This is a genomic window from Verrucosispora sp. ts21 (assembly GCF_002879555.1).
In the GTDB taxonomy this organism is placed as follows: domain Bacteria; phylum Actinomycetota; class Actinomycetes; order Mycobacteriales; family Micromonosporaceae; genus Micromonospora; species Micromonospora gifhornensis.
On sequence record NZ_PNOZ01000048.1, the window covers coordinates 1 to 50,052 of the forward strand.

General features: G+C 69.6%; 41 protein-coding genes. 9 read left to right on the forward strand and 32 right to left on the reverse strand.

The features are described 5' to 3' along the window. The 4 genes from C1A38_RS20380 to chvE all read right to left on the reverse strand — a co-directional run. Nucleotides 1-1,176, reverse strand: a 1,176-nt coding sequence (locus tag C1A38_RS20380) for an ROK family transcriptional regulator (protein ID WP_102659358.1), incomplete at its 3' end; no start/stop codon positions are given. Nucleotides 1,177-1,286: 110 nt separating this feature from the next. After that, nucleotides 1,287-2,537, reverse strand: coding sequence for a multiple monosaccharide ABC transporter permease (gene mmsB, locus C1A38_RS20385; RefSeq protein ID WP_102659359.1), 1,251 nt, complete (start codon nucleotides 2,535-2,537; stop codon nucleotides 1,287-1,289). After that, nucleotides 2,534-4,072: a multiple monosaccharide ABC transporter ATP-binding protein gene (gene mmsA / locus C1A38_RS20390; RefSeq protein ID WP_102659393.1), complete on the reverse strand. Its 1,539-nt coding sequence runs from the start codon at nucleotides 4,070-4,072 to the stop codon at nucleotides 2,534-2,536. The genes mmsB and mmsA overlap by 4 nt, the downstream gene beginning before the upstream one ends. 94 nt (nucleotides 4,073-4,166) lie before the next feature. Further along, on the reverse strand, nucleotides 4,167-5,297 hold the full coding sequence (gene chvE, locus C1A38_RS20395) for a multiple monosaccharide ABC transporter substrate-binding protein (RefSeq protein WP_043720736.1): 1,131 nt from the start codon (nucleotides 5,295-5,297) through the stop codon (nucleotides 4,167-4,169). 519 nt (nucleotides 5,298-5,816) lie between these two features. Between chvE and C1A38_RS20400 the strand changes: the two genes are divergently transcribed. Then, nucleotides 5,817-7,118, forward strand: coding sequence for a hypothetical protein (locus C1A38_RS20400; protein ID WP_102659360.1), 1,302 nt, complete (start codon nucleotides 5,817-5,819; stop codon nucleotides 7,116-7,118). Nucleotides 7,119-7,280: 162 nt separating this feature from the next. On the opposite strand, the gene C1A38_RS20405 is transcribed toward C1A38_RS20400, so the two are convergent. The 4 genes from C1A38_RS20405 to C1A38_RS20420 form a co-directional block, all read right to left on the reverse strand. Then, nucleotides 7,281-10,277, reverse strand: coding sequence for a glycoside hydrolase family 95 protein (locus C1A38_RS20405; protein WP_102659361.1), 2,997 nt, complete (start codon nucleotides 10,275-10,277; stop codon nucleotides 7,281-7,283). Nucleotides 10,278-10,637: 360 nt separating this feature from the next. Beyond that, complete coding sequence (locus C1A38_RS20410; protein ID WP_102659362.1) at nucleotides 10,638-11,096, reverse strand: hypothetical protein; 459 nt, start codon at nucleotides 11,094-11,096, stop codon at nucleotides 10,638-10,640. Between the two features lie 139 nt (nucleotides 11,097-11,235). Next, nucleotides 11,236-11,991, reverse strand: a complete 756-nt coding sequence (locus C1A38_RS20415) for an SDR family oxidoreductase (protein ID WP_199180270.1) — start codon at nucleotides 11,989-11,991, stop codon at nucleotides 11,236-11,238. A 2-nt stretch (nucleotides 11,992-11,993) separates the two neighbouring features. After that, nucleotides 11,994-13,019 (reverse strand): zinc-dependent alcohol dehydrogenase, encoded by a 1,026-nt coding sequence (locus tag C1A38_RS20420; protein ID WP_102659364.1) that lies wholly within the window; start codon nucleotides 13,017-13,019, stop codon nucleotides 11,994-11,996. A gap of 185 nt (nucleotides 13,020-13,204) precedes the next feature. On the opposite strand from C1A38_RS20420, the gene C1A38_RS20425 reads away from it, so the two are divergent. Next, on the forward strand, nucleotides 13,205-13,957 hold the full coding sequence (locus tag C1A38_RS20425; protein WP_102659365.1) for a FadR/GntR family transcriptional regulator: 753 nt from the start codon (nucleotides 13,205-13,207) through the stop codon (nucleotides 13,955-13,957). Here C1A38_RS20425 and C1A38_RS20430 read toward each other — a convergent pair. Genes C1A38_RS20430 through C1A38_RS20450 form a run of 5 tightly spaced genes read right to left on the reverse strand, consistent with a single transcriptional unit; the run spans nucleotide 13,909 to nucleotide 19,812 of the window. Beyond that, nucleotides 13,909-14,787 (reverse strand): amidohydrolase family protein, encoded by an 879-nt coding sequence (locus C1A38_RS20430; protein WP_199180268.1) that lies wholly within the window; start codon nucleotides 14,785-14,787, stop codon nucleotides 13,909-13,911. The genes C1A38_RS20425 and C1A38_RS20430 overlap by 49 nt on opposite strands. Further along, nucleotides 14,784-16,127: an enolase C-terminal domain-like protein gene (locus C1A38_RS20435; RefSeq protein WP_102659394.1), complete on the reverse strand. Its 1,344-nt coding sequence runs from the start codon at nucleotides 16,125-16,127 to the stop codon at nucleotides 14,784-14,786. The genes C1A38_RS20430 and C1A38_RS20435 overlap by 4 nt, the downstream gene beginning before the upstream one ends. Nucleotides 16,128-16,179: 52 nt before the next feature. Beyond that, complete coding sequence (locus C1A38_RS20440) at nucleotides 16,180-17,220, reverse strand: ABC transporter permease (RefSeq protein ID WP_102659367.1); 1,041 nt, start codon at nucleotides 17,218-17,220, stop codon at nucleotides 16,180-16,182. After that, nucleotides 17,213-18,754 carry a sugar ABC transporter ATP-binding protein gene (locus C1A38_RS20445; protein WP_102659368.1) on the reverse strand — a complete coding sequence of 514 codons (1,542 nt, stop codon included), beginning with the start codon at nucleotides 18,752-18,754 and terminating at the stop codon, nucleotides 17,213-17,215. The genes C1A38_RS20440 and C1A38_RS20445 overlap by 8 nt, the downstream gene beginning before the upstream one ends. Then, nucleotides 18,751-19,812: a sugar ABC transporter substrate-binding protein gene (locus C1A38_RS20450; protein WP_233196925.1), complete on the reverse strand. Its 1,062-nt coding sequence runs from the start codon at nucleotides 19,810-19,812 to the stop codon at nucleotides 18,751-18,753. Before C1A38_RS20450 ends, C1A38_RS20445 begins: the two co-directional genes overlap by 4 nt. Nucleotides 19,813-20,228: 416 nt before the next feature. Between C1A38_RS20450 and C1A38_RS20455 the strand changes: the two genes are divergently transcribed. Continuing rightward, complete coding sequence (locus C1A38_RS20455; protein WP_102659370.1) at nucleotides 20,229-20,690, forward strand: VOC family protein; 462 nt, start codon at nucleotides 20,229-20,231, stop codon at nucleotides 20,688-20,690. Between the two features lie 62 nt (nucleotides 20,691-20,752). Here C1A38_RS20455 and C1A38_RS20460 read toward each other — a convergent pair whose 3' ends face one another. The 4 genes from C1A38_RS20460 to C1A38_RS20475 are packed head-to-tail and all read right to left on the reverse strand — an operon-like array spanning nucleotide 20,753 to nucleotide 25,102. Beyond that, nucleotides 20,753-21,901 carry a serine hydrolase domain-containing protein gene (locus C1A38_RS20460; RefSeq protein ID WP_102659371.1) on the reverse strand — a complete coding sequence of 383 codons (1,149 nt, stop codon included), beginning with the start codon at nucleotides 21,899-21,901 and terminating at the stop codon, nucleotides 20,753-20,755. A 4-nt stretch (nucleotides 21,902-21,905) separates the two neighbouring features. Beyond that, nucleotides 21,906-22,733: a carbohydrate ABC transporter permease gene (locus C1A38_RS20465; protein ID WP_013733644.1), complete on the reverse strand. Its 828-nt coding sequence runs from the start codon at nucleotides 22,731-22,733 to the stop codon at nucleotides 21,906-21,908. Continuing rightward, nucleotides 22,730-23,695, reverse strand: a complete 966-nt coding sequence (locus C1A38_RS20470) for a carbohydrate ABC transporter permease (protein WP_102659372.1) — start codon at nucleotides 23,693-23,695, stop codon at nucleotides 22,730-22,732. Before C1A38_RS20470 ends, C1A38_RS20465 begins: the two co-directional genes overlap by 4 nt. 45 nt (nucleotides 23,696-23,740) lie before the next feature. Next, entirely contained in the window at nucleotides 23,741-25,102 is a 1,362-nt protein-coding gene (locus C1A38_RS20475) for an ABC transporter substrate-binding protein (RefSeq protein WP_013733642.1), read from the reverse strand. 351 nt (nucleotides 25,103-25,453) lie between these two features. Here C1A38_RS20475 and C1A38_RS20480 point away from each other — a divergent pair, with 351 nt between their 5' ends. From C1A38_RS20480 to C1A38_RS20490, 3 genes are read left to right on the forward strand one after another with little or no spacing between them, the layout of a single operon-like run. Further along, nucleotides 25,454-26,500 (forward strand): LacI family DNA-binding transcriptional regulator, encoded by a 1,047-nt coding sequence (locus C1A38_RS20480; protein WP_102659373.1) that lies wholly within the window; start codon nucleotides 25,454-25,456, stop codon nucleotides 26,498-26,500. A gap of 50 nt (nucleotides 26,501-26,550) precedes the next feature. After that, a complete protein-coding gene (locus C1A38_RS20485; protein ID WP_102659374.1) occupies nucleotides 26,551-27,498 on the forward strand; it encodes a glycoside hydrolase family 68 protein in 948 nt (315 codons plus the stop codon). Nucleotide 27,499: 1 nt separating this feature from the next. Continuing rightward, nucleotides 27,500-28,447: a carbohydrate kinase family protein gene (locus tag C1A38_RS20490; protein WP_102659375.1), complete on the forward strand. Its 948-nt coding sequence runs from the start codon at nucleotides 27,500-27,502 to the stop codon at nucleotides 28,445-28,447. Between the two features lie 40 nt (nucleotides 28,448-28,487). On the opposite strand, the gene C1A38_RS20495 is transcribed toward C1A38_RS20490, so the two are convergent. From C1A38_RS20495 to C1A38_RS20560, 14 genes are all read right to left on the reverse strand, one after another. Beyond that, the gene (locus tag C1A38_RS20495; protein WP_158244923.1) at nucleotides 28,488-29,666 is read right to left on the reverse strand and encodes a low temperature requirement protein A; all 1,179 of its coding nucleotides are present in this window, start codon (nucleotides 29,664-29,666) and stop codon (nucleotides 28,488-28,490) included. Nucleotides 29,667-29,917: 251 nt separating this feature from the next. Beyond that, nucleotides 29,918-30,439 (reverse strand): flavin reductase family protein, encoded by a 522-nt coding sequence (locus C1A38_RS20500; protein WP_102659377.1) that lies wholly within the window; start codon nucleotides 30,437-30,439, stop codon nucleotides 29,918-29,920. A gap of 237 nt (nucleotides 30,440-30,676) precedes the next feature. Next, entirely contained in the window at nucleotides 30,677-31,684 is a 1,008-nt protein-coding gene (locus C1A38_RS20505) for a sulfate/molybdate ABC transporter ATP-binding protein (RefSeq protein ID WP_102659378.1), read from the reverse strand. Beyond that, on the reverse strand, nucleotides 31,681-32,514 hold the full coding sequence (locus C1A38_RS20510) for a sulfate ABC transporter permease (protein WP_102659379.1): 834 nt from the start codon (nucleotides 32,512-32,514) through the stop codon (nucleotides 31,681-31,683). Before C1A38_RS20510 ends, C1A38_RS20505 begins: the two co-directional genes overlap by 4 nt. Continuing rightward, the gene (gene cysT, locus C1A38_RS20515) at nucleotides 32,507-33,355 is read right to left on the reverse strand and encodes a sulfate ABC transporter permease subunit CysT (protein WP_102659380.1); all 849 of its coding nucleotides are present in this window, start codon (nucleotides 33,353-33,355) and stop codon (nucleotides 32,507-32,509) included. The genes C1A38_RS20510 and cysT overlap by 8 nt, the downstream gene beginning before the upstream one ends. Continuing rightward, a complete protein-coding gene (locus tag C1A38_RS20520; protein WP_102659381.1) occupies nucleotides 33,352-34,371 on the reverse strand; it encodes a sulfate ABC transporter substrate-binding protein in 1,020 nt (339 codons plus the stop codon). Before C1A38_RS20520 ends, cysT begins: the two co-directional genes overlap by 4 nt. Before the next feature lie 249 nt (nucleotides 34,372-34,620). Beyond that, nucleotides 34,621-35,076 (reverse strand): RrF2 family transcriptional regulator, encoded by a 456-nt coding sequence (locus C1A38_RS20525; RefSeq protein ID WP_102659382.1) that lies wholly within the window; start codon nucleotides 35,074-35,076, stop codon nucleotides 34,621-34,623. A gap of 96 nt (nucleotides 35,077-35,172) precedes the next feature. Continuing rightward, nucleotides 35,173-36,195, reverse strand: coding sequence for an ABC transporter ATP-binding protein (locus C1A38_RS20530; RefSeq protein ID WP_102659383.1), 1,023 nt, complete (start codon nucleotides 36,193-36,195; stop codon nucleotides 35,173-35,175). Then, nucleotides 36,192-37,178 carry an ABC transporter ATP-binding protein gene (locus C1A38_RS20535; protein ID WP_102659384.1) on the reverse strand — a complete coding sequence of 329 codons (987 nt, stop codon included), beginning with the start codon at nucleotides 37,176-37,178 and terminating at the stop codon, nucleotides 36,192-36,194. Before C1A38_RS20535 ends, C1A38_RS20530 begins: the two co-directional genes overlap by 4 nt. Continuing rightward, nucleotides 37,175-38,068 (reverse strand): ABC transporter permease, encoded by an 894-nt coding sequence (locus tag C1A38_RS20540; protein WP_102659385.1) that lies wholly within the window; start codon nucleotides 38,066-38,068, stop codon nucleotides 37,175-37,177. The genes C1A38_RS20535 and C1A38_RS20540 overlap by 4 nt, the downstream gene beginning before the upstream one ends. Next, nucleotides 38,065-39,009 (reverse strand): ABC transporter permease, encoded by a 945-nt coding sequence (locus tag C1A38_RS20545; protein WP_102659386.1) that lies wholly within the window; start codon nucleotides 39,007-39,009, stop codon nucleotides 38,065-38,067. The genes C1A38_RS20540 and C1A38_RS20545 overlap by 4 nt, the downstream gene beginning before the upstream one ends. Nucleotides 39,010-39,027: 18 nt before the next feature. Continuing rightward, complete coding sequence (locus C1A38_RS20550; protein WP_102659387.1) at nucleotides 39,028-40,563, reverse strand: ABC transporter substrate-binding protein; 1,536 nt, start codon at nucleotides 40,561-40,563, stop codon at nucleotides 39,028-39,030. A 131-nt stretch (nucleotides 40,564-40,694) separates the two neighbouring features. Continuing rightward, nucleotides 40,695-41,339: a M23 family metallopeptidase gene (locus tag C1A38_RS20555; protein WP_102659388.1), complete on the reverse strand. Its 645-nt coding sequence runs from the start codon at nucleotides 41,337-41,339 to the stop codon at nucleotides 40,695-40,697. Nucleotides 41,340-41,501: 162 nt separating this feature from the next. Further along, nucleotides 41,502-44,186 carry a DEAD/DEAH box helicase gene (locus C1A38_RS20560; RefSeq protein WP_102659389.1) on the reverse strand — a complete coding sequence of 895 codons (2,685 nt, stop codon included), beginning with the start codon at nucleotides 44,184-44,186 and terminating at the stop codon, nucleotides 41,502-41,504. Between the two features lie 187 nt (nucleotides 44,187-44,373). Between C1A38_RS20560 and C1A38_RS20565 the strand changes: the two genes are divergently transcribed. After that, nucleotides 44,374-47,790: a DUF8742 domain-containing protein gene (locus C1A38_RS20565; protein ID WP_102659390.1), complete on the forward strand. Its 3,417-nt coding sequence runs from the start codon at nucleotides 44,374-44,376 to the stop codon at nucleotides 47,788-47,790. A gap of 213 nt (nucleotides 47,791-48,003) precedes the next feature. Here the strand turns inward: C1A38_RS20565 and C1A38_RS20570 are convergent, their stop codons facing one another. Beyond that, nucleotides 48,004-48,240 carry a winged helix-turn-helix domain-containing protein gene (locus C1A38_RS20570; RefSeq protein ID WP_102659391.1) on the reverse strand — a complete coding sequence of 79 codons (237 nt, stop codon included), beginning with the start codon at nucleotides 48,238-48,240 and terminating at the stop codon, nucleotides 48,004-48,006. Between the two features lie 415 nt (nucleotides 48,241-48,655). Between C1A38_RS20570 and C1A38_RS20575 the strand changes: the two genes are divergently transcribed. Together C1A38_RS20575 and C1A38_RS20580 are read left to right on the forward strand one after the other, a co-directional pair. Then, nucleotides 48,656-49,849, forward strand: a complete 1,194-nt coding sequence (locus C1A38_RS20575; protein WP_233196926.1) for a helix-turn-helix domain-containing protein — start codon at nucleotides 48,656-48,658, stop codon at nucleotides 49,847-49,849. Continuing rightward, on the forward strand, nucleotides 49,846-50,052 hold a 207-nt coding region (locus C1A38_RS20580; RefSeq protein WP_102659392.1), incomplete at its 3' end, for a hypothetical protein. The genes C1A38_RS20575 and C1A38_RS20580, both read left to right, overlap by 4 nt.

Genomic DNA, 50,052 nt, shown 5'->3' on the forward strand with positions numbered 1-50,052 from the left:
GAGGGGGGTCAGGGGGTTGGTGAGGAGGGGGGTGAAGGCCAGTTCGGCGGCGCCGGTGAGGGTGGCGTCGTCGCCGAGGGCGGCGATGCGCAGCTTGACGTGTTCGCGGGCGACCGGCAGGACGTTGCGGGCGATGCGGGCACGGACCTGGTCGGCCGCGCCCGGGTACAGGTCGCACAGCATCCCGCCGAACACCACCATCCCGGGATTGAACAGATTGATCAGGTTCGCCACCCCGATGCCGAGCCAGTCACCGACGCGCCGCAGCGCCTCGCGGGCCGCCGGATCTCCCCGGTCGGCGTCGTCGGTCACCGCGCGGATCGCGTCGCGGCCGAACAGTTCGGCGGGCCGACCGGCGGCGTCGAGCAGGGCGCGCTCGCCGACCTCGGCCTCCAGGCAGCCGTACGAGCCGCACCCACAGGCCCGCCCGTCGTACGGGTTGACCACCATGTGCCCGACTTCGCAGCCGTAGCCGCCGTCGCCGCCCAGCAACCGACCACCGACGATGATCCCGCCGCCGACCCCGACGTCCCCGTGCAGGTAGATGAGGTTGTGCAGGCCGACGCCCGCGCCACGCTGGTGTTCGGCCTGCGCGCCCAGGTGCGCCTCGTTGCCCACCAGCACCGGCAGGCCGAGCCCGAGCCGGCGACCCAGTTCGGCGCCGAATGCCTGGTCGACCCAGCCCAGGTCGGGACCGAAGCGCACCATCCCGTCGCCGGGGCGGATCATCCCGCAGTACGACGCGCCCACGCCCACGCAGGTGGCCGACGGCGGCGCGGCGCGATGCAACTGGCGACCGAAGCGGGCCAGCACCTCCACCACCTGCGGCAGGTCGGGCCCGGCGCGGGGGCGTACCGCCTCACGACGGTCCAGGATGACGCCGCCCAGCCCGACCCGGGCGGCGACCAGCCGGTCCACCGCCACGTCGAAGGCGAGTACGTAGATCCGGTCGGAGGCGGGACGTACCAGCAGGGACGGTCGGCCGGCACGACCGGTGTCCGACGGGGACTCCTCCTCGACCAGGCCGACCCGGGCCAGCTCGGTGGTCAGCGCGCGGATGGTGCTGCGGTTGAGCCCCATCCGCGCGGCCAGGTCGGCACGGCAGAGCGGACCGTCCAGATGCACATGGCGCAGCAGTGTGCTGGCGTTGCGCCGACGGATCTCCTCCTGGACCACACCGATCCTCCGGCATCAGCGTCGATGCGGACACCCTGACGCGAGGCAGTGTGGTCAACAGCTGCCGTGGCGTCAAGGCGAGGGCCGGGCGACCCACCCACACCGAACCGTCAACGGCTCGTCCCGGCGCGACGCTTGTTGTAGACGTCGAACGCGACGGCTACGAGCAGCACCAGTCCCTTCACCACCGACTGCATCGACTGCTCGACGCCCATCAACTGCATGCCGTTGCTCATCACCGCCATGATGAGGCCACCCACCATGGCACCGACCACGGTGCCCACGCCACCGGTGACGGCCGCGCCGCCGATGAACGCCGCGGCGATCGCGTCCAGCTCGAACATGTTGCCGGCCGCCGGCTGCGCGCCGTTGGAGCGGGAGGAGAAGATGACGCCGGCCACCGCGGACAGGAAGCCCATGTTGACGAAGATCCAGAAGTTGACCGTACGGACCTTCACGCCCGACAGCATCGCCGCCGGCAGGTTGCCGCCGATCGCGTACACCTGCCGACCGAACACCGTACGCCGGGTGAGCAGCCCGTAGACCAGCACCAGCACGGCCAGGATGATCAGCACGATGGGCAGGCCCCGGGCGTTGGCCAGCTGCCAGGCGAACCACATGACCACGGCGCCGACCAGGACCATTCGCGCGACGAACAACGCGAACGACTCCACCGGCTGCTGGTAGCGGATCCGCGCGAGCCGGGTGCGGAAGCAGCTCACCACGTACCCGGCCACCGCGATGCCACCGATGAGCAGGGTGAAGGCGTCGTAGCCGTCGCCGCCGATCAGCCCGTTGAGGAAGCCGGCCGCGATCTGGTTGTACTCCGCCGGGAACGGCGACAGCGAGACGTTCTCGAGCACCCGCAGTGTCAGACCACGGAACAGCAGCATTCCGGCGAGCGTCACGATGAAGGCCGGGATGCCCACGTACGCGACCCAGAAGCCGTGCCACGCACCGACCGCGAGCCCGACGGCCACCGCCGCGAGCACCCCGAGCCACCAGGGTTGCCCCTGCCGGATGACGACCACGGCGGAGACCGCGCCGGTCAGCGCCACCACCGAGCCGACCGACAGGTCGATGTGCCCGCCGATGATCACGATGACCATGCCGATGGCGAGCACCAGGATGTACGAGTACTGAAGGACGATGTTGGTGATGTTGCCGGGGCTCAGCGAGAGACCGTCGGTGAGGAAGGCGAAGAGCGCGACGATGACGACGAGCGCCACGAAGATGCCGCTCTGCCGCAGATTGTTCATGATCAGCGTACGCGGGTCGCTGCTACCGACGTGCAGTGCGTCGGCGGGCGTACTCTCGGCCGACCCGCTCTTGTGCACCGAGGAGGGCTTGGTGCTGGTCATCTGACGGATTCCTTGTCCTTCGCCATGAGTTCCATGAGCTTCTCCTGGGTCGCCTCGGCCGCCGGCAGCACGCCGGTGATCCGGCCCGCCGACAGGGTGTAGATGCGGTCGCACATGCCCAGCAGTTCCGGCAGTTCGGACGAGATCATGATGACCGCCTTACCGTCGGCCACCAGTTGGTTGATGATCGTGTAGATCTCGAACTTCGCCCCGACGTCGATGCCCCGGGTCGGCTCGTCCAGGATCAACACGTCCGGATCCGTGAACAGCCACTTCGACAGGACGACCTTCTGCTGGTTGCCGCCGGAGAGCTTGCCCACCACGGACAGCACGCTCGGCGCCTTGATGTTCATGTCGCGCCGGCTGGTCTCGGCGACCCGGGTCTCCTCGTTGTCGTGCACCCATCCGGCGCGGGCCAGCCTGTGCAGCCCGGCCGATGACACGTTGTGCCGGATGTCGTCGATGAGGTTGAGGCCGAAGCGCTTGCGGTCCTCGGTCGCGTACGCGATGCCGTTGCCGATCGCCTCGGACACCGACCGTGCCCTGATCTCCTTGCCGTGCATGTACAGCCGACCGGAGATGTCCCGCCCGTACGAGCGCCCGAAGACGCTCATCGCCAACTCGGTACGGCCCGCCCCCATCAACCCGGCGATGCCGACCACCTCGCCGGCCCGTACGTCGAGGCTCGCGCCGTCGACGACCAGCCGGTCCTGGGTGGGATGCCGCACGGTCCAGTCCTCGATGCGCAGCACCTCCGCCCCCGGGGAGGAGACCCGGTCGGGGTAGAAGCTGTCCAGGTCACGGCCGACCATGCCGCGGATGATCCGCTCCTGGGTCACCTCGCCCGAGCCCATCTCCAGCCGCTCCACCGTGCGGCCGTCGCGCAGCACGGTGGTCGAGTCGGCGATGGAGGTGATCTCGTTGAGCTTGTGCGAGATCATGATGCAGGTGATGCCCTGGTCGCGCAGCCGGCGCATCAGGTTCAGCAGGTGCGCGGAGTCGACGTCGTTGAGCGCGGCCGTCGGCTCGTCCAGGATCAGCAGCTTGACCTCTTTGGACAGCGCCTTGGCGATTTCGACAAGTTGCTGTTTGCCGACGCCGAGCTGCACCACGGGGGTGACCGGGTTCTCGTGCAGGCCGACCGAGGCGAGCAGCCGCGCCGCCTCGGCGTTTGTGCGGTTCCAGTCGATCAGGCCGCTGCGGCCACGGCGTTCGTTGCCGAGGAAGATGTTCTCGGCGATGGAGAGGTACGGCACCAGGGCGAGTTCCTGGTGGATGATGACGATGCCGTGGGCCTCGCTGTCGCGGATGCCGCGGAAGTCCACCGGCTTGCCGTCGAGCAGGATCTCACCGGAATAGCTGCCCGTCGGGTAGACGCCCGACAGCACCTTCATCAGGGTGGACTTGCCGGCGCCGTTCTCACCGCAGATGGCGTGGATCTCGCCACGTCGTACGGCGAGGGTGACGTCCTGGAGCGCCGCCACCCCCGGGAAGGTCTTGGTGATGCGACGCATCTCGAGGATGTGGTCGTCCATGATCACCGTCCTGCGGTCTCGATCGTGGTGCGGGGCGAAATGGGGTGGTCCGGGCTCGGCGGCGGGCACCCGCCGCCGAGCCCGGGGAGTGCCGTCAGCCCTTGGCCTGGCCGGCGGCGACCTCCTCGGCGGTGAAGTATCCGGAGTCGATCAGGACCGGCTTGATGTCGTCCTTGAACACGGTCTGCACCGGCAGCAGGTACGACGGGACGACCTTGACCCCGTTGTTGTAGGTCTCGGTGTCGTTGGCCTGCGGCGTCTTGTCCTGGAGGAACGACTCACCGGCGACCACGGCCTGCTCGGCCAGCAGCCGGGTGTCCTTGAAGATCGTGGAACTCTGCACGCCGTCGTTGATCAGCTTGACCGAGGCGATCTCGGCGTCCTGTCCGGTCACCACCGGCATGTCGCCGCTGTAGCCGGCGTTCTGCAGGGCGGTGATGATGCCGCGCGACAGGCCGTCGTACGGCGAGAGCACCCCGGCGACCTTGCTGCCGTCGTTGTAGCTCGACGTCAGCAGGTCCTCCATCCGCTTCTGCGCGCCCTCCTGCTGCCAGCGCAGGATCGCCACCTGATCGATCTTGGTCTGACCGGACTTCACCTTCAGCGTGCCGGCGTCGATGAACGGCTTGAGGGTTTCCATGGCGCCGTTGAAGAAGAAGTGGGCGTTGTTGTCGTCGAGTGACCCGGCGAACAGTTCGATGTTGAACGGCCCGGTCGCCTCGCCCTTCCCGCCGTCCTTGGTCTGCAGGCCCAGACCGACGAGAAGCGCGGTGGCCTGTGCCACGCCGACCTTGAAGTTGTCGAAGCTGACGTAGAAGTCGACGTTCGGGCTGTCCCGGATGAGGCGGTCGTAGGCGATGACCGGGATCTTGGCGTCGGCCGCCGCCTGCAACTGTCCGCTGAGCGCCGTGCCGTCGATCGCCGCGATGATCAGCACATCGGCACCACGGGTGATCATCTGGTCGACCTGCTGCGACTGGGTGGGGATGTCGTCGCCGGCGTACTGAAGGTCCACCTTGTAGCCCTTGGCCTCCAGCTTCTCCTTGACGGAGTTGCCGTCGGCGATCCACCGCTCGGAGGTCTGGGTGGGCATCGAGACGCCGATGGTCAGATCGCCGGGCTTGTCGCTGTCGTTGCCGCCACCACCGGCGCCGTCACCACTGCAGGCCGCCATGCTCAGCGCCAGGACGACGCTACCGAGAGCGGCCAGGATTTTTCTGCTCACTGGCTTCCCCAATCTGAACCCGCGCCGTCAGCCGGCTGCGTGGGTCGCACTTGGAGGCCAAGTGTTAGCGCTCACATGTAGCAGGTCAACACCTGCCCGGAAATCCAGCGGTCACGGTCTCGTAACGTTCCCACGACTCCTCCGATCAGCCAGGTAGCCGCAGGTCAGGGCGGGTGAAGGCGACGGGCGAAGCAGCATCTCATCGACACCTGAGGATGCCTCTGCGGCGTCGAACGCGACTCGCCGACGACCGCCGCGCAGCGCCCGAACGTCGCCCTGCGCCCCGTCGCGCACCGGGTGCGACATCGATGACCACAAAGGGTGACATCGGCGACCACAAGGGACGGCCGGACACGGTGAACCCGCGCAGGCAGCCTCGGGCCTCGACAGCCGCCTGTCCTTGACAGCACACCGACTCCCGGAAGATGCTCTGCTAAATCAGTTTAGCGACTGCATCCCCGGCTCCCCTGAGCAGTTGTCAGCACGCGCGGGCCAGTCGCACCCCACCAGGGAGGATCGATGAGACTGCGCAGGGCGCTGATCGCCGTCGCCGCGGCGCTGGCGATCGGCATGTCCGGTACGGCCTACGCCGCAGCCGGCGACCGGGGCGGTGCCGGCGGCATCGCCGGCATCACCCCCATCACCACCGTCTACACCTACGGTCAGAAGGTCTCGGCCGTCGCCGTCGAGTACCCCGCCACTGTCAACCCGCGCACCCTGGACACCTCGACCTTCGCGGTGTCCGACACCACGTACAACTTCCGCTTCAACCCGATCGAAGACCTGCCGAAGCTGGCGGAGCGGACGGTCACCCACACCTACACCAACGACGCCCCGACCGTCCGCGCCGACCGCCGGTCGGTGCCGGGGCGGTACGTCATCGTGGAGTTGGACCCGGACGAGAACCTCGGCTGGACCGTCGTGCTCTCCAAGTGCCCGACCTTCCTGTGCCACGTCAAGGTCAACGATGACCTGCCCACCCGGGTGGTCCAGCGCAAGGACGTCCACGCCCAGCCGGGCAACGGCAAGGGCAAGGGCCCGGTGCTGGCCAAGGCGGCGCCGAGCACCGCGCACCGGGTCACCGAGAAGGCCGTCAACCTGCTCGTCGACGACTTCCGGTACGGCTCGTACCTCAACGGCGGCATGGTGCTGCCGTACCACTACCACCTGCCGAAGAACTACCAGCCCGGCAGGACGTACCCGCTGATGGTGGTGCTGCCCGGCCACGGCATGGGCTGGGACGGCGACAACCTGGGCGTGCAGATCGCCGCCGACATCCCGGCGACGGCCTGGTTGCAGTCGAGCTGGACCGGCAGCACCGAGGACGTCATCGTGCTGGCCCCGCAGAACCAGCGGGTCGGTCTGCCCGCCGAGGGGGACCTGCTGATCCGGTTGGTCGAGCAGTTCGTCAAGGACCACCCGGTGGACACCGGCCGGGTCTACGCCACCACCGTGTCGTACGGCTCGCGTCTGCTGTGGGAGGCGTTCGCCAAGCGGCCCGACCTGTTCACCGCCGGCCTGGTCACCGGTGGCTTCCAGATCAGCGCCGCCCAGGCGACCGCGATCGCCGCCGGTGAGGTGCCGCTCTGGATCACCCACGGGGTCAACGACCACCTGCTCAACATCTCGCTGGCCCGCAACACGCACGCCGCGCTGCGGGCGGCGTACGAGGCGCAGGGCACCTCGCCCGAGCGGACCGCCGAGCTGCTGCGCTACACCGAGTACGGCGACGAGGCGTTCTCGCTGCCGGACCACCACGCCGCCTACGGCCCGACGTACGAGGACAGCAGCATCCTGCGGTGGCTGCTGGCCCAGCGGTGACGCGTCGGTGAGGATCGGCTCCTGACGCAGCGCGCCGGCCGCGGCACCCCCGTGGTGCGCGGCCGGCGCGCCGCTTTCGATGGTCCGTGCCCGCCCGGCGGAGCGGGCACGGACGTTCCTGGGGCCGACCCGAACGTTCCTGGGGGCCGACCCGGACGTTGCTCAGCCGCCGATCGCGACGGCGAAGATGTGCATGGTCGGCACGTTGGCTGCCGGTCGCGCGCTGATGTTCGGCAGTTCGACCCGGCTCACCGGCTTGTTCTGCAACCCCACCCCGACGTAGTAGACGCAGGCGGCGACGTTGTGCCGCTGGTTGCCGGGCCGGTTCTGGTACGCCGTCACGATGGCGGCGGTGGCGCCGGAGTGCGGTCCGCCGTACCAGTCGGGGGTGCTCAACGTGAAGCTCTGCCGGCTGCCGTCGGCGTAGACCACCGTGGCCGTGCCCGACACCGCACCGTAGGTGCCGGTGGCGAGGAACCCGAGCGTACGACCCGTGCCGGTCACGCTTATCGACTGCCCTGAGGCGATGGCGTTGTCCGCGCCGCCGGGGGCCACATTCGGCCAACGGAAGTTCACGCCGTTGCGGCTCACGGTGCTGCCCGGGGTGACGCCGGCCTGGGCCAGTGCCTGCGCGGAGAGGCTGGCGCCGTTGCCGTCGAAGTTGGCCGCCCCGGTGTTGGAGTCGTTCGTGGTGCTGGCGTTGCTGAAGCTCTGCTCCAGCGTCGGTGCGGTCGCCGCCGAGCCGGTGGCCCGGTAGGTGCGTCCACCCTGCACGGTGACCTCGATCAGGTCGGTCTCGACGCGGGTGGTGCGGGCCGGCGTGCCGTCGGTGGTGTCGACGACGGTGAAGGTGCCGGTGAACATCCGACCGCGCAGGCGTACGGTGCCGGGCCGGTCCGGCCGCACGAGGATCTCGGTGGCCTGGCCGTTGCTCCAGGTGATGCCGACGGTGTGCCCGCCGCGCCCGCGCAGGCCACTGACCGAGCCGTTGGGCCAGGCGGCCGGCAGGGCGGGCAGCAGGTGCAGTTCACCGGCGTGGCTGTGCAGCAGCATCTCGGCGATGCCGGCGGTGGCGCCGAAGTTCCCGTCGATCTGGAACGGTGGGTGCAGGTCGAACATGTTGGGGGCGAGCCGGGCGGTGGTGGCCAGGTAGCGGATGAGGTCGTGGGCGCGGTTGCCTTCCTCGAGGCGGGCCCAGAAGTTGATTTTCCAGGCCAGCGACCAGCCGGTGCCGTCGTCGCCGCGGATCTCCAGGGTCCGGCGGGCGGCCTCGAACAGTTGCGGGGTGCCGCGCCGGGTGATCTGGTTGCTGGGGGCGAGGCCGTAGAGGTGCGAGACGTGCCGGTGGTTGCGTTCGGTCTCCACCCAGTCGTAGAGCCACTCCATGATGTTGCCACGCGAGCCGATCCGGGTCGGGGCGAGCCGGTCGCGGGTGGCCCGGACCTGAGCCCGGAAGGTGGCATCGGTGTTGAGGATCTCGCTGGCTCGGGCACAGCCGTCGAAGAGATCCCGCAGGATCTGGTTGTCCATGGTAGGGCCGGCGCAGACGCTCGCGTCGGCATGGTGGCCGATCTCGGGTGAGTTCGACGGGTTGGTGACCAGGTAGCCGAGGCTCGGCTCGGTGACCAGGGTGTCGAGGAAGAACTGCGCGGCGCCCTTCATGGCGGGGTAGTTGGCGCGCAGGAAGTCCAGGTCGCCGGTGAACAGGTAGTGGTCCCAGATCATGGTGGCCAGCCACGCGCCGCCGGTCTGCCACATCCCCCAGAACGCGCCGTCGACCACCGACGATCCACGCCAGGCGTCGGTGTTGTGGTGGGTGACCCATCCCCCGGCCCCGTACTGCACCTGGGCGGTACGCGCGCCGCTGACGGTCAGGTCCTGGATCATCGAAAAGACCGGTTGGTAGCACTCGGACAGGTTCGTGGTGTCCGCCGGCCAGTAGTTCATCGGCAGGTTCGCGTTGATCGTGTACTTCGAATCCCAGGCCGGGGTCAGCGAGTCGTTCCAGATGCCCTGGAGGTTCGCCGGTTGGGTGCCCGGCCGCGACGAGGAGATCAGCAGGTACCGGCCGTACTGGAAGAGCAGGGCCGAGAACTGCGGGTCGTTCACCGAGTTGTGCTGGGCGATCCGTACGTCCGTCGGCTGGTCCGCCGCCGAGGTACGCCCCAGGTCGAGACTGACCCGACCGAACAGCGCCTGGTAGTCGGCGACGTGTCTGGCGCGCAGCTGGTCGTAGCTGCTGGCCCGGGCCGCGGTGAGGTGCCGCCGCGCGATGCCCTGGTAGTCGCCGCCGACGTTGCGGAAGTTGACATAGCTGGAGCCGATCGAGATGAGCAGGGTCACGCTTGTGGCGCCGCTGACCCGCAGCGTCCCACCGGAACTGCTCACGGTGCCGCCGCTGACGGTGGCGTGCGCCAGCGCGAGGAACCGGACCGCCCCGGTCACGCCTTCCTGGTTACCGGAGACGCCGTCGAGAGCGATCGTGGCCCCGTCCGGACTGGACACGGTGGTCCGCTGCGGGCTGTCGAACGTCGCGGTGAAGGTGATCGAGGCGGACCGGTCGGCGGTCAACCGCATCGCGATGACCTGGTCCGGCGCGCTGGCGAAGACCTCCCGCTGGAAGCGCACCCCGTTCATCACGTAGCTGACGGAGGTGGTCGCGGTGGTGAGATCCAGCTGCCGGTTGTACTGCGAGGTGCCGCTGGCGTTGGCGAAGGCCAGCCGGAGGTTGCCGACCGTCTGGTAGGCCAGTTGTCCGACCGGGTTGCCGAGCATGGTCTGGTTGATCAGGTTCTGGGCCTGGGTCCACTGGTTGGCGAAGACCAGCCGCCGGATCTCCGCGAGCGAGCCCTGACCTCTGGGGTTGCTGGAGTCGTGCGGCCCACCGGCCCAGACGGTGTCCTCGTTGAGCTGGAGCCGTTCCGTGTCGCTGTTGCCGAACACCATGGCGCCCAGTCGGCCGTTGCCGATCGGCAACGCCCGCAGCCAGTCGGTGCCGGCAGAGCGGTCGTACCAGAGCGCGAGGTCGCCGGCCGCCAGCACCTGTGGGGGTGCCACCGAGTCGGCGCGGGCGACTGCGGTCCAGGGCAGCGGCAGCAGGGCACCCCCGGCGCCCGCCGCGCCGATCTTGAGGGCCTGCCGTCGGGTCAGGTCTGACATCGATCCTCCAAGGCGGTGACCGATCCCGGCCACCCGAAGCGCGCGGAAACACTGAATGAGGAATCAGCCCGTTGAAGCCAGCCGCGGCCGCGATGCGTCAGGTCGCCGGTAGCCTGCGAAACAGGCAGACATATGATGTGTTTCGGGAATGTTACTACCGCCTCAGGCAATAGGCAATGGTCGATATTTGTCTCGGACCTGCCGGATGGACCCGCGAAAACCGCTGCCAGTGGTGATTCTGGGGGAAGGAAGGCCCGACACCCGGACATGCCGAAGAGTGCGACCGGCGCAGCGTTCGCCGGTCGCTTACATCAGATGTTCATGGGTACGCTTTGCTGCGTCGGGGCTGTGTGGTGGCGGCTATGCGGTCGGGCCGCGACGGGCGTGCGGAATCCGGTCCACGTTGGCCAGCCGGACGAGTGCGGCGGTGCGCAGCACGACGGGCTCGTCGAGGGCCAGCCGGCGCGCATGCTCGACGAACAGGTCCGGTATCCGGTAGCGGGCCCCGCACTCGACGACCAGCCGGCGCTCCACCAGGTCGGCCAGGGTGCGCCGGGCGTGCACGAGGGTCAGGTTGCCAAGCGCCGCCGCCGCGCACACGTCGAAATCCGGGCCCGGATGCAGACCCAGACAGCGGAACAGCCGCCGCCGGCTGGCGGGCAGGGCGCGGTAGGCCAGGTCGAAGGCGGCCGTCGCGGCCCGCTGCTCCGCAGCCGCGTCGACCGGCTGACGGCGTACGCGGTCAAGCGCGACGAACGTGGCGGTGGTGGTACCGCCCGGCAGCCGCCCCGCGTACCTCACCCGGCCTGCCAGCCGCATGAAACCCCCTCCTACCAGCCGAATCCGGGGAGTGACCTCCGACTTCGACGGTGGCCGCACCGGCAACCACGGTGTCCTTCTCCTGTGTCGAGAGATAAAATGTTATCGATAACACTGCAGGAGTCAATGGCACGGCAGTTCAGCGGGCCAGCCAGCCGCCATCGACCGGGATGATCGTCCCGTGCAGATAGGCCGCGGCGTCGGAGGCCAGGAACACGGTGATCCCCGCGAGGTCCTCGGGCCGCCCCCAGCGTCCGGCCGGGATCCGTTCCAGGATCGCCTGGTTGCGTTCCGGCTGCTCGCGCAACGCCTGGGTGTTGTCCGTGCTGATGTAGCCCGGTGCGATGGCGTTGACGTTGACGCCGTGCCGCGCCCACTCGTTTGCCAACGCACGGGTCAGCCCGGCGATCCCCGACTTCGCCGCAGCGTAGCCGGGCACGGTGATGCCCCCCTGGAAGCTCAACATCGACGCGGTGAAGATGATCTTCCCGCTGCCCCGGGCCACCATGTCCCGACCGACCTCGCGGGCGAGCAGGAACGGCGCGGACAGGTCGACCTCCAGCACGTGGTCCCAGTCGGTGTCGGAGTGCTCGACAGCCGGCGCGCGGCGGATGGTGCCGGCGTTGTTGACCAGGATGTCCACCGGCCGGTCCCGCTGGCCGAGCCACCGCGCGAGCGCCCGGACGGCCTCGCGGTCGGACAGGTCCGCGCGGTACGGCACGAACGAACGCCCCTGCGCGCCGACCCGGGCCGCGACCTCGCTACCGGTCTCCTCCAGGGCGGCGCTCACGCCGATCACGTCGGCGCCGGCCGCGGCGAGCGCTTCGGCCATCGCCAGGCCGATGCCGCGGCGGCAGCCGGTCACCACGGCCAGCCGGCCACTGAGGTCGAACATCGTCACGCGTCTCCTCCACAGTCCACGAGCACCTTGACGTCGCCACCGGTGGCCAGTGCCTCGAACGCCTGCGCCACCTCGGTCAACGGCACGATGCGGGAGATCAGCCGGTCGGCCGGCACCTGACCACCGTGCACCAGACGGACCGCCTCGACGTAGTCCGCGCGCTCGTAGACGCGTACGCCGATCACCTCCAGCTCGCGCCAGAAGATCCGGTGCAGGTCCACCTCGCGGGGGGCGGGGTGGATCGCCACCACGACCAACCGCCCGCGTACGGCGAGCAGGTCCGTCGCCGTACGGACACCGGCGGCTGATCCGGACACCTCGTACACCACCTCGGCACCGGCGCCCCCGGTCACCTCGCGGACGTAGCCGGCGACGTCGACAGTCGCGGGATCCACCGCGGACAGGCCGAGGTCGGCGGCGAGTTGACGCCGCCGCGGGTCGAGTTCGAGCACGGTCACCTGGGCACCGGTCGTCCGCGCGACGGTGCCGATGAGCAGCCCGACCGGGCCGGCGCCGATGACCACCGCGTGTTCACCGGCGACCAGGCGGGACCGCCGTACGTCGTGCACGGCCACCGCGGTCGGCTCCACCAGCGCGGCGTGGGCCAGGGACAGCCCTTCGGGCAGCGGCACCAGGATCCGCGCCGGCACCGTCCAGGACCGCTGCATCGCACCGGGCGAGTCGATGCCGACGAAGTTGAGCCGGTGACAGATGTGGGTGTGCCCGGCACGGCAGGCGGGACAGTCGCCGCACCAGTCCAGCGGCATCACCGTCACCGGGTCCCCCACCCGGTGGCCCTCGACACCGGCGCCCAACTCCGCGATACGGCCCGACATCTCGTGTCCGATCACCGCCGGCCGCTGGACCCGCTGGTCCATCGCGCCGTGGGCAATGTGCAGGTCGGTGCCGCAGATCCCGGTGTAGGCGACCTCGATGCGGACCTGCCCGGGGCCGGGCGGCACCGGGTCGGCCTCCTTGACGACGAAGGTCTGGTCGCCGACGTAGTACGCGCTGCGGTTCACGCCGCCTCCTCGGTCAGGTGCTTGTCGACGGACGTGACCGGACGCCGGTCCCGCTGCCCGGGCGGCACGGCGGACCGCGACGACGACAAACGTCCGATGTCTCTATAGTGGTGGATGCTGGTACCGGTCACCGCCGGTGGATCCGAGCCGAGGGCGCGAGGCGGGCCGGTCCGAAGGGGGCGTGGATGGCACTTACCGACGACGCGATCGCGAAGATCCGGAGCATGATCCAGAGCGGTGAGTTGCCGCCGGGGGCCCGGCTGCCACCGGAACCACAACTGGCCGCCCAGATGGGGCTCTCCCGCAGCGGCGTCCGGGAGGCGGTGAAGGTGCTGGAGTCGGCCCGGGTGCTCGACGTACGGCGCGGTGACGGCACCTATGTCACAAGTCTCGCTCCGCGACTGCTGCTGGAAGGGCTGGGCCTGGCGGTCGAACTGCTGCGCGACGACACCCTGCTGGAGGTCATGGAGGTGCGCCGGATGCTGGAGCCGGTGGCCACCGGCCTGGCGGCGCTGCGGATGACCGACGCCCAACTCGACGAACTGGCCCAGATCCTGGAGGACATGCGGGCCGCGGCCGACGACGCCGAGAAGCTGATCCAGTTCGACACCGCCTTCCACCACACCGTCATCGCGACCACCGGCAACGAGACCCTCACCTCGCTGCTGGACGGGCTCTCCAGCCGTACGCTGCGGGCCCGGGTGTGGCGTGGCCTGATCGAGGGCAACGCGGCACACAAGACGATCGACGAACACCACGCCATCTATCTCGCCCTGCGTTCGCGGGACCAGCTGCTCGCCCAGGCCAGCGCGCTGATCCACGTGAACACCTCCGAGGCGTGGTTGCGTACGGTGCTCGCGGCCAACGCGGCGAAGGCCCAGCGACGCGCTCATCCGGGCGCTCCGGCGGGGCGGATCGACGGTACGGACAGTCCGTAGGTGCGTACCGCGGTGCCGGCGAAGATCTCGTTGCGCTGCCGGTCGGTGAGCGTCGGCAGGGCCGCCTCCAGGGCCCGCCGCACGCCCGGATAATCCGACCTGAGCAGGCACACCGGCCAGTCCGAGCCAAACATCAGACGATCCGCGCCGAGCTGTTTCACCGCCTCCTCGACGAACGGCCGCAGGTCGTCCGGCGTCCAGTGCGGCGCCGCCTCGGTCACCAGGCCGGAGAGCTTGGCGGTCACGTTCGGGTGGGCCGCCAGGTCGCCGAAGGGCGCACGCCACCGGCGCAGTCCCGCCGCACCCTCGTCGACGCGGGGCTTGCCGAGGTGGTCCAGGACGAACCGGAGTTCGGGCAGCGCCTGGGCCGCCCGGGCCGCGGCGGGCAGCTGATCGGCCCGGATCACCAGGTCGAACACCAGGCCGGCGGCGGCGATCTCGGCCAGTCCCCGGCGTACCTCGGGCCGATCGAGGTAGTCGGGGTCGGTCTCCCCCTGCACCTGCGAGCGGAGCCCGACCAGCAACTCGCCACCGCGCAGCCGCCGGTATCCGGCGATGGTCTCGGCGACGTCACCGCCGGCCACGTCGAGCCAGGCCACCACTCCCAGGATCGGCGCGGTGTCGGCGGCGTAGCCGAGGAACTCGGCCGCCTCGTCGCGATGGCAGCGACCACCCTCGACGAGCACCGTGCCGTACACCCCGGTCGCGCTCAGCTCGGCGGTCAGGTCCTCCGGTGTGAACGGCCGGCGGATGACCGCCAGCTCGGGCTCGTCGAGCCAGGTGTAGCCGCGTTCCGGCCGCCACAGGTGGTGATGCGCGTCGATGATCATGCCGGCGCTCCCGCCATGGTCGGGGCGGCCCACTCCGGGCCGTCGGGGTAGCGGTAGTCGGCAAGCGCGGCGGGCACGAGTTGGGCGCTCATGCCCGGCGCGGTGGGGGCCAGGTAACGGCCGTCGCTGATGCGTACCGGATCGACGAAGTGTTCGTGCAGGTGGTCGACGTACTCGATGGCCCGCTCGTCGGTGCTGCCGCTGAGCGCGACGAAGTCGAACATGGCCAGGTGCTGCACCAACTCGCACAGGCCCACGCCACCGGCGTGCGGGCAGACCGGCACCCCGAACTTGGCGGCAAGCAGCAGGATCGCCAGGTTCTCGTTGACGCCGGCGACCCGGCACGCGTCGATCTGCACCACGTCGACCGCGTCGGCCTGGAGCAACTGCTTGAACATCACCGCGTTGTGCACGTGCTCGCCGGTGGCCACCTTCACCGGTGCCAGGGCGGCGCGTACGGCGGCGTGGCCCAGCACGTCGTCGGGCGAGGTCGGCTCCTCGATCCAGTACGGGTCGAACACGGCCAGCTCACGCATCCACTCGATCGCCTCGGGTACGCCCCAGACCTGGTTGGCGTCCACCGCGATGCGCACGTGCGGCCCGACCGCCTGCCGGGCGATGCCCATCCGGCGGATGTCGTCGGCCAGGTTGCCGCCGACCTTGAGCTTGATCAGGCGGTACCCCGCGTCGACTGCCTCCCGGCACAGCCGGGCCAGCTTCTCGTCGTCGTAGCCGAGCCAGCCGGGTGTGGTGGTGTATGCCGGGTAGCCCTCGGTCCGCAGGATCCGCTCGCGCTCGGCGCGGCCGTCGGCGGCGGCCCGCAGCAGCGCCACCGCCTCCTGCTCGGTGAGGGCGTCGCGCAGGTAGCGGAAGTCCACCTGGGCCACGAGTTGTTCCGGGGTGAGGTCGGCCAGCAGCTTCCACAACGGCTGACCGGCCCGCCGGGCGGCCAGGTCCCATACCGCGTTGACCAGGCCGCCGGCGGCCATGTGCACCACGCCTTTCTCCGGGCCCAGCCAGCGGATCTGGCTGTCGCCGACGAGTCGCCGGGCCAACGCGCCGGGGTCGGCGACGAGCTCGTCGACCGACTGGCCGATCACCATGGCGGCCAACGACTGCACCGCCGCCACCTGGATCTCGGTGCCGCGCCCCACCGTGAAGACCAGACCGTGCCCCTCGGCCCCGGCGGTGGTACGCAGCAGCACGTACGCGGCGGAATAGTCCGGGAACGGGTTCATCGCGTCCGACCCGTCCCGGTGCCGGGAGGTGGGGAATCGTACGTCGATGGTCTCTACGGACGAGATGAGTTCAGTCACCGGGGCTCCTGTGGGATCGGACATCTGACCTGCCTGTGCCGGGTGCTCGCCGGTCGGGGCGCCGCAGCGGTGCACCTCATGTCTGGGCCTTGCCTCCGGTGATGCGGGAGACCACCAGGGCCACCAGGATGACCGTGCCGTTGAGGAAGTTGGTCCACTGTGCGGGCACACCGGCCAGCGTCAACACGTTGATGATCATGAACAGGAGCAGGACACCGGTGAAGGCGCCGAACACTGTGCCCTTGCCGCCGTTGAGGCTGACCCCACCGATGACGGCGGCGGCGAACACCTGGAAGATGGCGCCGCTGCCCTGCGCCGCGGGCACCGAGGCGAGCCGACCGCTGATCAGCAGCCCGGCCAGGGCGGCGAGCATGCTGGCGACGATCAGCGCGATCCACAGCACCCGGTCGGTACGGATGCCGGCGGCGCGGGCCGCGTCGACGTTGCCGCCGATGGCGTAGAGCGCCCGACCGGCCCGGGTGTAGCCCAGCACCACGATGCCGACGGCGAACAGCAGCAACGACACCCAGATCGACACCGGTACGCCGACCCAGCTCGCCGAGCCCAGGTAGGTCATCGACTCGGGCAGGGCGAAGAAGGTCTTGCCACCGGAGATGCCGGTCAGCAGTCCGCGCAGCACGATGAGCATGCCCAGCGTGACGATGAACCCGTTGAGGCCGAACCGGACGATGAGCAGGCCGTTGAAGGCGCCGACGAGGGCGCCGACGGCAAGCACGACCGGGACCGCCCAGGCCGACGGCAGCACGTCGAGCCCGAGGCCGCGGGTCAGGGCCGGGTCGATGACCAGCCAGGCGGCGATGCCGGGGGCGAGTCCGAAGGTGGATTCCAGGGACAGGTCCATCTTCCCGGTGATCAGCACGATCGTCTGGGCGAGCACCACTATCGCGATCTCCGACATGCTCTGCAGCACGTTGATGATGTTGTCGGAGCTGAGGAAGACCGGGTTGACGACGAAGCCGACGATCGCGACCGCGATGATCGCCGGCACCAGGGCCAGGTCCCGCAGTCGGGCGATGGCCAGCGTCCGCGACGGCGGCCCGGCCGACGGTGGTGGCGCGGCAGCCGGTGACGCGGCGGTGGACAGCGTCTCAGACATGGTGGAGATCCACCCCTTCCATGGCGGCTACCAGATCGTTGTCGCTCCAGCCGTGGGCCATCTCGCGGACGACCCGTCCCTGGAACATCACCAGCACGCGGTCGCAGATCCGCAGGTCGTCGACCTCGTCGGAGACGACGAGCACGGTGGTGCCGCGGCGTCGTACCTGCTCGACGACGCCGAGCAGGGTCTGCTTGGACCGCACGTCGACACCGGCGGTCGGCGTGATGAGCACCAGCAGCTTCGGGTCACTGGCCAGCGCCCGGCCCATCACCACCTTCTGCTGGTTGCCGCCGGACAGCTCCGCGACGGGCACCTGCGGGCCGGCCGCCTTGATCGCGAGGTCGGCGATGCTCTGCCGGGCGAGGGCGTCGCGGCGCGCCGGGGAGATGAGACCCCGCCTGCCGACCCGGTGCGGCACGGTCATCGTGACGTTCTCCGCGATGGACAGCAGCGGCACCAGTCCCTCCCGGTGCCGGTCCTGCGGGACAAGACCCACGCCGGCGGCCAGCGCGTCGGGCACGCTGCCGGGACGCAACCGCCGGCCGTCGACGGTGATCGTCCCGCCCGCCGGGCGGGCCAGTCCGACGATCGCCTCGGCCACCTCGACCTTGCCGCTGCCGCCGCCACCGGCGATCCCGACGACCTCGCCGACCCTCGCCTCCAGCGACAGTTGCGCGCCGGAGGCGGTGACCAGGTCGCGTACCGACACCAGCACCGGCACCTCGCGCGACGGCGGCCGAGGTGCCGCCTCGGGCATGCTCACGTCCTCGCCCGTCATGGCCGCCACCAGCGCCGGCCGGCTCAGCTGCGCCACCGGGGCGGTCACGATGTGCCGGGCGTCGCGGAACACCGTCACCTGGTCGCAGATCTCGTAGATCTCCTGCAGGTGGTGGCTGATGAACAGAAACGTCACGCCCTGGGCGCGCAGGTCGCGGATGCGGGCGAACAACCGCCCGATGCCCGCGCCGTCCAGTTGGGCGGTCGGCTCGTCGAGGATGATGAACCGGGCCCCGAAGGACAGTGCCCGGGCGATCTCCACGAACTGCCGCTGCTCGACGGTGAGCGTCGCGGCGGGCTGGCGTACGTCGACGTCGACCGACCATTCGGCGAGCAGCTCCTGGGCCTGCCGGCGCAGGGTGTTCCAGCGGATCAGCCGGCCCGGCCCGCGGGCGTGCCGGTTGAGGAACAGGTTCTCCGCCACCGTCAGGGCCGGGATGATCGTCGACTTCTGGTAGACGCAGGCGACCTGCCGTCGCCATGCGTCGCGGTCGCCGAGCGGCGGTGCCGCAGCGCCGCCGAAGAGCACCCGGCCCTCGTCGGCCGCCTGCAGGCCGGTGAGGATGCCGACAAGCGTGGACTTGCCGGCACCGTTGCGCCCGACCAGGGCGTGGGTCTCCCCGCGCCGGACCACGATGCCGGCCTCGGACAGGGCCAGTGTCGATCCGAAGCGTTTGGTGACGTTCACCGCCTCGACGACGGGCTGGTCGTCGCCGACCGGCCCGTCGCTCGGGGCTTGCCGGGTGGCGCTCATCCGTTGTTGCCCCACAGCGAGGCGTCGTCGAACTTCGTGGTGGGCTCGCCGCCGATCGGCGCGCCGTCCAGGGTCACCAGCGGCGCTGGCAACTGGTCCTCCAGCAGCCCGTCACGCACCTGAATGATGGTGCTGCCGTGCTCGGTCGGGCCGGGCTGGAACGTCTTGCCCTCGATCGCCGCCTTGACGTACTCCAGCCCGTACTTGGCGTAGAGGTCGGCGGGCTGGCTGACAGTGGCGTCGATGAGACCCTCGCCGATGTTCTTCAGCTCCTCGGGGATGCCGTCGTTGGAGACCACGAAGACGTGCCTGGGGTCGGTCGGGGGCACCTGGAGACCGCGTTGCTTGAGGATCTGCAGCGTGCCGGAGAGGGCGAACGACGACTGCATGTAGATGCCCTTGATGTCCGGGTCGGAGGCGAACCGTGTCTGCAGCTTCGACGCCGCCACGTCCGCCTTCCAGTCGGTGGCCTCGCCGAAGACGGTGATGCCGGGGAAGTCCCGTTGCATGCACTCGTTGAACGCCTCGGTGCGGTCCCGGCCGTTGATCGAGTCGAGGCCGCCCTGGAGCATCACCACCTTGCCCTTGCCGCCGAGCTTGGTGCCGAGGAACTGGCAGGCCTTCGTCCCGTACGCGCGGTTGTCGGCGCGGACCACCATGAACACGTTGCCGGTGTCCGGTCGGGTGTCGATGGTGACCACCGGGATCTTCTTGTCGTCGAGCTGGGCCAGCGTGGGCGCGATGGCCGCGGTGTCCTGCGGCGCCATCACCACGCCCTTGACCCCCTGACTCATGAAGGTCTGGGTGTTCGAGATCAGGTTCGCGATGTCGTTCTGCGAGTTGGTGGTCTTCAGGTCGACCCCCAGCTCGGAGGCGAACTGCGGCACGTAGGTGATGTACGAGTTCCAGAAGTCGGTGTCGGAGCGCGGGTAGTCCACCCCGACGAGCAGTTCGGAGCCGGACCCGCCGGTCGCGTCGTTGCCGCAGCCGGCGGCGAAGGTGGCCGACGCGGCGAGCATCGTGGCCACCCCCATACCGAGCAGAGCCCTACGGTTCATTGCCGTTCCTCCATATCGGGAAGTCATCGACACGGTCGCGCCCGGGGACGGCGGCGACGCGGGTCGGACGGGGATGGCGAAGGATCAGACATCAAGGCGGCCTAGACATCGGACGTTATACGTTTCCGTGGCGTAACGTCAACGCCTCGATCCCGAGGCGGATGCGGCACTAGACACGCGGATCCGCGACGAAGACACGCCGATAGGTCTGATGATTGTGCGCGGTGACGACTCAGCGGGGCGAACGGTTCACCCGCCGATGTTGGCGGTCACAACCGGTCGCCGATCGACCACTGTTTCCCGTCGAAGAGGCGCTCCGGGAACGCTAACATCGACGCCCGGTGATTGTCAGCCCTCGTCCCGAATCGTCCCCGGGACGGCCCACCGAAGACCGACGTCACTGGCAGGCTGGGGGCATGAGTCGCCACATCCAAGTCACCTTCGACGCCCATGACCCGACGGCACTGTCGTCGTTCTGGCGGGACGTGCTGGGCTACGTACATCCGGGTCCGCCCGGGGTAGACCTGCCCGACGGCGCTGACCCGCTGGCCGCGTGGGACGACTTCCTCGCCCGACTCGGGGTGCCGCCGGAGCAGCGCAACACACGATCGGCCATCGAGGACCCGGACGGGCGCGGTCCCCGGCTGTTCTTCCAGCAGGTACCGGAGGACAAGGTCACCAAGAACCGGGTCCACCTCGACGTGCGGGTCGCGCCCGAATTGCAGGGCGACGAGCGGATGACCGCGCTGGAGGCCGAGTGTGATCGGCTGGTGGCGCTTGGCGCGAGCCGGCTACGCCGGGTCGAACCCGCGCCGCCGTTCGAGAGCGGCTTCATCGTGATGGCCGATCCGGAGGGCAACGAGTTCTGCCTGGACTGAACCGGCCACGAGGGGTGACGCCGACGCCACGGCCGGGGGGTGCGGCCGTGGCGTCGGGTGTCCTACTCCCCCAGGCAGTCGCGCACCGCGGCGCTGAGCAGGTTGGCTCGTTCGTCGTCGAAGCCGCCCATCTGGTTGACCACGTAAGCGAAGCCGACCTGGTGGGCGTCGTCACCGAAGGCCAGGTGCCCGCCGGCACCGTCGTGGCCGAAGCTGCGTGGCCCGAGCATCGGCCGGGGCAGCGAGTGCACGAGGAACCCGGTGCCCCACTGGTGTCCGGCGTCGGGGTGGCCGTACACCTGCTGGCCGGCGGCGCGGACGGCGATCGCGTCGTCGACGGACGCGGTGGTGAGCAGCGGGGGTCCGTCGATCTCCGACACGCAGGCGGCGTAGAGCCGGGCGAGGCTCTCGGCCGTGCTGACCGCGCCCGCGCCGGGGACCTGCGCCGCCTGGATGGCCGGGTCGTTGAAGCTGACCTCGTTGTTCTCGTCGGCCGGGAAGGGGAAAGCCCCGCCCATGGTGATGGCGCGTTCGGAGATCGGGTCGATCTCCGGGCCGGGGTCCCCGATCGGCCCCAGCATCCAGGCGACCGCGTCGCGTTCGGCGGCCGGCAGCCCGATCCAGGTACGCAGGCCGAGCGGCTCGGCGAGGGCCCGGGCGAACCAGACGCCGGGCAGCTCACCGGTGATCCGGCGGATCACCTCACCGATCAGCCAGCCGAAGGTGATCGGGTGATAGCTGTGCGCGGTGCCCGGCTTCCACAGTGGCGCCTGCACCTCGATCGCCTGGATCACCGGATCCCAGGCGAGCACTTCCTCCCGGGTGAAGGGCTTGTCCAGCGCCGACAGGCCGGACTGGTGGGTGAGCAGCCAGCGGACCGGGATCTCCGCCTTGCCGTTCTGGCCGAACTCGGGCCAGTAGCGGGTGACCGGGGCGTCCAGGTCCAGCCGGCCCTGCTGGACCAGCAGGTACGCGCAGATCGTCATGATCCCCTTGGTGCAGGAGAAGACGACGGCCGGTGTCCCGGCGGTCCACGGTCGCCCCGAGCGGGGGTCGGCCGACCCGCCGTGCAGGTCGACGACCTTGCGTCCGCGCCGGTAGACGGCGACCGCGGCGCCCACCTCCTGCCGGTGGGTGAAGTTGTCACGGAACACGTCGGCGACCCGGCCGAAGCCGTCGGCGACGTCACCGTGGATCTGGGTGTCGGTCAACCCGCTATCCCTTCACTGAGCCCTGAAGCAGGGCCTTGATGAACTGCCGCTGGAAGATCAGGAACACGATGAGTGTGGGGGTGAGGATCAACAACGACCCGGCGCACAGCAGCACCAGGTCCGTCCCCCACTGTCCCTGGAAAGCGCCGAGCGCACCAGCCATGGTCCGCTTGGTGGCATCGTCGACCATCACGATGGCGAGCAGGAACTGGTTCCAGGTCCAGAGGAACAGCAGGATCGTCAGCGAGGCGATCGCCGGGCGGGCCAGCGGCACGTGGATCCGCCAGAACAACTGCCAGGTGTTGCTGCCGTCGACCCGCGCCGCCTCGGACAGTTCGGCCGGCACGTTTGTGAAGTGCGCCCGCATCCAGAACACCGCGAACGGCATGTAGAGGCCGATCAGCGGCAGGATGATCGCCCAGCGGGTGTTGAGCAGGCCCAGGTCACGCATCTGGTAGTACAGCGGCGTGACCACCGCCTCGAAGGGCAGGGTCAGCCCGAGCAGCAGCAGTCCGAAGGCGATGTGACCGCCGGGTACCCGCAGGTGACCGAGGCCGAAGCCGGCCATTGTCGCGATGAGCACGCCGATCGGCACCACCCCGGCCACGATCAGCATGCTGGACTTGAGCAGGGCGCCCATGTTCGCGGCGGTGAAGGCGTCGGCGAAGTTGCTCCACTGTGGGTCCGACGGCCAGGCCAGACCGGTGGGTACGGTGCCGCGCGGTTGCAGCGCCGCCGACAGCATGCTCAGGAACGGCAGCAGGGTGACCACGACGAGTGCGATCAGGAAGATCCGCCCGCTCACCCGCTCGCTGCGACTTGTCAGGTTCATGGCTTCTCCCCTCGGGTCAGCCGCTGGATCGGCAGCACGCAGACCAGCACCAGCAGCATCAGCACCACGCCCAGGGCGGAGGCGAGCCCGACCTGCCGCTGGGAGAAGGCGAGCCGGTAGATCTCCAGGCCCGGCACGGTGGTCTGGATGCCCGGACCGCCGCTTGTGGAGATGTAGACGATGTCGAAGCTGGCCAGTGCCGCGATGACGGTCACCGTGAGGCAGACGCCGATCTCCTGGCGCAGGCTGGGCAGGGTCACCGCGAAGAACTCGCGGATCGGGCCGGCACCGTCCATCCGGGCCGCCTCATAGAGCGACGGGTCGATCTTGCTCATGCCGGTGACCAGCAGGATGGTGCAGAGGCCGAGCATGATCCAGGTCCCGATCACCCCGACCGCCGGCAGCGCGGTGCTGAACTCACCGAGCCAGGGACGGGTGACGCGGTCCAGGCCGACGGCCCGCAGCAGCTGGTTGACCAGGCCGTTGCTGGACAGCACCCAGCTCCAGGCGATGCCGGCCGCGACAAGCGGGATCACCTGCGGCAGGAACAGCACGGTACGGACCAGGGTGCCGCCCGGTCCGGTGGTGATCCGCCGTACCAGGCTGGCCACCAGCAGACCGAGCACGACCGGGATGAAGCTGAAGAAGATGATCAGGACGAACGCGTTCGTGATGATCTTCAGCAGGTCCCGGTCGGTGAAGACGGTCAGGTAGTTGTCGAACCCGACCCACTGGGCCGGCCCGATGCCGTTCCAGCGGTACAGCGAGTACTGCACGGTCAGCGCGAGCGGGCGCAGCACGAAGAAGCCGTACATGAGCAGAGCGGGCAGGACCCAGAGCCACCCGATCCACCTGGTCGGGCGACCCCTACGGTTTCGGCGCGCGGGTCGCGCCGGGTCCGCCCCGCCGGGCCGGGTCGCGGTGCCCGGCCCGGCGGGGACGCTGCCGAGGGCAGACGTCATCGGATTCCTTCCGTGGCTTCCCCGGCCCATGGGCCGGGGAAGAGGTCAGCGGGACAGTTCCTTCTCGTACTCGGCCTGCACCGCCTTGACGTAGCCCTGCGGGTTCTGCTGGCCGGCGATCAGCTTCTGCATCTCCGGGGTGATCGCCGAGGCGAAGATGCCGCCGGTGGCGTTGGCGGTGAAGTCGACGGCACCGTTGTCGGCGCCGAGCTGCTGCGAGGCCTTGAGGGTCTCGGCCAGCACGGTGCCCTCGCCCACGGCCGGCAGCGCCGACGTGCTCGGGCCGCCCGGGTGCGAGCCGCCGACGTTCACCGAGATCTCCCGGGCCTTGTCGTTGGTGTGCGCCCAGTTCAGGAAGTACGCGGCGGCGTCGGCGTTCTTGGCCTTGGCCCCGACGCCGAAGGTGTTCGGCGCGGACATCGCGACCCGCTTGGCGTCGGGGGTCTCACCCGGGAAGAGGAAGAAGCCGACGTTGCCGGCCATGTTCTTGTCCAGGTTCGCCGACTCCCAGTCGCCGTTGAACATGAACACGCCGTTGCCCTTCATGAACTCGCCCATCATCGCGGTGTAGTCGATGGCGTTGGCGTCCTTCGGGAAGTAGCCGGCCTGGGCCCACTTCTGGATGCTCTCGGTGGCCTTGAGCGCGGCCGGGGTGTCGAAGGTGGCACCCGGCTTCTGGAAGATCCAGTCGGCGATCTGCTGCGGGTCGCCGAACTGGTTCTGCAGCGCCTGGTGCGGGAAGTTGATGCCTGCGGTGTTCTTGTTGAACTGCATGATCGGCTGGAGGTTCGCCGCCTTGGCCTTGGCCAGCAGGTCCTCGAACTCGGCGATGGTGGCCGGCGGCTGGGTCATGCCGATCTGCTCGGCCTGCTTCTTGTTGTAGAACACGCCGGTGACGCTGTAGCCCAGCCCCATGCCGTAGAGGGAGCCGCTGCCACGCTGGGCGCCACCATCGGTGAGCCGCAGCTGCACCAGCTGGGAGGCGGGGAACTTGTCCCACCCATGGGCGTCGAAGTACGGGTCCAGGTTCTTCAGCAGGCCGTCCTTGACCAGGTCGACCATGGTGGGCAGCCGGATGATGTCGGGCGCGTTGTCCGAGGCCAGGACGCGCGGGGCGTTCTCCACGATGACGGTGAACTGGTCTTCGCGGACGTTGAACGTGACGTTCGGGTGCTGCTTGGTGAACTCGTCGGCGAGCGCCTTGGCCAGCGGGAAGCCGGTCTCGGCGTACATCTCCAAGGTGATCGGGTCGGTGCCGAGCTCGGTGCTGACCGCGGCGTCGGCATCGCCCGACGGGGTCTGCTCCGTGCCCGGAGCGCTACAGGCGGTGATGGTCAGGCCGGCGGTTAGCAGCGGCACGAGTAGTGCCAGCCGGCGTCGAGTGAACCTGGTCGAGAACTCCGGCACCTCAATGCTCCTTGACTCGTCCGCGTGCCTCGCCGTCTGACGGTCCGCGCGCCCCACGGATCGACCTTCGGCCGGGTGGGACGACGCGCCGGGACTCCGGCTCGCGGTATCCAATGACAAAATGGCGGATTACGTCCTCCGCCAGCGGCTCAACTACGTCGCTAAACTGATTTAGCAGAGCATGCGCGTGATGCCGGGCACTGTCAAGGAGCAGTTGGCAACGGTCCGGAAACAACCGGTTCACCTGGCGGGTCCGACGCCGGCCAGGCCGCCCGCCGGTGATCGGTCCTTTGCCGCAACGCATCATGATGGGACGGCGGCGCGCGACGGACCGCCGCGATCGGAGGACTGATGGGCCGCGACCGAGCAACCCTGGCCGATGTCGCCAAGCGGGCAGGGCTGTCCAAGACCGCCGCCTCGATGGTGCTCAACGGGCGGGAGGGCACCCGACTGTCCGCCGAGGCGCACCAGCGGGTCTTCGCCGCGGCCGAGGAACTCGGTTACCGGCCCAACGTGGCCGCGCGCAGTCTGCGTACCCGCAAGACCGCCACCATCGCGTTCGTCTCCGACATCGTGGCCACCACCCGCTTCGCCGGTGGCCTGATCCGCGGCGCGCTGGACGCCGCCCGCGAGCGCGACCACGTCCTGCTCATCACCGAGACCCAGGGCGACGCGACGTTCGAGCGGTACGCCATCGAGGCGATCCTGGACCGCCAGGTCGACGGCGTCATCTACGCCGCCATGGCCACCCGCCGCCTGTCCGTGCCGCCGGCGATCCTCAGTGGGCCGGTCGTGCTGCTCAACGCGACGAGCGCCGAGGACCTGCCCTGCGTGCTGCCCGACGACGAGGGGGCGGCCGCCGCGATCGCCGAGACCCTGCTCGGGTGCGGCCACCGGGACCGGATCGCACTGATCGGGCGCAACCGGCAGAAGGAACGTGATCCGGAGATCTCGCTGGCCGCCGAGGCCCGGTTGCGCGGCATCCGAGCCACCCTCGCCGCCGCCGGGGTCTCGCTGCTCGTCGAGAGCTTCTGTCCCGAGTGGCTGCCGGAACACGGCTACACCGCGACCCGGGCGCTGCTGGCCCGGCCGGACCGGCCGACCGCGATCATCTGCATGAACGACCGGCTCGCCTTCGGCGCGTACCAGGCGCTCGGCGAGGCGGGGTTGACCATCCCCGACGACATCTCGGTGATCTCCTTCGACGACGACCCCACCGCCTCGTGGTTGCGCCCGCGGCTGTCCACGGCCGCCCTGCCGCACGAGCAGATGGGGCGACGGGCGGTGGAGTTGCTGCTCGACGGCGAGGCCCCGGCGCAGTCGCTCGTGCCGATGCCGCTGCGGCGGCGCCGGTCGGTCGCCGCGCCGGCCGGCTCACCTGCTGCAGAGCACGACTGACGGCAGTGCGGTGCTAGCCGCTAAACCGATTTAGTGGTACGTTCCCCGCCATGCTACGTCTGCCCGACCACTGGGTGTGGGACAGCTGGTACGCCCAGGACGACGACGGTTCGTGGCACGCGTTCTTCCTGCGTGCCTCCCGGGCCCTGCTCGACCCGCACCGCCGCCACCGGCGCGCCTCGATCGGTCACGCCGTATCGGCGGACCTCCGCTCCTGGCGGCTCGTCCCCGACGCGCTGGTGCCCGCCGACTCCCCCGCCTGGGACGACCTGGCGACCTGGACCGGCTGCACGGTCCGTGGCCCGGACGGACGGTGGTACCTGTTCTACACAGGTGTCGGACGGGCGGAGGACGGTCTCGTCCAGCGCGTCGGCCTCGCCGTCTCCGACGACCTGATCACCTGGCACCGGCACGGCGACGGCCCGCTCGTGGAGGCCGACCCGACCTGGTACGAGCTGCTCGACCCCCAGATGTGGTACGAGCAGGCCTGGCGTGACCCGTGGGTGTTCCCGGACCCGGCCGGCGACGGCTGGCACATGCTCATCACCGCCCGGGCCAACCAGGGACCCGCCGCCGAACGCGGCGTCATCGGCCACGCCACCTCCCCGGACCTGCTGACCTGGACCGTCAAGCCGCCACTGTCCGCACCGGCCGGCTTCGGTCACCTCGAGGTGCCCCAGGTCGCCGTCGTGGACGGCCAGCCGCTGCTGCTGTTCTGCACCAACGCCGTCGCCGACGGCCCCGAGCACCAACTCTGGGTGGTGCCCGCCCCCACCGTCCAGGGCCCCTGGGACGTGGCCGCCGCGCAGCCGATCGCGCTGCCGAACCTGTACGCGCCACGGCTGGTGCCCGACGGCGACGGCTGGTCCCTGATCGGCTTCGTCGACCACGTCGACGGTGAGTTCGTCGGTGCGATCAGCGACCCGGTGCCCGTGCACTACCAGCCGGGCACCGGCCTGCTCCCCCGACTCCCCGCCGCCAGGACCAGCGGAGGCTGAGGTGCACACCAGCGACCCTTCCCCGACGGTCACCGTGCTCGGTGAGGCTGTCGTCGACCTGGTGCAGGACCCGGACGGCCGGTTCACCGCCCACCCGGGCGGCAGCCCGCTCAACGTGGCGGTCGGGCTGGCCCGGCTCGGCGTACCGGCCACGTTGCTCGCCCGCTTCTCTACCAGCCGGTTCGGTCGCCTCCTGCGCGCCCACGCCGACACCAACGGTGTCGACCTGCGTCACGCCGTCGACACCGACGATCCGGCCACCCTGGCGATCGCCTCGCTCGACGACGACGGAGTCGCCACGTACGACTTCTACGTCGACGGCACCGCCGACTGGCAGTGGCGCGACGCGGAGTTGTCCCCCGCGCTGACCGGCCGAGGCATCCTGCACACCGGTTCGCTGGCGGTGTTCCTCTCCCCCGGCGCCGACCGGGTGGCCGACGCCCTGCGTACCGCGCGGGCCCGAGGCACCCTGATCAGCATCGACCCGAACATCCGCGCCGGCCTGCTCGGTGGCCCCGCACCGGCCCGCGCCCGCGTCGAGCACCTGGCGCGACTGGCCCACCTGGTCAAGGCCAGCGAGGAGGACCTGGCCTGGCTCTACCCGGGTCGACCGGTCGAGGACGTGCTGCGGCACTGGCAGGACCTCGGGGTCACCCTCGCGGTGGTGACCCTGGGCGCCGGCGGTGCGCTCGCCGTGTCCGGCCCCCACCACTTCCGGCAGCCGGCTCCGGTCGTCGAGGTGGCCGACACCATCGGTGCCGGTGACGCGTTCACCGCCGGGCTGCTGGCGCAGCTGTCCCGCGCCGCACCCGGATGGCCTGACGCGGACATCGCCGCGGCCCTGCGGTACGCGGTCGAGGTCGCCGCCGTCACCTGCACCCGCCCGGGCGCCGACCCGCCGTACCGACACGAGCTGTCGAACCCTGATCAGCCGGGCACCTCGTCCTGACCACGCCGCGTCCGGTGCCCGCCATCGGAGCTGCCCGGGTTCACGGCTCGCCGGCACTCGTCGGGCCCTGCCGTCGGTCGGCCAGCGCGGACTCGATCCGGGGCAACAACGCAACGCCCACCGTGTAGGCGGCGAGCAGGCCGATGGCCGCCAGGGCGGGCAGGGACCGGCCGACCGGCAGCAGCAGTAGCGGCACCACGCTGACGAGCAGGTGCGCCAACCCGCCGTCACAGCCCGACAGTCTCCGCACCAGCAGCGTACTCATCAGGTAGAGCGAGGTCCCGCCGTAGAGCGCGACGGCGCCCGGCCAACCCAGCGGCTGACCACCCGGCTCGTCACCGGCGGAGACCACGGCGAGCACGTCCTCGAAGCCGAGCGCCGTGTAGATGACGCCGGCGAGCAGCGGCAGGTGCCCCAGGGAGTAGACGTCCGCGCCGACCCGGTCCCGCTGCGCGCCACGCGCGCGCAGCAGCGCCGTTTCGGCGACCGGGCTGACCCGGTCGAAGTGGACCGCCCACAGACAGGAGATCAGTACGAACCCGATCACTGCCGCAGCCAGCACCGTAGGCCTGGTGACCATGACGCCGACGCCGACGCCCACACCGGCCGCGAGGAACGACTCCCCCAGCGCGATGATCAGAATCAGGCCATGCCGTTCGGCGAAGTAGTCGGGACTGCGCAGCGGCCATCCACCGAACCGGTTCTGCACCACCCCGCGATCCCCGCCGACCTCGATCACGAACGCGAGCGCCCACAGCCCGGTCTGCGCCCAGCCGCCGTACACCGCACCGATCAACAGGGGCACCCAGGCCAGCACGCTCGCCATGGCGAAGCGCCGGAGCCGCAACCGCTGCATCGGCCCGCTCACCCAGTAGTAGAGCGACACGTGCACGGCGCGCATCAGCATGTACGACAGGGCCAGCAGCAGTGGCCCATCCAGACCCGGTCCGCTGGTCCAGGCTGCCGGCATGACCAGGGCCGCGACGAAAAGCCCCGCCATCGCCGCCAGTACCGCCAGGCGTACCGGTGGCAGGTCGACGCGCGTCTCGTTGCCCAGCCAGAGGTATCCGGACCAGGCGAACCAGAGCAGCATCAGCAGCAGCAGTCCGCGTCCCATCGCCACCGGGTCCGGTGGCTTGCCCATGAAGGCGACGATGCGGGTGAGGGCGAAGACGAAGACCAGGTCGAAGAAGATCTCGAAGGGGGTGACGGTGGGCACGCCCCGGCCGGGGGCCGGTCGGGGGATCCGCCAGCGCCGGCCCACAGCCAGGCCGGGTCAGCTGCGCGGGAAGGCGAGCGGGCCTCGGCCGGTGTCACTGCCGCCGGATGCCGGGCGGCAGGTCCGCTGCGCTGCACCCTGCCCGCTGCCGTACGCCATCCTCCGACGCCCCTCCCTCACCGCGACCTGCGGCTTTCCCGATGTTAGACAGGCACGGCACGGCGTCGGGACGGTTCGGCGGAAGGGGCGCTTCAGCCGGGTACGTGGGCTGCCGGTAGGCCGGTGTAGCGGCCTCGGTGGTAGAGCAGTGGTGAGCCGGTGCCGGCGCTGCGGAGCAGTTCCGGTTCGGCCAGCACGATGGCGTGACTGCCGACCCTGACCCGGTCGATCACCCGGCACAGCAGCCAGGCCAGCGCATCGGCCAGGACGGGTACGCCCTCCGGGCCGGGCTGCCAACGGGTCGGCGCCGCGAACCGGTTGATCCCGCTGGTGGCGAAGGTCCGCGCGAGTTGGTGCTGGTCGTGGGCGAGCAGGTGCACCCCGACATGCCGTGCCGCCGCCATGGTGGGCCAGCTCGACGAGCCGGTGTCCACGCAGAACGACACGACCGGCGGTCGGAGCGAGACGGCGGAGAAGGAGGTGGCGGTGAATCCGGCCAGCGGGGGGCCGGGCGCGGTGACCACGGTGACCGTGCTCGCCTGGTGACGCAGGAGGTTGCGGAGCTCCGCCACGTCGGCATCGACGGGCTCGAGATCGTCGGTGGGCGGCGCCATGGGGTACTCCCTACGCTCCGGGAACGGCCTCCGGTCAATAACCTACTGATCCGGTTGGTTATGTCGATATTCTGAGCCGGTCTACCGGACCATGACAAGTGGCGTCCAGATCCCGGACGGCTCTCCCCGTTTCGGCCGCAACAGCACGACGCTGTGGGTGCGTTTCCTGCTGCTCCAGCGACAAGAAACGCACCCACAGTGTTCAGCGGACGCCGCGCGCAGGGTGCGCGCCCCGGGTCACGAGGTGGTCGTGGCGAGGCTGGGTTCGGCGGTGCGCTGTTCCGGGGTGCTCACCGTCGTACTGGGGCTGCCCGGCGCGAGCTGCACCCGCACCTCGGAGTCGACCGCGATGCCCAGGGCGAGGAACTCGTTGCGGGTGAGCGTCACCGTCACCGGCTGACCGCCGGTCGTGGCCACGTCGACGCGGATCTCGAAACCGATCCGGGTCACCCGGGTCACCCGGGCGGCCACGCCGGTGGTGCCGTCGGAGAACAGTTGCAGGTCGTGCGGGCGCACCAACTGGTCGCCGAGCTGGGTGACCGGGCCGAGGAAGCGCATGACGAACTCGTTGGCCGGACGGTCGTACAGGTCGTCGGGCGAGCCGATCTGCTCCACCCGCCCCTCGTTGATCACCACGATCTCGTCGGCGACCTCCAGGGCCTCCTCCTGGTCGTGGGTGACGAAGACGGTGGTGACGTGCACCTCGTCGTGCAGCCGGCGCAGCCAGTCCCGCAACTCCTTGCGGACCTTGGCGTCCAGGGCGCCGAACGGCTCGTCGAGCAGCAGCACGGTCGGCTCGACGGCCAACGCCCGGGCCAACGCCATCCGCTGACGCTGCCCGCCGGAGAGCTGCGCGGGCAGGCGCTCGGCGAACTGTTCCAGGTGGACCAGGGCGAGCAGCTCGTCGACCCGCCGACGGATCTCGTCCTTGGGCCGCTTACGGATCTCCAGACCGAAGGCCACGTTGCGGCGTACGGTCAGGTGCTTGAACGCGGCGTAGTGCTGGAACACGAAGCCGACGTTGCGTTTCTGCGGCGGCAGACCGGTGGCGTCCACGCCCTCGATCTCCACCTTGCCGACATCGGCGCGCTCCAGGCCCGCGATGATCCGCAACAGGGTGGACTTGCCGCCACCGGACGGACCGAGCAGGGCGGTCAGGCGGCCGGACGGGATGCTCACCGACACGTCGTCCAGTGCGACGAAGTCGCCGAAACGCTTGCCGACGTTGACAATCTCGATGCTCAACGGTCTTCCTTCGGCCTCAGGACGGACACGACGATGATGCAGGCGACAGCGACGAGAGCCAGCAGGAACGCCGTCGCGTACGAGCCGCCCTTGTCGAAGTTCAGGTACTTCTCCTCGACGACGAGGGTGGCCGTACGGGTCTCGCCGAGCACGTTGCCGGAGACGACCTTCACCGCGCCGAACTCGCCCAGGGAACGGGCCAGGCTGAGCACGACGCCGTAGATCACGCCCCACTTGATCGCCGGCAGGGTGATCCGGCGGAACGTCTGCACGGCGTTGGCGCCGAGGCTGCGGGCGGCCTGTTCCTGCTCGTCGCCGATCTCCTGAAGGACCGGTACGACCTCCCGGATGACAAGCGGCAACGCCACGAACACGGTGGCCAGCACCATGCCCGGAGTGGCGAAGATGATCTGGAAGCCGGCCGCTTCGAGCGTCGGGCCGAACCAGCCCTCCCGACCGCCGTAGACAAGCACCAAGGCCAGACCGACGACGATGGGCGAAACCGACAGCGGCATGTCGAGCAGGGCGTTCAGCGTCCGCTTGCCGGGGAAGTCGTAGCGGACCAGCAGGATCGAGATGCCGACGCCGAACACCGTGTTGATCACGACGGCGGTCACCGCGATGACCACGGTCAGCCGCAGGGCGTGAGTGACGTCGGGATCGGTGAGAATGTCGCCCAGGCTGGTGAAGCCGTCGGCGAGGGCGTTGCGGCCGACCAGGTACAACGGCCAGGCCACCAGGAGGAACAGGTACGCGGTGACCACCGCGCGCAGCACGTACCGGCCGGGCCGGCGACCGACCGGGGTACGGGTGATCGAGTGTTCAGCCACGGCGTACCACCCTCCGCTGGATGACGTCGAGCACGATGATGACGGCCAACGAGATGGCCAGCAGCACCACCGCGACCGCCGCCGCGCTGTCGATGTTGTCGTTCTCGATGCTGCTGAGGATGCGTACGGAGGCCACCTCGGTGCGCATCGGCAGGTTGCCGGTGAGCAGCACCAGTGAGCCGTACTCGCCGACGGCGCGGGCGAACGACAACGCCGCGCCCGCGGCGATGGCCGGGGTGAGGCTCGGCAGCACGATGCGCCGGAAGGTGGTGTACCGGCTGGCTCCCAGCGACGCGGCGGCCTCCTCCACCTCCGGGTCGAGTTCGGCCAGCACCGGCTGCACGGTCCGGACGATGAACGGCAGGGTGACGAAGAGGAAGGCGAGGAAGACCGCGATCCGGGTGTTGGCGATGTTGACCCCGAGCGGGCTGGTCGGCCCGTACAGCGAGAGCAGCACCAGGCCGGCGACGATCGTCGGCAACGCGAACGGCACGTCGATGAGGATCTCCAGCGCCCGCTTGCCGAAGAACCTGTCGCGGACCAGCACCCAGGCGATCAGGGTGCCCATCACGATGTTGACCAGGGTGACGAGCAGGGCGGTGCCCACGGTCAGCCGGATGGTGGCGGCGGTCTGCTCGTTGGTCACCGACCGCCAGAAGCCGGCCCAGCCGCCCTCGGCGGCGGTCACCGCGACGGCGGCCAGCGGGATCAGCACGAGCAGGCTGAACCACACCATGGCCACGCCGAGGCCCAGCCCGGACACCCGGGTCAGCGGCAGGCCGCTCCGGACCGACCGGCGGGGGGCCGCCGGCCGGTCCGGAGCGAGGGTTGCCGAGGTCACTTCGCCTTCCCGGAGGCCGCGATGACCTTGGTGATGATGCCCTCGTTCTCGTCGAAGAACTTCTTGGACAGCGCCGACCAGCTCTCGAAGTCCGTGTCGACGGTGAGCAGCTTCTGCGGGGCCGGGAACGGGTTGGCCGGGTCGAGCGCGCCCTCGATGCCGCTGGTGTCGACGCCGTCGATGATCGGGCGGAAGCCGGTCAGGGCGAACTGCCGCTGGCCCTGCGGGCCGAGTACGAAGTCCAGCCACTCCTTCGCCTTCGGGTCCGCGTCCTTGAGGACGGCGCCCGGGTTCTGGATCAGGATGGTGGTGGGAGGCAGGATCCAGTCGAGATCCTCGCCGTTCTGCCGGGCCAGGATCGTCTCGTTCTCGTAGGCCAGCAGCACGTCACCGGTGCCACCGAGGAAGGTGGTGGTGGCGTCCCGGCCGCTGCCCGGCAGCGACACCACGTTGGCGAACAGCTTGGTGAGGAACTCCTCGGCCTGGGCGTCGGTGCCACCGTTGGCGGCGATGTGGCCCCAGGCGGCGAGGGCGTTCCAGCGGGCGGCGCCGGAGGAGGCCGGGTTGGGCGTGACGATGCCGATGCCGGGCTTGATCAGGTCGTCCCAGCCCTGGATGTTCTTGGGGTTGCCCTTGCGGACGGCCAGGACCACGACCGACGAGGAGACGATGCCCTTGTTCGGGCCGTCGTCCCAGCTCTCCTCGACCAGACCGGCGTCGACCAGGCGGGTCACGTCGCTGCTGACGGAGAAGTGCACGTAGTCGGCCTTGAGGCCGGAGACCACCGCCCGGCTCTGGTCGCCGGAGGCGCCGTAGGAGGACTTGAAGCGGACCCCCTTGCCGGCCTCGGTCTTGTTCCATTCCGCGGCGATGGCCTTGTTGGCCGCCTCGGGCACCGCGAATCCGACGATGTTCAAGGTGCTGGAGTCACTCGCCGAGGTGCCGCCGCCGCAGCCCGACAGGGCCAGGCCGGTGACCATGGCTGCAGCGATGGCCGTTCTGATCCGGAGCCTCATCGCAGGTGTCCTCCTCCAGTGCGCGCCCGCACTCTATATATCCGACCGACTAGATAGGGAATATGCCCGTTTTGGGCTACCAGCAGGAAAAGCAGCGTTGGATCGCGGTCACGGACCGGGCCTCGGTGCCCGGCCGACAACGGTGCGACGACGCGATCCCGACGCGCCCGGCTCACGCCGGCGCGGCAGCATCGATCGCCTGCCCGACCGCGCACCGAATATCCCACCAACTCGACAGGATTTCAAGCCTTAGTCCGGGACGGACCGGGTGCGGACCCGACCGGCGTGGGCATCCGCCGAGCGGTCGACGGGCACAAGCAGGTCGGCGAGGCTGGACCGGTCGACCACCCGCTCGATCGCGCGGTGCACCGACTGCCACACTTCACCCAGCCCGGCGGCCACCCCGTGATACGTCGCCACCTCGGCCGGGGCCCCCCGAACCGTGGTCAGCGGCCCGCCGGTGGCCCGCAGCACGTCACCGACGGTGATCTCCTCCGGTGCCCTGGTCAGCGCGTATCCACCGTCGGAACCGCGTGCGCTGTGCAGCAGACCGGCACGGCGCAGATCCAGCAGGATGCCCTGCAGGAAGGAGTACGGGATGTCTTGGCTGGCCGCGAGCGCCGCCGCCTTCACCAGGGCCGGGTGCTGCTGCGCCATCGCCAACATGGCTCGTACGGCGTAGTCCGATCGCGCTGACACGTACACGCCTACGTCCCCGGTGCCCTACATACTCCATCGAACATATAGGGATACTGGACAAGGTCGTACGGCGCGTCAAGTGCCATGGTGCCGGCGGAGGCGTCAGGAGACGCGCATCGCCCGTACGGCCTCTCCCGCGTACAGGCAGGCGGCCCGGTGCCCGGCGGCGACCTCGACGAGCGCCGGGTCGGTCTCGGCGCAGTCGGGTCGGGCCTGCGGGCAGCGGGTCCGGAACCGGCAGCCACTGGGCGGGTCGACCGGGCTGGGAATGTCCCCGCTGAGGATGACCCGCCGACGTTCCCGCTCGACCTGCGGATCCGCCACCGGAATCGCCGACAGCAGCGCGGCGGTGTACGGATGCGCGGGCTCCCGCCAGATCTGCGCCGGTGTGCCGCTCTCCACGATGCGACCCAGATACATCACCGCCATCCGGTCGCTCATGTGCTCGACGGCGGCCAGGTCGTGGGCGATGAACAGGTAGGTCAGTCCCAGGTCCCGTTGCAGCCCGCGCAGCAGATTCATGATCTGCGCCTGCACGCTGAGATCGAGCGAGGCGATCGGCTCGTCGAGGACGATCAGGTCCGGCTCGCCGGCGAGCGCGCGGGCGATACCCACCCGCTGCCGCTGGCCGCCGGAGAGCTCGTGCGGGTGCCGGTCGGCCAGGTCCCGTCGCAGACCCACCGCGTCGAGCAGTTCCTCGACGCGGCGACGACGAGCGGCGGAGCTGTCGACGAGCCGGTGCACGATCAACGGCTCGGCGATGCTGGACCCGACGGTACGGCGCGGGTCGAGCGACGCCTGCGGATCCTGGAACACCATGGCGACCCGACGCCGCAACGCCCGCAGCTGCCGACGTGACCAGCCGGTCACGTCCTGCCCGGCCACCCGGACACTGCCCGTGGTGGGATCGACCAGGCGCAGCAGCGCCAGACCGGTTGTCGACTTGCCGCTGCCCGACTCCCCCACCAGCCCCAGCGTCTCGCCCCGGCGTACCTGCAACGACACCCCGTCGACCGCCCGGACCACACCGGCCGAGGTCGGGAACCAGACCCGCAGGTCGTCGAGTTCGGCGACCACGTCGGTCGATCCCCGCTGCGTCGGCACCTGCACCTCACCGCGCTTCATCGGCCCTCCCCGTCGGGTCGCTGCGGGTAGAAGGTGCGGACGTGATGTGCGCCGGCAACCGGGACCAGCGGCGGCAGCTCGTGCTCGCATCGGGCGTCGCCGCGCACCGGGCAGCGGGGCCAGAAGGCACAGCCGGCAGGTAGGTCGTGCGGGCTGGGTGGCGCGCCGGCGATGGTGACCAGGTCGCCACCGCCGGCCCCCGGCTCGGGTCGGGCGGCGAGCAGAGCCGAGGTGTACGGGTGCCCCGGCCGGTCGAACACCGCCTCGACCGGCCCCTGTTCGACGATCCGCCCGGCGTACATCACCGCCACGGTGTCCGCGATGCCGGCGACCACGCCCAGGTCGTGGGTGATCCAGACGACCGCGGTGCCGAGGCGCTGTTGCAGGTCGGCGACCAGCTCGACGATCTGGGCCTGGGTGGTGACGTCCAGCGCGGTGGTCGGCTCGTCGGCGATCAGCAGATCCGGTTCGCAGGCCAACGCCATGGCGATGACCACCCGTTGGCGCATGCCGCCGGAGAACTGGTGCGGGTAGGCGTCCACCCGTTGCGCGGCCGACGGGATGCCGACCAGGTCGAGCAGCTCGATGGCGCGGGTGCGGGCGGCCCGCCGGGTCAACCCGAGATGTTCCTCGCCGGCCTCGGCGACCTGCCGACCCACGCTCAACACCGGATTGAGCGAGGTCATCGGATCCTGGAAGACGAACCCGACGTGCCGACCCCGCATCCGCCGCCGCCGATCCGCCGGCAACGCGGTGAAGTCCGACCCGAGCAGCCGTACGCTGCCGGTCACCCGGGCGGCGCGCGGCGCCAGGCCGGTGGCGGCGAGCACGCTCATGCTCTTGCCGCTGCCCGACTCGCCGACCAGGGCGAGGGTCTGCCCCGCCTGGACCGACCAGTCGACCCCGGCCACGGCGCGGGCCGGACCACGCCGGGTGCCGATGGTGACGGTGAGCCCCGACACGGCCAGTACGGCATCGCTCATCCGGTGCTCCTCCTGGCCTCGTTGACAGTCAACTGACGGGGGTCGAGCACGTCACGCAACGCGTCACCGACCAGGTTGAACGCCAGCACGGTGCAGAAGATGGCGGCACCCGGAAAGACACCCAGCCACCAGGCGTCGGTGACGAAACCCCGACCGTCGTAGAGCATCCGACCCCAGGCGGGGGCCGGCGGCTGCACCCCGAGACCGAGGAAGGACAGCGCCGCCTCGGACAGGATCGCGAAGGCCAGCGACAGCGACGTCTGCACGATCAGCGGCGCGGCGATGTTCGGCAACACGTGCCGACGCATGATCCGCAGGTCGGACGCGCCGATGGAAACCGCAGCCCGGACGAAGACCTGCTCCCGCACCGAGAGCACACCGGCCCGGGTGACCCGGGCGAAGATCGGCGTGTAGACCACCCCGATGGCGATCATCGCGGTGAGCAGGCCCGGCCCGAGCACCGCCACGATGGCCACCGCGAGCAGCAGCACCGGGAACGCGAACAGCACGTCCATGCAGCGCATCAGCAGGTTGTCCACCCAGCCCCGGTAGTAGCCGGCGAACAGGCCGAGGGTGACCCCGGCGAGCAGGGCGATGCCGACGCTGACCGCGCCGACCTGAAGGGACACCCGGGCGGCGACCATGACCCGGCTGAGCACGTCGCGGCCGAGTTCGTCGGTGCCGAACGGATGCGCCCAACTGGGCGCCTGCAGCATCCGGTCGACGTCCACGTCGTTGATGCCGGACGGTGCCAGCCACGGCCCGGCCACCCCGACCACGACCAGCAGCACCAGGACCGCGGTACCGGTCAGGGCCAGCGGGTCGTGGCGCAACGCCGACGCGGCACGCCGCAACTGCCCCTCGCTCGGGCTGACCGTCGGCGCGCTCATTTGACAGTGATCCTCGGGTCAAGGCGGGCATAGAGAATGTCCACCAACAGGTTGACCAGTAGGAACAGCGCCGCGACCAGCAACACCGCGCCCTGGAGTACGGGATAGTCGCGGGCCTGGACCGCGTCGAAGGTGAGCCGGCCGATGCCCGGCCAGGCGAACAGCACCTCGATCACGATCACCCCGCCGAGCAGGCTCGCCAACTGCACCGCCACCACGGTGACCACCGGGATCAGGGCGTTGCGCAGCACATGCCGCAACACCACCACCCGGGTCCGCAGTCCCTTCGCCTCGGCGGTACGGACGTAGTCCTCCGACAGCACCTCAAGCATCGACGAGCGGATGAACCGGGTCAGGATCGACGCGGTCACCAGGCCCACGGTCGCCGCCGGCAGGGCGACGTGCGACGCCCACCGGGCCGGGTCCTCGGTCAACGCCACGTACCCCGACGGCGGCAGCCAGCCGAGCACCCCGGCGAAGAGCAGGATGCCCATGATGCCCATCCAGAAATCCGGCACTGAGACACCGAACTGGCTGAACACCCGCGCCGCGTGGTCGACGAACGATCCGCTGCGCATGGCCGACACGATGCCCAACGGCAGGGCGATCACCAACGCGAACAGCACAGCGGTCACGGCCAGCGACAGCGTCGCGGGCAGTCGCTCCAACACGATGGCGGTGACCGGCCGACCGCTGCGGAAGCTGACCCCCAGGTCGCCGGTCAGCGCCCGCCGCAGATAGTCGAAGTACTGCACCACCAGGGGCTGGTCCAGCCCGGCCCGAGCCCGCAGCGCCTCGTAGGTCTGCGGGTCGAACCGGGTGCCCAGCGCCACCCGGACCGGGTCACCCGGCACCAGTTGCAGCAGCAGGAACACCACGAGGGTGACGCCGAGCAGCACCACACAGGACTGGAGCAGTCGGCGGATGACGAAGCGGGCCACCTGCGGTCCCCTGCCCGCTCACCGTGTCAACGCCACGTCGCGGAACCGGATCGCCCGGTCGGTGCGTACCTGATAGCCGGTGACCTGTTTCGACCAGCCCTGCGCCACGTCGGGGTTGTAGAGGTAGATGTAGCTGGCGTCGTCGACGATCTGCTTGGCCACCTGCTCGTACTGCTGCTTGCGGGCGCCCTGGTCGGTCTGCGTGCGGGCCCGGTCCAGCAGTTGGTCGACGGCGGGGTTGTTGTACTTGTGGAAGTTGAACGTGCCGCCGCTGTGGTGCTGGGCGTAGTAGAACTCGTCCGGGTCGATGTTGCCCAGCCAGCCGAGCATGAACGAGTCGAAGTTGCCGTTGCCCTGCTCGTCGAGCCACTGCGCGAAGTCCAGCGTACGGATCTTGACGTTGACGCCGATCGCTTCCAGCTGTGAGGCGATGACCTGGGCGGCGGTGACCGTCTCCGGGTACTCGCTCGTCACCATCAGGTCCATGGTCAGGTCACTGACCCCGGCCTGGTCGAGCAGCTGCCGGGCCTGGTTCACATCGTGCGAGTACGGGGCGTACTCGTAGTAGAAGGCGCTGTTCTGCGGAATCGCCGTCTGGTTGACCGTGGCCAACCCGAACTTGGCGGCCTTGGTGATCGCCTCGCGGTCCAGCGCGAACGCGATCGCCCGGCGCACGTTGACGTCGTCGTACGGCTTACGCGCCTGGTTGAGGGCCAGGTACCAGTAGTCCGTCGACGGCACCGACTCGACGGTCGGCTCGTCGCCGTCGAGCAGCGCGGGCACCTGCTGCGGGGGCAGGTTGTCGGTCCACTGCACCTCGTTGCCGCGCAGGTTCTGCAACGCCACCGTGGGGTCGCTGACGAAGGTGAACCGCACCCCGTCGAGCTTGGGCCGCTCACCCCAGTAGTTGTCGTTGCGGACCAACTGGATGTTGTCGCCGGAGGTGTAGCCGCCGATGGCGAAGGGTCCACTGCCGATCGGCTTGGTGGTGATCTCTCCGGACTCCACGTTGGCCTTCTGCACGATCGCCACCCCCTTGAAGCCGCCCAGGTTGGCCAGCAGATTCGGGGTGGGCGCGGACAGGGTGATGACCACGGTGGTCGGGTTCGACGCGGCCACCGACTTGACGGTGCCGAACTTGTACGCCGTGTTCAGCTTCTCGTCGATGATCCGGTTGTACGAGTAGACGACGTCCTCGGCGGTCAACGGCGTACCGTCGGAGAACTTGACCCCCTCGCGCAGGGTGAACGTCCAGGTCAGCTGGTCGTCGCTGGTGGTCCACTCGGTGGCCAGCGACGGCTGCATCTCCAGGTTCGCGTCCGGCTCCACCAGGGTGTCGAAGACGTTCTCCAGCACCTGGAAGCTGTAGTAGGCCGAGGTCTTGTGCGGGTCGAGCTGGTCGGGTTCACCACCGATGGCGGCGTTGAGGACACCGCCCGCGGCGGTCCCGTTCCCGCCGTCGACATCGACGCCCTCCCCCGCGCTGCACCCGGCCGCCGCGAGGAGCGTCAGCGCGAGTGTGGCCCCGGCCAACCGGAATCTGGTGCTGGACATGGTCCTCCCCCTGGATTCTGCTGCCTGCTGCCGGCCCCCACGCTAACCGCAAACCATCCGACCGGCAGGTTGGAGACCTGCAGTCGACGAGCATCGCCATCGAGATGTGACCTTGTGCGCGCCGGCCCGCCTCAGCCCGGGTCGCCGGCAGCGCAGTTGTTACTTGTCAATCGAACGGTGTACTCGGCGTCGTCGTGGGTGATGCCCGACGGCTGACCGTCGAACCACGTCTCCACCTTGCGCCATCCCGCACGCTGCTCATAGTGCAGGTGCGGGGCACCGGAATTGCCGGTGCTGCCGATCCGCCCGATCTGCTGCCCCTGGGCGACCCGCTGCCCGACCTGCACCATCGGCGGTTCCAGCAGGTGCAGGTACTGGGTCTCCCACCGCCCGCCGTGGTCGATCTTCACCCAGTAGCCGCCACCGCGGCCCCGAGGCCCGTCCGGATCCTCCGGCGTACGCCCACCGAGCGACCCGTTGATGCCCGCCACGGTCACCGTGCCCGCGTACGCGGCGAGCACCGGCTGCCCCCACGGATCACCGTCGAGGGGGAAGAAGTCCACGTCGTTGTCGCCGTGACCGGGATAGGTGCCCAACTGCCAGGTCTCCCCGCACCCCACCGGCATCTGGAACAACGGCCGCGGCCCCGGCGGCAACACCTGCGGCACCACGACGTACGCGACCGCGCCGAGCACCCCCACCAGCCCGACCACCAGCAGCAGCCAGGGCAGACGCCGACGGCGTCGCCGGTGTCCTCGAGGTCGGCCGGTCGTCACGCCCCGAAGCATTTCAGACGTCGACAACGCCACTCGCTTGCCCTACGGGAACAGCCCACGGCGGTCGCCGAGCCAGGTGGTGTGCAGGCCCTGTCGAGCTGAGAGCGAGAACGGATCGAGACGACCGGTTTCCAGCACGCACTGGAAGCGCCTTGTTCAGGACTATGCCGGCGTACTGTCCTGGGTGCCGGTGCGGGGGGAAGCGCGTTCGAACAGGCGTCGACGCTCGGCTGCCAGCACCTCTCGGACGAGTTCCGCCTCGGTGAGGTCCACTGCCTCCGGGCTTGAATCGGCCATGTCACTGACCCTGGCGAAATCGTCGAATATGCGGCGCTTGTCCGCCAACAGGTCGGCGATGCGTTGGTCGACGCCCTCGTCGGAGAGCAGCCGGTGAACCTGCACCGACTGCACCTGCCCCATCCGATGGGCGCGCGCGACAGCCTGCGCCTCGGTCGTCGGCTTGAGTTGAGGCTCGCAGATGACGACGACGGACGCGGACTGAATGTTGAGTCCCACGCCCCCAGCGACGATCTGGGCCACCAGGACGGCACCGTGTCGGGCAGCCGAGAACCGGTCCACCATCTGCTGGCGGTGGCTCGGCGGCACCGACCCGGTGAGTGGTCCGAACACCGGCCCGGGAAGGGACCGGGCGACCAGGTCGAGCACCTCCCTGAAGTGGGAGAACACGATGACTCGCCGCTCGTTGTCCTCCGCTTCGCGGACGATCTCGATGAGGCGTCTCAGCTTCGTGGACTGAGGCCCCTCAAGCACGGCCGCCTGGCGCATCTCCATGAAGTTGCCCCGCTGGACGGCCCCCCGATATCGGGACAGGTCCGCCTCGGACATCGGAAGCCATTCCTCAACCTCGATGAGTTGCGGAAGTTCGGTCAGCACGTCTTCCTGGTTACGACGCAGGTACGCGGGTGCGATCTGCCGCCGGAAGCGCTTGGGTGACAGATCGTTCGCGTCCACCGTGAGATCGGGGCGTACGTAGGAGGCAAGGTTGCGGAACTCGTCGACCTTGTTCTCCAGCGGCGTGCCCGTGAGCAGAATGGCCCGCTCAGCGCGCGCAATGAGCTCCTTCGTCCTCATCGTTCGCTGGGCGTACGGGTTCTTGATGTAGTGGGCCTCGTCCACCACGGCACAGGCCAACTGGCGGCACTTCTGTAGCTCCGACTCCCACCAGGCCAGGGTTTCGTACGTGGTGACGGCCACTCCACCGTCCCGCTGCCAGAGGCGGGCCGCGCGATCCCGCTCCGGGCCGTGGACCCGGTGCGGTCGCAACGTCGACTTGCCGCCGAGTTCGCGGATCCAGTTGGTCACCACGGAGGCTGGGCACACCACCAGGAAGTGGGTCTTTCCCCGGCTACGCAGATGGGCCAGGACAGCGATGGCCTCGACGGTCTTGCCGAGACCCATTTCGTCCCCAATGATCACCTTGCGTTGCACGAGGGCGAACCGGGCGGCGAAGCTCTGGTAGCCACGCAGCGAGGCGGTCAGGTGTTCGCCGTCGAGTGCCTGGTCACGGACGGCCTGAATGATCTCATCGGGAAGATCGCCGTGTGCCGCCTCCTCGTCGTCGGTGATGAAACCCAACTCGGCGAGCATCGCGAAGTAGTCGGCGGGTCGGGCGAGAAAGTCATCCCACGGGTCTGCCGACTTGCTCTGCCGGCCGGATGTGGTCGATATGCCGAGCAGTTCGGCCCGCCGCATGACGATCTGGATGCCCTCGCGCACCCCTGCGGCGGTGAGACCCCGGGTCGGAATCACGAGCAGGTGACTCGTGGCATGGTTCACGACCTTCGCCAGCGGCGCGAGTTCGGCGGCGCGTTCGAGGTCGGCTGCCGCCCCTCGGGTCTGCCGGTACGCGTCCCAGACGGCAAGGCTACGCAGCAGGTTCGTGGTTTCCGACCGACGGTGGCTGATGTCGATGCGGACCGGCATCTCGTCGTATGTCGTCTGCCAGATCGCACGGGCAGCGCCGATCATCCGTCGAGCCGAGGTCTCCCCCACCCCCGGAAGCGCCTGCAACGAGGTGCCGACGCGTAGCACGCCCTGCACGGTGGTGATGCCTGCCTCCGCGAGGGGCCCGAGCCGGAGCCGGTCGCGGGTGGCGGCCTTCAACGCCTCCACCGGCATCTCCTGCAACAGCCGTTCGACCTCGGCACGTCTGACCTTGTCACCGGCGTCGCGTGCAGCCGAGCGGTACGACTCCTCACCGGCCATCGCCTTGGCGACAGTGGCCAGCGCCTCCGGCAGGCCCTCGAAAACCGCCCGGGGCATGAGTTCCGGTTGCGGACCGGGCCGTCCGGTGACGAGGTCGAAGCGGAGAGCCGGGTGGAGCAGGTCGTCAATCCTGGCCCGGGCTGGGTCGAGGGGGGCGGTGTAGACGCCGAGCTGGGCTAGGCGCTGCGGTCCACCGGTCCCGATGATCTCCGCGTGCCTGCTCCGCAGGAACTCAGCCGCAGTGACCGCTGACTGCCGCCTTGCGGCCCCGGTGAAGAAGCGCCGCACACCGAGCAGGGGTACGACATCGGCGACGGCGCGAGGTACGTCGTTGGTGAGCAGACGCAGCAGGGCGCGATCGGCGTTCGTCGTCGCGGGTAGCATGGCCCGCTCCCACAGTCGGTGGACGAGAGTCCGGTCGCTGTCGGAGAGCGCGACTACCTGCCACGCGGGCTGCCCGGACCGGGTGACCACGACGCTGCGCGCGCGCAGGGCCGCCTCGGCACTGCCGGCGCTGTCCCAGACAGCCTGGTGCCAACCTTGGGCGTCCCCAGCGAGTTGACTCCATCGCTCGAAGTCCGCCGTGAGGCGGCGCATCTCTTCACGCTCGGTCTTGTTCATGCGCACCTGATGATCGAGGGATTGAGGACGGTACCGTAGTGCACCCTCCAACTCCTGTCGGTGGCTGTCGCAAAGCCGACGCCAGCGCCATAACGGCTGGTCGCGCGGCCTAGGTCGAGGCGACGCCGGCCGGTCGCGTCGATGACCACCGGTAGGCTCTCGCGAGCTGTCGTTGGGGAGGTGGCGGGTGCGGCTCGAGGAGCTTTCGTCAGGTGTCCGGTTGACCGGGGTGGTGCCCGGTGAGACCGTGTCGGTGCTCGCGGTGCAGTGGCATGGGCGTGATGCCGTGGAGCTGACCTACAAGACCCTTGACGGGGCTCTCCGCCAGCAGGTGATCTTCCGGGCCGACGAGGCCAAGCTGAGTCCCTCTGACGCGGGCAGTCGACCATTCGACGCCAGCGCCGAAGAGTTCCGGCTGGTCGCCGAGGCGCAGCGGATCTCCCTGGCCGGTCTGTTCGATCCGATGCTTGCGGTGGCGACCAGCGACGTGCAGCCTCTCCCCCACCAGATCCGGGCTGTCTACGGCGACATGCTCGACCGGACGCCGCTGCGCTTCCTACTGGCCGACGACCCGGGTGCCGGTAAGACCATCATGGCCGGCCTCTACATCAAGGAACTGCTGCTCCGAGACGATGTGCAGCGCTGTCTGATCGTGGCCCCCGGCGGACTCGTCGACCAGTGGCAGGACGAACTGTTCTTCAAGTTCGGCCTCCGCTTCGACATCCTGACCATGACGATGGTCGACGCCGCACTCGGATCGAACCTGTTCGAGCAGCACCCGCTCCTCATCGCCCGAATGGACCAGCTGGCCCGCAACGAGAATCTGGTGAGCCACCTTGACGAGGCCGACTTCGACCTAGTCGTGGTCGACGAGGCGCACCGGATGGGCGCGCACTACTTCGGCGGCAAGCTGACCAAGACCCGGCGCTTCCAGCTGGGGGAGAAGCTACGCGACCGCACCCGTCACCTGCTGCTGATGACAGCCACCCCACACGCCGGGAAGGAGGAGGATTTCCAGCTCTTCCTCACCCTGCTGGAGCGCGACGGTTTCGAGGGCAGGTTCAAGGCGGGGGTCCACAACCCCGACACCAGCGGCCTGATGCGGCGCATGGTCAAGGAGGATCTGCTCACCTTCGAGGGCAAGCCACTCTTCCCCGAGCGCATCGCCCAGACCGTGCCCTACGAACTCACCGCAGACGAACGGGACCTCTACGAGCGGGTCACCGAGTACGTACGCGAGGGAATGAACCGTGCCGCCCGGCTGGACGACAAACGCCGCAACACCGTGGGCTTCGCGCTCACCGTGCTCCAACGCCGACTGGCTTCCAGCCCGGAGGCGATCCATCAGTCGCTGGTCCGACGCGCCGGACGACTCAAGCGCCACCGAGACGAGCTGATCCATGGCCGTGTCGCGGGAGCAGGGCCGGTCCTGATCGACCCACGGGACTGGGACAGCGACGAGCGCAGCGCCGAAGAGGTCGAGCAGATCGAGGAGGAGTTGCTCGACGCGGCCACCGCAGCCCGCACCATCGAGGAACTCAACGCGGAACTGACCGACCTCGACAAGCTCATCGACTCCGCCCGCTGGGTCCGCAACCTCGACACCGACCGCAAATGGGTCGAGCTACGCAGGATCCTCGAAGACAACGACCTCATCCACCCCGGCGCCGAGAATCCTCGGAAGCTGATCATTTTCACCGAGCATCGGGACACACTCAACTATCTGGCTCGCAAGATCCGATCCCTGTTCGGTAAGCCGGAGGCCGTACAGGCCATCCATGGTGGGGTCCGACGCGTGGACCGGCGGGCCATCACCGAGGAGTTCACCAAGAACCCGGCCTGTCAGATCCTGCTGGCCACCGACGCGGCCGGTGAAGGCCTCAACCTTCAAGCCGCACACCTCATGGTCAACTACGACCTGCCATGGAACCCGAACCGCATCGAACAACGCTTCGGGCGAATCCACCGAATCGGCCAGATCGAGGTGTGCCGACTGTGGAACCTCGTCGCCGCGAACACCCGCGAGGGCGAGGTCTTCGCCCGGTTGCTGCAGAAGGTCGAAGAGCAGCGCAAGGCGTACGGGGGCAAGGTCTTCGACGTTCTGGGTTCGGCTTTCGACGAGACCCCGCTGCGGGACCTGCTCATCGAAGCCATCCGGTACGGCGACCTTCCGGAGACCCGGGCCAAGATGGAGAAGGTCATCGACGCCTCGGTCGCCAACGGCCTCAAGGAGCTTCTGGAGGAGCGGGCGCTGACCCGCGACGCGATGTCCGACGCCGATCTGACCCAGATGCAACGCCGCATGGAGGAGGCGCGGGCGCGTCGACTGCAACCGCACTACATCGAGTGGGCGTTCCGGTTCGCCTTCCAGCGCCTAGGTGGCCGGTTGGCCCGGCGTGAACGTGGCCGCTACGAGATCGGCCACGTCCCCCCGGCCATCCGCGCGGTGACCAAGCATGGCCCGGTGGCCAGCCGTTACGAGCGGGTCACCTTCGAACTCGACCACATCAGCGTGGCGGACCGGCCCCGCGCGGACCTGCTGGCCCCCGGGCATCCCCTGCACGACGCCGTGGCGGAGCTGATCATCAGTCAACTACGGCCCACCCTTGAACGCGGCACCGTGCTGGTCTCCCCCTCGGTCGAGGAGCCGACCTTGCTGGTCGGAGTGGTGGAGGAGGTCGTCGACGGCACCGAGGAGTGCATCGCCCGCCGCTTCGGCTACGCCTATGTCGACGCCACCGGCCAGGTCAGGCCCGCCGGCCCGGCACCGTACCTGGACTGCATGGCCGCCCCGCCCACCCCCGCGAAACGGCTGCCCTGGCTGGATGATGCCGAGGCCAAGGCCCGGACCTGGATCATCGGCCACCAGTTGAAGGACTACCTGGCAGAGGTCTCGCCGCGCCGCTTGGCCGAGATCGAGCGCACCCGCGCGCGGGTCGATCAGCGGCTTGTGCACGAGTCCAACCGGCTCATCAGCGAGGCGATGGCCGCCCGGGACAAGGAACAGGCCGGCATCAAGCCCGCGGAGAGCTCCGATGGCCTCTTGCGTAAGGCACAGGAACTCCAGGCCCGCCGGGAGTCGCGGCTGGCGTTGCTCGACCAGCAGGCCCGGTTAGCCACCAAGCCCCCGCGCATCATGACTGCCGCTCTGGTGCTGCCGTTGTCGGCGGTCGGTGCCGACATCCCCGCCGACGCTCCCATCCACGCCAAGGAGACGAGGGCCGTCGAACGGCGCGGAATCGAGTTGGTGCTCGCCACCGAGCGCGCACTCGGCCGTGATCCCCGGGAAGAGGCCTTCAACAACCCCGGGTACGACATCCTGTCCCTCCCCGCGGACGCCGGCCCGTCGGTCCGCATTGAGGTCAAGGCCCGCATCGAGGGCGCCGAGGACTTCTTCGTCACCCACAACGAGGTCATCACCGGCAAGAACGCCGCCCCCCACTACCGACTTGCTCTGGTCACCGTCAGCAAGGCGGGCCCCGAACATGACCAGGTGCGGTACGTCACCAACCCGTTCGCAGGGATCGACCTCGGCGACCTCGCCGCCACCGGCATCCGGATCAACTGGCCGAAAACCTGGGCGGGCGGCACCCCACCCTGCTGAGTTGTTGAGTTCGGCGCCGTTGCGTTGAGGGGCGCCAGACACGACCGCACGGCTCGCGAGTGGCCGTGCGCGGCCCCTGTCGCACCGGGAACTGCCGAGCACAAAGATCACGATCGGTCTTGCGCATTACCTACGCGCCTCCGCGTGGGGTCGGGCGACCCGGTCCGTCTCGGTAATCGCGAGGAAGCTCGACCCACTGTCGGCGCGCCTTGCTCACTCGGACTTGTGTTCCGGCTCAGCCACGTAGACGCCCTTACCTGGATGCCCCTCGACCAATTCCCTGTCCTTCAGAAGCGACATGACCCGGTGGATGGTGGAGATGTGCACGCCGTACTGCTCGGCAAGCTGACGTGTGGACGGCAGCTTCTCGCCCGGCGCACGCTCACCAGATTTGATCTGGCTTGTGATCTCGTTCGCTATGCGCCGGTAGTCAACTTTCTCGGTCGGCATATGGATCTCCGTCGGTTCCCTGGCTTCGGCACGCCAATCTGATCACGAAGGAACCTGTTCCAGCAAGTTTCATGATCTAGCTACATGTGCCTTGACCTACTCCAACATGTAGGAGTGGGTTCCATGCCGGGTCGGTTCCCTGGTTTCGGCAAACTCCTTGGTTCCGGCCCGCATACCCACCCCTGAGAGTGCTCCGCACGCACTGCGGTGGGCACCTACTCGATACAGGGCGGAAGGTTCCGAATGGTCAACCTCCTGGAAAGGCCGTCTGGTCCCTGCGGGCCATCGGACCGAAGCGCTGCGCCTGGATGTCATGCGGCGGCAGGCTGTGGATTGACGTTCGCCCTACTCGTCGGCGCGCGAACGGCAGAGCATGGGTAGGCCACGTTCGACTGATCCACAACGGGATCGCGCCGTGGAGAGTGAGGTGCCGGTCGGGCGGCGGGTGGCGTACTGGCGGGTGCGGCGGAGGATGTCGCAGCAGGTGTTCGCCGATCGGCTCGGCAAGTCGAAGAGCTGGGTGGACAAGGTCGAGCGGGGCGTACGGGCGCTGGACAAGGTCTCCACGTTGCGGGACATCGCCGCCGCCCTACGCATCGATCAGGCGATGCTGCTCGGGCAGGACAGTCGGCCCCTCGAGGTGACCACGCGGGTCGAGGGCGTGGAGTCGATCCGGGCGGCGCTGTGCGCGTACGACATCGCTTTTGATCGGCCGACGGCGCGCCGGAACCCGCCGGACGGGGCCGCGCTGGCTGGCTCGGTGGCGCACGCCTGGACCAGCTATCAGCTTGCCCGGTACCCGCCGCTGATCGGGTTGCTGCCCGAACTGGTGGCCGGCGCGCAGCGGGGGTATGCCCGTGAGCCGCAGGAGGGTCGGGTGTCGCTGGTGGAGGCGTACCGGGTGACCGCGTCGCTGCTGGTCAAGTTGGGTGAGGCCGAGTTGGGCTGGCTGGCCGCCGACCGGGCGATGAGCGTGGCGGCCGGTGATCCGATGCTGACGGCGGCGGCCACCGTGCAACTCGGTCAGGTGTTGCGGGCCGGAGGTCGGGCGCGGGAGGCGGGCCGGGCCACCCTCGCGGCCGCATACCGGATCGGTCAGGCCGATCCTGACCCGGCGCGACTGTCGTTGTGCGGGACGTTGCTCGTGCAGGCGGCGCTCGCGGCGGCCCGGCACGGCGACGAACCAGCCGTTGCCACCCGCCTGGACGAGGCCGCCGACCTGGCCGCCGAGGTCGGCGACGGGCACGACCACCAGCACACCGGCTTCGGACCGACGGCGGTGGCTCTCGCCGGGGTCACGGTCGCAGTCGAGTCGGGTACGACCGACGAGGCGATTGCCCGACACGAGGAGGCGATCGGGCGTGATGGTTGGCGATGGTTGCCGCCCGAGCATCGCGCCGCTCACCTGATCGATGTCGCCCGCGCGTACCTTCAGGATGCCGACCCGGTCGGCGCCACCCGGATGTTGTTGGAGGCCGACCGGATCGCGCCCGCCGAGGTACACCACCGGCCCGCCGCCCGGCAGGTGCTCGCCGACACCCTCCGCCACCCCGACGCGCCGTCCACGGTTCTCGCGCTCGCCGCCACCCTGGGGGTGACCCGAGGATGACCGCCCCCTTCCTGACCCTGGCCCAGATCCTCAACCGGCTCACCCTGACCGCCCGCTGGACCCTGCGTGACCACCAGCCCGGCCGGGACGGCCGCTGCCCCCTCTGCCGCGTCCCGGATTGCGCCCTGGCTGCCGCCGCCCGCGACGTGCTCACCACGATCAAGCAGACCCGCTGGGCCCCGCCCAACCCTCCCCACAACCCC

Bases quoted from the DNA above. Each gene is read 5' to 3' on its own strand.
- C1A38_RS20520 (WP_102659381.1), bottom strand. From the start codon at position 34,371: ATGAGGCTCCGGATCAGAACGGCCATCGCTGCAGCCATGGTCACCGGC.
- C1A38_RS20535 (WP_102659384.1), bottom strand. From the start codon at position 37,178: ATGAGCGATGCCGTACTGGCCGTGTCGGGGCTCACCGTCACCATCGGC.
- C1A38_RS20445 (WP_102659368.1), bottom strand. From the start codon at position 18,754: ATGAGCGCCACCCGGCAAGCCCCGAGCGACGGGCCGGTCGGCGACGAC.
- C1A38_RS20425 (WP_102659365.1), top strand. From the start codon at position 13,205: ATGGCACTTACCGACGACGCGATCGCGAAGATCCGGAGCATGATCCAG.
- C1A38_RS20450 (WP_233196925.1), bottom strand. From the start codon at position 19,812: ATGAACCGTAGGGCTCTGCTCGGTATGGGGGTGGCCACGATGCTCGCC.
- C1A38_RS20540 (WP_102659385.1), bottom strand. From the start codon at position 38,068: ATGAGCGCGCCGACGGTCAGCCCGAGCGAGGGGCAGTTGCGGCGTGCC.
- C1A38_RS20455 (WP_102659370.1), top strand. From the start codon at position 20,229: ATGAGTCGCCACATCCAAGTCACCTTCGACGCCCATGACCCGACGGCA.
- C1A38_RS20560 (WP_102659389.1), bottom strand. From the start codon at position 44,186: ATGAACAAGACCGAGCGTGAAGAGATGCGCCGCCTCACGGCGGACTTC.
- C1A38_RS20530 (WP_102659383.1), bottom strand. From the start codon at position 36,195: ATGAAGCGCGGTGAGGTGCAGGTGCCGACGCAGCGGGGATCGACCGAC.
- C1A38_RS20435 (WP_102659394.1), bottom strand. From the start codon at position 16,127: ATGTCCGATCCCACAGGAGCCCCGGTGACTGAACTCATCTCGTCCGTA.
- C1A38_RS20470 (WP_102659372.1), bottom strand. From the start codon at position 23,695: ATGACGTCTGCCCTCGGCAGCGTCCCCGCCGGGCCGGGCACCGCGACC.
- C1A38_RS20440 (WP_102659367.1), bottom strand. From the start codon at position 17,220: ATGTCTGAGACGCTGTCCACCGCCGCGTCACCGGCTGCCGCGCCACCA.
- C1A38_RS20465 (WP_013733644.1), bottom strand. From the start codon at position 22,733: ATGAACCTGACAAGTCGCAGCGAGCGGGTGAGCGGGCGGATCTTCCTG.
- C1A38_RS20485 (WP_102659374.1), top strand. From the start codon at position 26,551: ATGCTACGTCTGCCCGACCACTGGGTGTGGGACAGCTGGTACGCCCAG.
- mmsB (WP_102659359.1), bottom strand. From the start codon at position 2,537: ATGACCAGCACCAAGCCCTCCTCGGTGCACAAGAGCGGGTCGGCCGAG.
- C1A38_RS20500 (WP_102659377.1), bottom strand. From the start codon at position 30,439: ATGGCGCCGCCCACCGACGATCTCGAGCCCGTCGATGCCGACGTGGCG.
- C1A38_RS20430 (WP_199180268.1), bottom strand. From the start codon at position 14,787: ATGATCATCGACGCGCATCACCACCTGTGGCGGCCGGAACGCGGCTAC.
- C1A38_RS20415 (WP_199180270.1), bottom strand. From the start codon at position 11,991: ATGTTCGACCTCAGTGGCCGGCTGGCCGTGGTGACCGGCTGCCGCCGC.
- C1A38_RS20410 (WP_102659362.1), bottom strand. From the start codon at position 11,096: ATGCGGCTGGCAGGCCGGGTGAGGTACGCGGGGCGGCTGCCGGGCGGT.
- C1A38_RS20400 (WP_102659360.1), top strand. From the start codon at position 5,817: ATGAGACTGCGCAGGGCGCTGATCGCCGTCGCCGCGGCGCTGGCGATC.
- C1A38_RS20550 (WP_102659387.1), bottom strand. From the start codon at position 40,563: ATGTCCAGCACCAGATTCCGGTTGGCCGGGGCCACACTCGCGCTGACG.
- C1A38_RS20570 (WP_102659391.1), bottom strand. From the start codon at position 48,240: ATGCCGACCGAGAAAGTTGACTACCGGCGCATAGCGAACGAGATCACA.
- C1A38_RS20480 (WP_102659373.1), top strand. From the start codon at position 25,454: ATGGGCCGCGACCGAGCAACCCTGGCCGATGTCGCCAAGCGGGCAGGG.
- C1A38_RS20405 (WP_102659361.1), bottom strand. From the start codon at position 10,277: ATGTCAGACCTGACCCGACGGCAGGCCCTCAAGATCGGCGCGGCGGGC.
- mmsA (WP_102659393.1), bottom strand. From the start codon at position 4,072: ATGGACGACCACATCCTCGAGATGCGTCGCATCACCAAGACCTTCCCG.